Genomic DNA, 57671 nt, shown 5'->3' with positions numbered 1-57671 from the left:
CAGCGCGCTGGTGACGATGGTGGAGACGGAGCCGAAGGTGGTGCCGGCGCCGGGGTGGGTGAGCTCGCCGTCGCCGACCGCGATCTTGCTGTCCAGGACCACGTCGCAGTGGTCCTTGAGGTAGGTGCCGGTGGGGTGGTTGGAGGTCACCTCGGCCGGATAGGCCAGCGAGGTCACGCCGATCACCGAGAGGCCGCGGGCCCGGGCGTGCTGGGCCAGCTCCACCGGCATCACCTGGCGGCCGGAGAGCGAGATCACGAAGAGCAGGTCCCCCGAGCGGGCCGGGGTGAGGTCCAGGGTGGCGGTGGCCAGGCCGGACACCCGCTCCAGGGCGCTGCCCAGGTTGGCCGGCATCACGTTCACCCCGGTCATGCCGGGCACGTTCAGCAGGTTGACCACCACCAGGCCGCCGGCCCGGTACACCACGTCCTGGGCGGCCAGCGAGGAGTGCCCGGCCCCGAAGGCGAAGATCCGGCGGCCGTCCTCGACCGCCTCGGCCAGCAGTGCGGCGGCCCGGTCGATGGCGTCCGCCTCCTCCGTCCGGATCCGGTGCAGGTGCTCCACCGCCGCGTCGAAGTACTGCCCGACCAGGTCGCTCATCAGATCTCCGTACCGTGGGGGCGGCCCGTGGTCCAGACCGCAGTTTGGGAGAAAGCTACGGCGAGCACGGTGCGGCCTGGGGGCGGCGGCTGTCAACAGTGACGAAATCGCCGCAGGTGTTACGGAAAGCCCCGGGAACATGGGGTCCGGCGGCCGTCGTTGTCGCCGGGGTACGTCAGAATTGTCGGTGAGGACACCGAAGAACGGGAGCCAGCGGCGATGTCTGGGCTGATCGACACCACAGAGATGTACCTCCGCACCATTCTGGAGCTGGAGGAAGAGGGCATCGTGCCGATGCGGGCCCGGATCGCGGAGCGGCTGGAGCAGAGCGGCCCGACGGTCAGTCAGACCGTCGGCCGGATGGAGCGCGACGGCCTGCTCCAGGTCGCGGGCGACCGCCACCTGGAGCTGACCGAGGAGGGCCGCCTGCTGGCGGTCCGGGTGATGCGCAAGCACCGCATCGCCGAGTGCCTGCTGGTCGACGTGATCGGCCTGGAGTGGGAGCAGGTGCACGAGGAGGCCTGTCGCTGGGAGCACGTGATGAGCGAGACGGTCGAGCGCAAGGTGCTCGCCATGCTCGGCCACCCCACCCAGTCCCCGTACGGGAACCCGATCCCCGGTCTGGACGAGCTCGGCGACACCCGGGCCGAGGGCGAGGGCCACGACGCCTCGCTGGTGGCCCTGGACGCCGTCCGCCCCGGTGAGGCCGGTGTGGACGTGGTGGTCCGCCGGATCGGCGAGCCGATCCAGAACGACGAGGGCCTGATGCTCACCCTGCGCCGGGCCGGCATCCGCCCGGGCAGCACGGTCAGGGTCTCGGCCGGCGTCGGCGGCCTGCTGGTCGGCACGGGGGAGGACGCGGCCGAGCTCCCCAAGGACATCACCGCCCACCTCTTCGTCGCCGAGGCCTGATCCCGGCGGCGGGCCGGCCGGCCCGGGAAGCTCGTGAGCCCGGTGCGTCCCCTTCGCACCGGGCCCTCTGCCCCCCGCTTCCCCTCCGGTCCCCCGGCCCCTCCCTCGAGAGCCCCCCCGATCCGCCACACTCGGCTTCCCCGTCCGAGCGCCCCTCCGGCGTTCCTCTCGGAGGAGTTCCTCCCCTCGGCAGATCCCGGCAATCCTTGAGCGTCGTCACTCGTACGAGCGGCTTCCCCGGGTGATCACCGGGTAGACCGGTGTCTTATCCGCTCTCTCGTCCGCCTCCCCACCTGCACCGACGCGTGACGGGCCCCGCCCCCGGTGGAGGACGGAGCCCGTCAGCGGTGCGCGGTGGTCCCGCGCGGTGCGCGCCCCCCACCAGATGGGTGCGGGACGGCAGTTCGAGCGGCGCCGGGCCGACGGACCGTCAGCGGCCCGCGGTGGCCGGGGCGCCCTGCGGCCGCAGGGGGGCCGCCTCCCGCCCGCAGGCGTACGCCAGCGGGCTGATCAGGTCCTGGGCGTCCGGCAGCCAGCGGTTCATCTCGGACGGCGGCCGGGCCCAGCGGGCCGAGCTGAACAGGCCGACCCGGGAGGACGGGCCGACGATCCAGTCGCCCTCGCCGCGCGCCACCATGTCCAGCCGCCCCGGGCCCCAGCCAAGCCGGCGGAGCATGTCGGGCAGCTTGGCGACCACGCCGGGCAGCACCAGGAAGAGCAGCCGCCGCCCGGTGGTGCCGGTGGTGGCCGGGGTGGAGACCACCGGACCGAGCTGGAGGCTGAGCCGCTCCATCCGGGCCAGCGCCAGGCAGCCCGCCATCTCCGGCACGTCCAGCACGTCGAAGAACCGGCCGGTGGGCAGCAGGATCGAGCCCTCCGGGTTCTCCGTCCACCACTTGCGGACGATCCCGGGGCCCGCGCTGGCCTTGCGCCGCCACTCCGGGCCGGTCGGGTGGGCGCCGGGCAGCTCGCAGCGCGGGTCGCCGCAGGAGCAGCGCGCCGGACCGTCGCCCTCGATCAGCCAGCAGCCCTGCGCCACCTCCCAGTGCCGGTCCTCGACGTAGCTGACGGCCTCGATGAGCAGCGGGGGCAGGCCCGACCTGGGCGTTTGAGGGGTCTCTTCCACGTGCTGCTCAACTACCGTCCGTGAGTGGGGTTACGGGCTGTGCCGGGCCCGGTTTCGCTCCGGCCCCGATGTCACCCCAACCGGTGACGCGCCGGGGCCGGCGCACGGCGGAGTCCGCGCCGGAACGCAACTGCCGCTTGGGTTCCGGGCGTTCGGGGCGGGGTAGAGGTGGAACAGGCTCCTGACGGCGCAACAGGGGGCGCACAGGGGCATTTGGCAGGGCGCGTGGGGGTCGGGCCAGTCACCGTGGGTATCCCGCTGGCGTTGCTGATCGCTAACCTGCACTCAGATGCCTTAACCGGTCGGCACGTCGGCAACCGAGCAGCATAATCGTCGCCCGCCGGTCAGGGCCGGGGGCGTGGGGAGGCGAAGCCCATGGCCGCAAGAGCACTCGTCGCACGGCAGCCCAACGAGCGTCTGCAGCAGCTGATCCAGGAGGCGAGCTGCTCGAACGCGGGCCTCGCCCGCCGGGTGAACCTCTGTGGCGCCGAGCACGGGCTCGACCTGCGCTACGACAAGACCTCGGTCGCCCGCTGGCTACGCGGCCAGCAGCCGCGCGGCCAGGCCCCGGCGGTCATCGCCGAGGCGCTCGGCCGCAAGCTCGGCCGCAGCGTCACGGTCGAGGAGATCGGCATGGCCGACGGCAAGAACCTCAGCTCGGGCATCGGGCTGCAGTTCGCCGCCACCCTCAGCGGGGCACTGGACCAGGTCTGCGAGCTCTGGCGCAGCGACGTCGGCCGCCGGGAGTTCCTCTCCGGCGCCACCGTGGCCGCCTCCGCCCTGGTCGAGCCCAGCCGGGACTGGCTGATCACCCCGCCCGACCCCTCGGTGGCCCGGGCCGGCGGTCCCCGGGTCGGCCCGGCGGACGTGGCGGCGATCCGGGCCACCACCCAGATGCTGGTCGACCTCGACCACCGCTTCGGCAGCGGCCACGTCCGCCCCGTGGTCGTGCACTACCTCAACAGCGTGGTCTCCGGCCTGCTCGGCGGCGCCTACCGGGAGCAGACCGGCCGTCAACTCTTCGCCGCGGTCGCGCGCTTGACCGAGCTCGCCGGCTACATGGCGGTGGACACCGGCCAGCCCGGGCTGGCCCAGCGCTACTACATCCAGGCCCTGCGGCTGGCCCAGGCCGCCGACGACCGCGGCTACGGCGGATACGTGCTGGCCGCCTCCATGAGCCACCTGGCCGCCGCCCTCGGCAACCCGCGCGAGATCGCCCAACTCGCCCGCGCCGCCCAGGAGGGCGCCCGCTCGGTCGCCACCCCGACCGCGATGGCGATGTTCTACGCGGCCGAGGCCCGCGGCCACGCCCTGCTCGGCGACGTCCGCTCCTGCGAGGCGGTGGCCGCCAAGGCGCTGGCCGCCATGGAGCAGCGCAACCCCGAGGACGACCCGGACTGGATCGTGCACTTCGACGAGGCCTACCTGGCCGACGAGTTGGCCCACTGCCACCGGGACCTGGAGCAGGCCGTGCAGGCCGAGAAGTACGCCCGCACCGCCCTGGAGCTGCACCCGCCCACCCGGGTCCGGCGCCGCGCCGTCGACCTGGTGCTGCTGGCCACCGCCCAGCTCCAGCAGCGGGACGTGGAGCGGGCCTGCGAGACCGGCACCCAGGCCGTCCGGCTGCTCAGCGGGCTGCGCTCCAACCGGGGCGTGGAGTACCTGGACGAGTTCCGCCGCCGTCTGGAGCCGTACCGCAGCCACCGCGCGGTGCGGGAGTTCCAGGCCAGGATCGAGGTGGAGGCCGCGTGAGAGGTGCCGGGGCGCGTAGTCACGGCTGAGGGGTACGGGGTAGGTTGGGGCCGATAGTCGGCGTTCCGGCGCGGTCAGGGGCACAGCGAGCGCGCGGTAGACCGAGAGAGGCCCGCGGTGCGGACGCAGGCCGTGCACAGGTGAGGAAACCCGTTGAGCCAGCGCCGCTCGTACAACAACTCCGGCGACTTCAACCTGGACGATCTGTTCCGTCCGGAGCCCGACGCCGCCCAGCAGGAGGCTCAGCAGGCGGCTCAGCAGTCCGCGCCGCCGGTCCAGCAGGGCTTCCCGACGGGGCAGTTCCAGGGCGGCCCGGAGTACGCCGCGCCCACGTACGGGGTCCCGCCGCAGGCGGCGGCCCCGGCGGCCCCGGCCGACGCCTCCCAGGCCACCCAGTACCTGCCGCCGTACCCGACCGCCCAGCCGGCGGGCGGTCAGCCGATGCAGGGTCAGCCGATGCAGGGTCAGCAGACGTACGGCGGGCAGGGGTTCGGCGCGCCGCAGCAGTTCGGTGACGCCCAGCAGTTCGGCGAGCCCCAGCAGCAGCCGCAGCAGTACGGCGAGCCGCAGCCGTCCTACGGCGGTCAGGGCTTCGGTGGGCAGCAGGGCTTCCCCGCGGCCGCCGCGACCCAGCAGTACCCGGCGGCGCCGTCCTACGGGGCCCAGGCCCCCGAGCCCGGGCGCCGCGGGCTCGACAAGCGGGTGGTCATCGGCGGCGGCGTGGTGGCCGCGCTGGCCGTCGTGGGCATCGTGATCGCGCTGTCCGGCGGCGGTGACGAGGACAAGGGCGGGGCGGGCGACAAGAAGGCCGCGGCCTCCTCCTCCGCCAAGCCCAGCTCCGGTGCCTCGGCGGGCTCCGGCGCGGCCGTCAGCCCGGAGACCAAGGCCCAGGCCGAGGCGCTCTCCGCCCTGCTCGGCGACGCCAACGCCAGCCGCACGGCGGTGGTCAACGCCGTCGCGTCGGTGCGCAAGTGCGAGAAGCTCCCGGAGTCCCAGGCCGCACTGGACCAGGCGGCCCAGCAGCGCACCAAGCTGGTCAACGGGCTGGCCGCGCTCAAGGTCGACCAGCTGCCGAGCGGGGCGGCGCTGGCCGAGCAGCTGAAGAAGGCCTGGGAGGCCTCGGCCACCGCCGACAGCGAGTACGCCCTCTGGGCGGCCGACTCGATCGCCGCCTGCGACCCGGCCAAGAAGGACAACCAGCACCTGAAGAACGGCGACGCGGCGAGCGGCACCGCCACCACCGCCAAGAACCAGGCCAGCACCCTCTGGAACGCGATCGCCGCCCAGACCGGCCTCCCGACGAAGTCCGCCATCGAGCTCTAGGCACTCCGGCCCGGCAGGGCAGCGTGCCTCGGGGCCGAAGGCCCCGCAGGGGCGTGAGGAACTGCGCGCAGGGGAACGGCAGCACCTGCAACTGGCTGACGGAGCCTCAGTTGCAGGTGGGCCGCCTTCCGACTCGCGCAGTTCCTCGCGCCCCCGGGATCACCGCGTGTGTTCCCATCGCCCCGGGGACACCGCGTGTGTTCCCTGGCGCCCGGGGATCACCGCATGCGTTCCCGTCGCCCGGGGGTCACCACGTGCGTTCCTGGTGCCCCGGGATCACCGCGTGCGTTCCTCGCGCCCCCAGGGTCACCACGTGTGTTGTCGTCGCCCCGGGCGGATGCCCGTCAGCCCGCGAGGGTGGTGCGGACGTCGACGAAGCCCTCGCGCTGGAGGGTGAGGCGGCCGCCCTGGACGCGCTGGAAGGTGACGGAGGTGTTGACCAGGCGGGGCGAGTCGGCGCTGGGGAGCATGTTGGTCATGCCCCAGCTGAGGGCCGGGGTGGCGCCGCCGGTCTCGATCGGCTCGCCGCTGTCCAGCACGTTGCGCAGCGCCTTCGAGGTCAGCTGCTTCTCGTTGCCGGCCCGCTCGACCGCCGTCCGCAGGACCTCGTAGGCGACCCAGGTGGTCTGCACGCCGGGGTCGGAGACGTCGATCACGGCCCCGTTGGCCTGCTGCCGCACGGTGGTCCGCAGCACGTTCCAGACGTGCGAGGACTCCGGCGGGTACCAGCCGGTGGCGTAGGCGCCGCCCAGCGGGCCGTTGTCGCCGCCGGTGGAGTCGACCACGGACTGCTGGAAGCTGCCGATCACCGAGGCCAGCTGGGTGCGCTTGGGCTCCAGGCGGCGGAACGGGTCGAGCAGGTTGGCGGTCGGCTCGGCGCCGAGCGCGGCGACCACGCAGCTGCCGGCCTTGTCGTCGCCGACGGCCTTCTTGGCGATGCCGCTGTAGTCGTTCGACCGCTCCGGCGCCTTGATGTCGCTGATCTTGATGCCGGAGCCCTTGAGCGCCCCGGCCAGGTAACCGAGCAGGGTGTCGCCGGCCCGGGTGTCGGGGCGGATCAGCGCGATGTTCTTGCAGCCCGCCTCGGTCAGCTGCCTGCCGCTGCCGGCGATCAGCGCGGGGGTGCCGCCGGAGACGGGGTAGGAGAGCGGGCTGCTGAACTCCGGGGTGGAGAGCCCGTACCCGCCGATGTACGGGATGCCGGCCTTCTCCAGCACCGGGATGTAGCTGTCGCCGTACTGGCTGTACGAGCCGACCACGGCCAGCGCGTGCTCGGCCACCGCCTGCTCGGCGCAGGCGGCCGCGCCGTCGGGGGAGTTCTGCTCGTTGCAGGTGAGCACCCTGACCTTGCGGCCGAACAGGCCGCCGGTGGAGTTGAGCTCGCGGCCGATGGCCTCGGCCAGCAGGGTCATGCCGGGGCGGTCGGTGGTGCCGGTGCCGGAGGGGGCCCAGGTCATCACCGTCACCTCCTCGGTGCCGGCCGCGTCGGCGGGGCCGCCGCAGGCGGAGAGCAGGGCGGGCAGCAGCAGCGCGGCGGTGACCGCGGCGGCGGTCCGGCGGCCCCGGCCGCCCGGACCTGCGGTGCCGGTCGACGGCGTGTGGTCGGGCGATCCGCTGCGCCTCATGATGCTCTGCCCCTCCTCGGACGTGCAGGCCTGGTCGGCCCCGGTTCAGACTCGACCGGTCAGGGTGCGCAGGAGGGGATGAAAAGCGAACGCCCGGCCAACGGGGACGGAACTCCGGGAGCTTTCGTTGCGCGACGCGGGTAGAACGTGCAATGTCCGGGCACGTAGCATCGATCCCCATGTCCGCGAGTACAAGTTCTTCGCATCGTTCGGCCCGAACCCCTTCTCGGACCGGGCACGGCTCCAGCACCATGGGCGGCATGCCGATCAACGACCTGCCGTGGTGGCGCTGGCGCGCCCGGATCCGCTCGGCCCTCCACATGCTCGCCGACCACGACTTCCAGCAGCGCACCTGGCTGGTCGGCCAGGAGGGCTACGGCGACGTGACCGACGCCGTCTACCGCCTGGTCGAGGACAGCTGGCTGGACCGCTGGCCGGCCGAGAAGTACGTGGGCTGCGTCCTGCGGGACGCGGAGGAGGCCGCCCTGGTGGACGCCGCCGTGCTGGCGGTGCTCCGGGTGCTGCACGAGGTCGGTGCGGACGCCCCGGCCGGCGCCTACCTCGGCCACCCCGGCTGGCCGGCCGCGGTGAGCGCCGCGCGGGAGGCACACGTTCGGCTGACGCTGGCGGACGGCGAGGACCCGGCCGAGCCGCCGCGCTCGCTGGAGGTGCTGCGGATCCTGACCCGGGTCGGCTGAGCGGAACCCCGTCGGATCGGCGTCCGGAGTGCGGTCAGCGGGGCGGGGCGCGTCCGGAATGTGAAAGCCTGGACGACCCGCCCCGCGACCGAAGAACGGAACGTCCCGTGGACCAGCAGACCGCCAGCGCCCAGTACGTCCTCACGCTGTCCTGCCCGGACAAGCAGGGGATCGTGCACGCGGTCTCCAGCTACCTGTTCATGACGGGATGCAACATCATCGACAGCCAGCAGTTCGGCGACGCCGACAGCGGGCTGTTCTTCATGCGGGTGCACTTCGCCGCCGAACACCCCGTCAGCACCGAGAAGCTGCGGGCCAGTTTCGCCGCGATCGGTGCCTCGTTCCGGATGGACTGGCAGATCACCCCGAGCAGCGAGCGGATGCGGGTGGTCCTGATGGTCTCCAAGTTCGGCCACTGCCTGAACGACCTGCTGTTCCGCACCAGGATCGGCGCGCTGCCGGTGGAGATCGCCGCGGTGGTCTCCAACCACACCGACTTCCGCGCGCTCACCGAGTCCTACGGCATCCCCTTCCACCACCTGCCGGTGAACCGGGAGAACAAGGCCGAGGCCGAGCAGCAGCTGCTCGACCTGGTCGCCGCCGAGCAGGTCGACCTGGTGGTGCTGGCCCGCTACATGCAGGTGCTCTCGGACGACCTCTGCAAGGCGCTGGCCGGACGGGTCATCAACATCCACCACTCCTTCCTGCCGAGCTTCAAGGGCGCCAAGCCCTACCACCAGGCGCACACCCGGGGCGTGAAGCTGATCGGGGCCACCGCCCACTACGTCACCGCCGACCTGGATGAGGGCCCGATCATCGAGCAGGAGGTGGCCCGGGTCACCCACGACGTGACGCCGGACCAGCTGGTCGCGCTCGGCCGGGACGTGGAGTGCCAGGCACTGGCCCGGGCGGTCAAGTGGCACAGCGAGCGCCGGGTGCTGCTCAACGGCAGCCGCACGGTGGTCTTCGCCTGACGGCCCGTCGGGCCGGGGCCCGCGGCTTCACGGACGGGAGAGCAGCGGCGCGGCCCTGAGCAGTTCCGCGATCGCGCCGCGGTCCCCGTGCTGCCCGGCGGGGATCCGCTCCGGGCTCCGGTGGGCGGCCGCCAGGGAGCAGAACTCCAGCCCGTCCAGCACCAGTTCGGCCACCGGCGGCCCCTCGGGCGCCGTCCCGTCCAGCGGCACCAGCCACTCCCCGGCGGCCGGTCCGTCGATCACCAGGCGGACCACCCGCCCGGGCCGGCCGCCCTGCGGCGGGCCGTCCGGCGGGTTGGCGGCGGCCAGGGCCAGCGGCAGCATCCGGGCGGCCAGGTCCACCATCAGCCGCAGGTGCCGGGCCAGTGGCGGCGGGTAGGGGTAGTCCACCGCGCGGGCGACGTCCTCGCCGTGCACCCAGGTCTCGAAGGCGCGGTCCACGAAGGCGTCCCGCAGCGGCAGCCGGGCGAAGCCGAAGTCCACCGCGGCCGAACCCCGTGGCCGCAGCGCGGCCGCACGCACCAACGCGTGGCCCTGCTCCCGCCAGCGGGCCCGGACGGCGACCACCTCCCGCGCCGGCCGGGCGGCCAGCAGCCGCTCGGTGCGCTCCAGCACGGCCGCCGCGGGGGAGCGCTGGGCGGGGACCCTCGGCGGCTCCGCCCGGGGGACGGGATCGGGCAGGCCGAGCGCCGGGGCCAGGTAGCCGTCCACCGCCGTCAGGTGGGCCAGCACCTCGGCCGGGCGCCAGTGCTCCACCCCGCCGTGCCACGGGAGTTCGGCCACCTCCTGCCACTCCTGCGGGCCGAGGTCGCGCAGCAGGGCGTCCAGCTTGGCCGTCTCCGCCGCGTAGGGCGCCGCCCAGGCGGGGACCGGGAGTTCGGGCGCGCGGCGGGCCAGGCACCAGTCCAGCACCTGCTGACGGAGCGTCTCGGACGGCTCCAGCGGATCCTCCGCGGCCAGCCGCCCGGCGGCCTCCCGCAGCCGCGCCGCCTCCTCGGCGCACTCCGGACACCCCGCCAGGTGGCGGCCCACCTCCGCCGCCTCCCGCCGCGGACACGCCTCCAGGGCCCAGGCTCCGAGCAGGGACCGGTACTCCTCGTGCGGCCGGTCTCCGACAGTCACGTGGACGCCTCGGGGAAGGTGGCTACGCCTCCGGGGGCGCGAGGCTCTGCTGATCTGCGGCTCCGCCGCGGGGCGCGCGGGGGAACGGCAGCACCTGCAACTGGCTGACGGTGCGTGGGTTGCTGGTGGTCCGCCTCCCGATTCGCGCAGTTCCCCGCGCCCCCGGGATCACCACTCGCCGCAGGATCACCACTCGTCGCGGGGGTGCACGAGGCTGCGCCCCCGAAGGCATCATCACGTACGTCATCACCGCTCAGCTGCTGCAGGGCCAGACGGAGGCGGTCCCTGGTGGTCGCTTCGTCGATGCCCAGGCGGCGGGCCGTCTCGCGGTAGTCGTGGCCCTCCAGCCAGGCCAGGGCGACGGTCTCGCGCAGTTCGCCGGGGAGCAGCTCGACCAGGCCGGAGGCGAGGCCGCGCGGTGGCGGCCCCTCGGGCCCCTGCTCCAGCCGCAAACGGTCCAGTGCCCGCCGCCGGGTGAGCGCCCCCAGCCAGGCCCGCAGCGATCCCCGGCCCGGGTCGAAGGCCTCGGGGTGCTCCCAGAGGTGGGCGAAGACCTCGCGGGTGAGCCGCTCGGCGGCGTCCTGGTCGGCCAGGATGCGGCCGGCCAGGCCGTGCACCAGTGGGGCGGTCCGGTCGTAGAGCTCGGCCAGGGCGCTCTCCTCGCCGCGGGCGAGGCGCCACTGGATCCGCTCGTCCCAGCTCGGGGGCGGTGCGGCGCTGTCCACCGGGCCACGGTAGCCCGTGGGGGTGGACCGGTGGGGGGAATCGTACGAAGAAGTTTCGATTCGTCAGTTGGTGGCGGTCGTACCGCCATTCGATGTTCGAGTGGTGGTGGACACATGTAGGAAGGGTGGTTCGCTCGTGGCGGCCGTCAGATCCGAGCCACCGCGCGGTACCTTTCGTCATGCCCGGGGCACCCTCGACGAGCAGGTGGGCACGGGTGGCCGGACGACCGTCGGTGCGACGGTCGCCAGGGTGAGCGGGACAGTATGCACTGCGCTGTCCCTCTGACGCTGGAATATGCCCGAAGCGCTTGCTGCGAATGTCCGGCCGGACCATTCTGAGGCGTATTCGTGACGGGGCCGAGGCCGGTCCGACCGGGCCTCGAACTGCGAGTGCGGGTGGTGAGCGGTGCAGGTACTTCAGGTCCAGCTGGCGGTGCGGGCCGACCCGGCCGAGGTCGGGCGCGCCCGCCGGTGGGTGCGGTCGCGGTTCCAGGGCCACGGGCTCGATCCGGACGCCCCGTTGGCCGAGACGCTGGTCCTGGTGGTCTCCGAGCTGGTCACCAACGCGGTGGTGCACACCGGTTCCCCGGCGGTGCTCCGGCTCTCCGTGCCGCTGGCCGAAGGTGACGGTGCGTCGGCGCCGAGCCGGGTCCGGGTCGAGGTGGCCGACGGCAGCACCAGTGCCCCGGTGCCGCGCCACGCCTCCGGGGACGCCACCAACGGGCGCGGGCTGGAGCTGGTCGAGCTGCTCTGCGAGAGCTGGGGCTGGTACCCCGACGGCTCCGGCAAGCGGGTCTGGTGCGAGATCGCGGGCTGCTCGGCGGGCCTTCCGGCGCTGGAGGGCGCGGGCGGCCCCGGGGGCGCACTGATCGCTTAGCGACCGGGAGTGCGCCCCCCGCGCCCGGTAAATGCTCCGCAACCATTCCGAATTTCCGACAACCCATTGACGTGACGTATCCGACTGATCACTCTTGGGTGCAGTTCTCCGTCGTGAGGGGACGCCGAGGGATCACCGGGTGCGGTCAGCATGGGGGATCAGCAGCTGCCGAGCGCCCGGTCGGCCCTTCCTCGGCGAGCACGGAGCGCTCGGAGCGCGGGATTCAGGGCCCGCGCCCACGGTCGGGCGGCGGCGGAACAGCGGCCGCCGCCCGGCCTCCGAAGCTGCGGGATCGTGACCCTAAATCGCTGGCGTGTCGAAGTGGTCTGGACCAAAACTGCTGGGGTGACGCTCCCCGAAACACAGGCCCCCGCCGTCGCCGCCCCGCCCGCCGATGACCAACCCGCCATCTGGTCCCGGAACTTCCGCTACTACTTCACCGCCCGCAGCTCCGGCCTGCTCGGTGACGCGATGCTCCCCGTCGCGGTCTCCGCCGGACTGATCGGCGCCGGCCACGGCCTCGGTACCGTCGGCTTCGCGCTGGCCTTCCTGTTCGCCCCGTTCGCCGGCTTCGTGCTCTTCGGCGGCGTGCTGGCCGACCGCTTCACCGCCCGGCGGATGATGATCGCCGCCGACCTCACCAACCTCACCACCCGCGCGCTGCTCGCGGTCCTCTTCTTCCGCGGCATCGACCAGCTCTGGCACCTCTACGTGCTGCTCGCGCTGGCCGGCACCGCGGCCGCGATGTTCCAGCCGGGCGCCGCCTCCACCGTCCCGCTGGTGGCCCGCGACGTCCAGGGCGCCAACGGCGTGCTCCGCACCGCCGAGGCCCTCACCACCCTGATCGGCCCGGCCCTGGCCGGCGTCCTGGTCGGTGCCGCCGCCACCGGCTGGGTGATGGTGATCGCCGCCGTCACCTTCGGCATCAGCGCGATCTGCCTCTTCCTCCTCCGGCTCGGCCCCGTCCCGGCCCCGCCGCCCGGGGACAGCCTCTGGCGCAACCTGGTGGTCGGCTGGCACGAGTTCCGCTCCCGCAGCTGGCTCTGGGGCGTGATCCTGATCTGGATGGCCTTCACGGTCTTCTCCTGGGGGCCGCTGCAGCCGATCTCGGCCGGGCTGGTGGTGCCCGCGCACGGCTCCACCGTGTTCGGCGTGCTCAACTGCGCCCTCGGGGCGGGCACCGTGGCCGGCGGTCTGCTGGCCATCCGCTACAAGCCCGAACGGCCGCTCGCGGCAGGGGCGGTGGCGATGGCCGTGTTCCCGCTCTACCCCATCGGCCTGGTGGCCGGCTGGCCGGTCTGGCTGCTCGGCGTGGCCCAGTTCGTGGTGGGCGTCGGCCTCACCTTCTGGAGCGTCATGTGGGCCACCAGCGTCCAGACCCAGGTCCCCGGCGAGGTCCTCAACCGCATCCACGCCTACGAGGTGGCGGGCTCCGTCTGCATGTTCCCCGTCGGCAGCGCCCTCGCCGGCCCCGCCACCACCGCCTTCGGCACCACCCGCACCCTCGAACTCGGCATCCTGGTCGCCCTCCTGACCGTCGCGGCGCTGCTGCTGGCACGTCCGGTGCGAAAGCTACGGCGAGTGGCCTAGGGGCTGCGCGAATCGGAAGGCGGCCCACCTGCGACTCATGCACCGTCAGCCAGGTGCAGGTGCTGCCGTTCCCCTGGGCGCAGTTGCTCGCGCCCCCGGGGAAACCGGTCGTGGACTGCACGTTGAACGGATATCCCGTGTACGTCGCGGACCGCGCTCCCTACGCTGTCGGCCGTGACCAGAACCGGTGAACGCACCCGCGCCCCACGTCTCCACTACGCCTGGGTGGTGGCGGCGGTCGCCCTCCTGGTGCTGGTCGGCTCGGCCGGATTCCGGTCCACGCCCGGTCTGATGATGGACGCGCTGCACGCGGAGTTCGGCTGGTCCCACGCCACCGTGGCCAGCGCCGTCTCGGTGAACCTCACCCTGTTCGGCCTGACCGCCCCGTTCGCCGCCGCCCTGATGGACCGTTTCGGCGTCCGCCTGGTGGTGGTCTGCGCCCTGCTGACGATCTCGGTCGGGGCAGGCCTCACGATCATGATGACCGAGAGCTGGCAGCTGATCCTCTGCTGGGGTGTCATGGTCGGCCTGGGCTCCGGCTCGATGGCGGGGGCCTTCGCCACCACCGTCACCGGCCGCTGGTTCGCCGCCCGGCAGGGCCTGGTCACCGGTGTGCTGACGGCCGCCGGGGCCGCGGGCAACCTGGTCTTCATGCCGCTGCTCGCCTGGATGGTGCAGACCCAGGGGTGGCGCACCGCCGTCGTGGTGGTCTCGATCAGCGCGACCGTCGTCGCCGTCCCGGTGCTGCTGCTGATGCGCGAGCGCCCGTCCGACCTCGGCCTGCTGCCGTACGGCGCGACCGAGGCGCCCGAGGTGCAGAAGGTGGAGGGCAGCGCGATCCTGCGCAGCCTGCGGGTGCTGCGCAACGCCCTCACCGACCGGGCGTTCTGGCTGCTGGGGAGCTCGTTCGCGATCTGCGGGGCGACCACTGCCGGGCTGGTCGGCACCCACTTCATCCCGGCCGCGCACGACCACGGCATGCCGGTCACCACGGCGGCGAGCCTGCTCGCCCTGGTCGGGGTCTTCGACGTGGTCGGGACGGTGGCCAGCGGCTGGTTCACGGACCGCTTCGACTCCCGGGTGCTGCTGGTCAGTTACTACGGTCTGCGCGGCGTCTCGCTGCTCCTGCTGCCGCAGCTGTTCGCCGGTTCGCTCCAGCCGCCGATCCTGGCCTTCATCATCTTCTACGGCCTGGACTGGGTGGCCACCGTGCCGCCGACCATCGCGCTCTGCCGCCGCGAGTTCGGCGCGGACGCCCCGGTGGTGTTCGGCTGGGTGCTGGCCTGCCACCAGATCGGCGCCGCGGTGGTGGCCGGTCTCGCCGGCCTGGCCCGCGACAGCTTCGGGAACTACGACCTGACCTGGTACGCCGCGGGCGGTCTCTGCGCGGTGGCCGTGGTGCTCTGCCTGGCCCTCGGCCCCGGCATCTCCAAGCCCACCGCCGCCCCGGCCGACGCGCACCACGAGGCCCACCACGACATGCACGACGCACACGCCGAGGCCACCCCCAAGGCGGCCGTCGCCGCCGACTAGGCTCGGGGATCATGACGCTCTCCTTCACCCTGGCCCCCGAGCTGACGCCCGAGCTGCGCGCCGAGGTCATCACGCTCTGGACGGACGTCACCAACGCGGGCGGCGCGGTCGGCTTCGTGCCGCCGGTGACGGAGGACCAGGTCTGGGTGACCGCCGAGAAGCAGTTCGGCGGCACCGGCCCGGGTCAGCCGGACGTGCTGCTGATCGGCCGCGAGCCGGAGGGCGGACGGCTGGCGGCCCTGCTCTTCTTCGAGTCGATGCGCTTCGACCTGATGGAGCACTGGCGGATGCTCAAGCGCGTCATGGTGCACCCCGACTTCCAGGGGCGCGGGTACGGGGCGGAGCTGCTCGGCGAGGCGGCCCGGGTGGCCGCCGGCTGGGGGCTGACGGGCCTTCGGCTGACCCTGCGCGGCGGGCACGGGCTGGAGGCGTTCTACGGCAGCTGCGGATACACCGAGGTCGGCCGGGTGCCCGGGGCGATCCGGGTCGGGCCCGGCGACGACCGCGACGACGTGACGATGTGGCTGCCGCTCGCCTGAACGGTGGCCGCCACGGGACCCTGGCGGTTCCGGGCTGTCAGGTCGTGTTTCACTGGACTGCCGTGCCAGCCGTACCCCCGCCGTGAAGGACACCACCGTGAGCAGCCAGAAGCACGCCACGCTCCGCTACACCTCGATGCGGGTCAGCATCTTCCTCTCCTGCCTGCTGATCTCCCTGGTGCTCGGCCACTACGGGATCATCCCGGTGACCGGGAACACCGGTGTGGTCTTCCTGGTGCTGATCGCCGGCGTGGTCTCGGCGCCGCTCAGCTACATCCTGCTCAGCAAGCAGCGGGACGCGATGTCGGCGCAGCTGGCCGACAAGGTGGCGGCCCGCCGGGCCCGCTCGGCCGCCGTCGCGGCGCAGGAGGACGCGGCCGACGACGCGGCCCGCGCCGCCGAGGCGGCCCGCAGCACCGCCGCCAACTGACCGCTCCCGTCCGCCCGATGACCACCGCCGTGCCCCCGTCCGGGCCGATCCCCGAGCCGGCCCCCGAACCCCGCGCCGCGCCGCGCCGTCCGACCGGGCGGGACGTGGCCCGGCTGGCCGGGGTGTCGCAGGCCACGGTCTCGTTGGTGTTCTCGGGTTCGGAGGCGGGGCAGCGGGTCTCCCCGGCGACCCGGGAGCGGGTCCGCGAGGCGGCCCGGGAGCTGGGCTACCGCCCGCAGGCGGCGGGCCGTCAGCTGCGGCTGGGCCGCAGCGGGATGATCCTGCTGGCGGTGCCGAACATGCTCGGCCCGTTCTTCGGCCGGGTGCTGGTCGGGGTGCACGAGGAGGCCGGCCGGCACGGGCTGGCCGTGGTGGTCAGCTCGGGCTGGGGGAGCGCGACGCTGGCCGAGGCCGCCACCACCAGCCGCTTCGACGGCCTGCTGGTCTGCTCGCCGGACGACAGCCAGCTGGGCGCGCTGCCCTCCGGCACCCCCGTGGTCTTCCTGGACGCGGACCCGGCACTGGCCGATCCGGAGACCGGCCGCACCCGGCCGACCGTGGAGCTGGACGTGGCGAGCGGCATGCGGGCGGCCGTGGAGCACCTGGCCGGGCTCGGCCACCGGCGGATCGGCCACCTGCGCTCGACCCACTCCGCGTACACCTTCCGGGTCCGCCAGGCCGCCTTCGAGCAGGCCGCCCGCGGGCTGGAGGTGATCGAGCTGGGCGTCACCCTGAACGACGGTCAGCGGGCCGCCCGGGCGGTCGCGCGCGAGCTGCTCTCCCGGCCGGACCGGCCGCACGCGGTGGTCTGCGACGACGACGTGGTGGCCTCCGGGCTGTACCAGGCGGCGGCCGAGCTGGGCCTGCGGATCCCCGACGACGTCTCGGTGGTCGGCATGGACAACATCCCGGTGGCCGACCTGCTGGCCCCGCCGCTGACCACCGTGGACCTGCCCGGCGAGGAGCTGGGCCGGGCCGGGGCCGCCGCGCTGGCCGCGCTGCTGCGGGGCGAGCCGGCCGAGCCCGTACCGCCGTTGGCCACCCGGCTGGTCGAACGGAGCTCCACCCGGCCGGTTATCCGACGATCCGTTGGTCCCGCCGGGTGAAACCCGCTCGTGGCACCGGAGCTGACGGTCGTTCAGGCGGTGCACTGGCCCCATGCTCACGATTCCCCGGGGCCATCCCCTCAGGTTGCTCACCGCGCTCGGCCTGGTGGCCGGCACCCTGCTGAACGGCATGGTGGCGGCGCCCTCCGCGCAGGCGGCGGTCACCTTCACCAAGGACGTCAGCCCGGCCAGCCCCGCCCCGGGGCAGAACGTCACCTACACCCTGCGCTACACCTGCTCGGTCACCGACTGCACCAACCCGGTGATCACCGACCAGCTGCCGCCCGAGGTGGAGTTCGTCGGCTGGACCCCGGACGCCTCCACGGTGGACGTGGACGGCTCCACCGTCCCGGCCGCCGGGTCCAAGGGCCAGACCATGACGATCAAGCTGAAGGACCTCACGCCCGGCACCACGGCCACCGCCACCGTGGTGGTGAAGTACCCCAACTTCACCACCGCCAACGGGACCCAGGCGGTGAACAGCGCGACCCTGACCGCCGACGGCGAGACCCCGATCACCGACACCGCGACCACCACCGCCGTGGTGCAGCCGCAGTACAAGGTGACCAAGGGCGTCCAGACGGCCAGTCAGGACGGACGGTCCGTCACCTACCAGTTCAGCGCCTGCTCCACCGACAAGGTGCCCAACGTCGACCTGGACACCTCCAAGCTGGTGGACGTGCTGCCGGCCGGCGCGGTGGTGGACACCTCGCGCTCCCCGGGCTGGACCAAGGTGGCGGGGACGGACAACACCTGGGAGTTCGACATCGGCGCGTTCCGGGCCGGCAACGGCCAGGCCGGCTGCCGCAACCCCGGTGCGCTGGTGGTGGAGTTCCCGCAGCCGGACTTCCCGACCGGTACCACCGCCGACAACACGGTGACGCTCAAGGGCGATCCGCTCGGCCCCGACCCCGAGGTGGACCTCTCCAGCGCGACCGCGACCTCGCCGACCTTCCAGGACCCGAGCGGCGGCGTCCAGGTGAGCACGTCCAAGACCTGGGTGGACAAGGCCGTCTCCGGTGATCTGAGCAGCTTCAGCCTGTTCGCCACCAACCTGGCGGCGCCGGTCACCAGCCTGGTGATGACGGACCCCGGCACCGGGACCACCGACGGGCTCTACAACTGGATCTACCCGCAGAGCCTCCAGCTCTCGCCGTGGAACCCGACCTCGATCGGGATGACCCTGGAGTACCGGCTGAACGGGGATCCGAGCTGGCTCTCCTTCACCCCCGGCACCGCCTTCGACGGGTCGTCAGCCCGCCGGATCATGGTCCAGGACGGCGCCGGCGACCCGGCCAACGACGTGCTCGGCATCCCGGCCGGGCGCTGGCTGGACGGCCTGCGGTTCAGCTGGAGCGGGCCGATCCCGGGTGGTTGGAGCCCGGGCAACTCGGTCCAGGTCACCGGCCAGGTGCTCTACCGGGGCCACGACGGCCGGGTGGCACCGCAGCCGCTGACCAACTGCGTGGACACGGTCGCCACCAACGGGACCGACACCTCCGCCGCCAACGCCTGCGCCTCCCTCACCGTCACCGACGCCACCAACCTCGGCGCCGCCAAGTCCACCGTCTCCGGCGCCGTGGTCGCCCCCGGCGCCACCACCACCTTCCAGGTGATCCCCTACAACCGGAGCGGGCGCGACCTGGACCGGCCGCTGGTGCTCTTCGACCTGCTGCCGCCGGGCGTGGTGTACGTGGACGGCTCGGTCCGGCCCGACCCCTCCTGGTCCTCGGCCAAGGCCCCGTCCGAGGTGAAGGTGCTGCCCGGCAAGGACGGCCGCCAGCTGCTCCGGATGACCTGGCCGGCCGGTGCGCCCGACATGACCTACCTGCACGACGACAAGGCGTACCGGGTGCTGTTCGACGCGGTGATCGCCGGCAGCGCCCAGCCCGGGACCCTGACCAACGACATCTACGTCACCGCCGACCAGCCGACCGTCCCGGTCGCCTGCTACTACAACGGGACCTCCACCGGAGTGCCGGACGCCGACGACCTCAACCAGAACGGCGACACCACCGAGACCCTCTGCCCCGCCTCCTCTCAGGTGGAGATCCAGGTGCCCGCCGTGCTGCGCGCCTTCAAGGAGGTGAAGGGGGATCAGGACTCCGACTACGGCTCCTCCGGCACCACCTCCCCGGGCGGCGCCATCTCCTACCGGATGACGGTCCGCAACGACTCCGCCGACCCGGTCACCGAGTTCACCGCCTACGACCGCCTGCCCACCCCGGGCGACGGCTACGTGCTGCGCCCGGAGACCCCGCGCGGCAGCGCCTGGACGCCCTCGCTCACCGAGCCGATCACCAGCAGCGACCCGACCGTGGTGATCGAGTACACCACCGACCCGGAGCCCTGCCGCCCGGCCTCGCTCCCCGCCACCCCGGCCAAGGACTGCAACGCCGGCGCGGCCTGGAGCAGCACCTTCCCCGGCCCGGGGGTCGCCACCTGGTTCCGCGTCACGCGGCCCGGGACGCTGGCCCCGGGCGGGCTGTTCACCCTGACCTGGCCGATGGTCGCCTCGTACGACGCGGCCGAGAACGCCTTCGCCTGGAACAGCTTCGCCTACACCGCCACCGACAACACCGGCCAGCCGCTGCTGCCGGCCGAGCCGGCCAAGGTCGGCGTGGGCGTGCACTGGCCGGCCGTGCCGGACAACTCGCTCGGTGACTTCGTCTGGAGCGACGCCAACAAGAACGGCCTCCAGGACCCGGGCGAGGAGGGCGTGGGCGGAGTGGTCGCGTACCTGCTGGACGGCAGCGGCCGCGAGGTCCGCAACGCCCTGGGCAAGCCGGTCACCTCGACCAGTGACGCCGCCGGGAAGTACCTCTTCGACAAGCTGCCGGACGGGCTCTACGCGGTCCGCTTCGACCTGGCCACCGTGCCGGACGGCAGCACCGTCACCATCCGGGACGCGGTGCGGCGCACCGCCGCCTCGCCGGAGGACTCGGACGCGGATCCGACCACCGGGATCACCGAGACGGTCCGACTGGCGGGCGGTGAGGCCCAGTTGAACATCGACCTGGGTCTGATCGTGCCGCCCGCACCCACCCCGCCGCCGAGCCCCAGCCCGGACCCGACCCCGACCCCGACCCCGGAGCCGACGGTCACCCCGACCGTGTCGCCGACCACCTCACCGAGCCCCAAGCCCCTCCCGGAGACCGGTAGTTCCTGGACCGGCCCGCTGGTCGCGGCGGCCACCGTCCTGGTGATGCTCGGCCTGATGCTCACCACCCGCCGCCGGGGCCGCCACGGCTGACGGCCCCGTTAGGCCCCGCAGGGGCCGTCAGGGGCGCGAGGAACTGCGCGCAGGGGAACGAGGCGACCCGTGTGCCGGGAACGGACACTCACTTGCAAGTGAATCTCCGTTCCCGGCACACGGGTCGCCTTCTTCCGAGTCGCGCAGTTCCCCGCGCCCCCGGAGGTGTGGCCACTACGCCGCTGTCACCAAGGGAGCGGGAGCCGGCATCGGGTGGAACAGCCGACGGGCGCCCAGCAGGAGGAGGCCGCCGAGGGCGATGCCGCCGGCCGCGCAGAGCGCGACGCCGGCCAGGGCGGATTCGGCCAGGGCGCCGGAGACGGCGTAGCCCGCCGCGTTGCCGGTGGCGAACAGCGTGATCAGCCAGGCGAAGGCCTCGGTCACGGTGCCGGTCGGCGCCAGCTCGGCGATCAGTACGAAGGCGGCCGCCAGCAGTGGGGCGAGCCCGATCCCGGAGAGCAGCGCCAGCGCCGCCATCACGCCGGGGGAGGGGAGCAGCAGCAGCGGCAGGTAGGAGGCGGCCATGGCCAGGGCGAGGACCCAGGTGCGGGTCGCGGTGGAGCTGCGCCACTTCACGGCGCCGTAGCCGAGGGCGCCGAGCAGCCCGCCGAGGGCGGCCAGCGCCAGCAGGGTCCCGGCGCCGCCGGGGAGTGCGCCGGGGTGCTGCTCGGCGTAGGCGATGAAGAGCACGTTCTGCGCGCCGACCGCCCAGCCGGCGCCGGCCAGGCCGAGCAGGAGCAGGACCAGGCCGGGGGAGCGCAGCGGGCCGAGCAGGCCGGAGGAGGCGTGCCGGGCCGGGGCGCGCCAGGCGCGGGAGGGGGCGGAGGTGGCGACGACCAGGGCGCCGAGCAGGCCGAGCCCGGCGGCGGTCCACAGGGCGACGGTGGGGGAGGCCCCGGCGGCGATCCCGGCGACGGCCAACGGGCCCGCCACGTAGAGCAGTTGCTGGGTGGCGGAGTCGAAGGCGTAGGCGGTGTCGAGCTGGTCCTCCGTCACCACCTCGGGCCAGAGCGAGCGCAGGCAGGGCTCCAGCGGTGGCATCGCCAGCCCGGCCACCGCTGCTCCGAGCGGGGCGGCCCAGGCCGAGCCGGGGGCCAGGGCGAGCAGCGCGTAGCCGCCGCCGGCCACCACGGCGGAGGCCAGCAGCACCCGGGGCTGCCCGGTCCGGTCGACGATCCGGCCGAGCACCGGCCCGCCGATCGCGGCGGCGATCGCGTACGCGGCGGTGGCCAGCCCGATCCGGCTGTACGGGGTGCCGGCCTCGCGCAGGGCGAGGGCGATCACCAGGGCGGTCATCCCGGCGGGGAGGCGGCCGAGCAGGGTGCCGCCCAGGAGACGGGTGACGTGGGGGGCGCGGAGCAGGGCGAGGTAGCCCATCGGATTCGGTCTCCCGGGGCAGGCGTGGGCACGGGGGTGGCAAGGGGTGGTGAGCCCTCAAGTTATACGTATAACCACACTGCGGTCAATCGAGCCCCGGTCCCCGGCCGGGAACCGGGCCCGGTCGTTCGTCGTCTGACAACCCGACAGCTGATGACGCACCAGGCCGCCAGGGACACCGGCCGCGACCAGCCGCCGCGCGGAAGGGAAGCCGCGGCCGGGCGGCGGGACGGAACGGATGAAGAAGAGCGCGAGCCGGGATTCGATGGCCACCCCGCTGCGGCGGGCCTCGCTGTTCTGCCTGCTGCTGGTGCTGGCCCTGATGGCCCGCGCCACCTGGCTCGCGGTGGCCAAGGCCGACGAGTACGCCGCCAGTCCGGCCAATGCGCGGACGACGATCGACCGCTACTCCCAGCTGCTCGGCAACATCCTGGTCGGCGGGCAGCCCGTCACCGGCTCGACCGCCACCGACGGCACGCTGGCCCACAAGCGCAGCTACACGGACGGCCCGCTCTACGCCCCCGTCACCGGCTACACCTCCCAGGCCTACGGCAGCAACCAGCTGGAGAACCTCTACGCCGACCTGCTCGACGGCTCCGACCCCCGGCTGGCCGGCCCCGTCGACCGGCTCGCCGACCAGCTGACCCGGACCCGCCCGGCCGGCGGCGACGTGGTGACCACCATCGACCCGGCGGTGCAGAAGGCCGCCTGGGACGCGCTCGGCGGCAAGCAGGGCGCGGCGGTGGCGATCGACCCGGCGACCGGCCGCATCCTGGCGCTGGTCTCCACCCCGTCCTACGACCCGTCAGGGATCACCGGGCGGGACGGGGCGGCCGGGCGGGAGTGGCAGCGGCTCAGTGCGGACCAGGGGAAGGCGATGGTCAACGGCGCGCTGCGCACCACGCTGGCCCCCGGCTCCACCTTCAAGCTGGTGGTGGCCGCGGCCGCGCTGGAGAACGGCCTCTACCGGGACGTGGACACCCCGACCGACAGTCCCAACCCGTACACCCTGCCGAACACCCGCACGGTGCTGACCAACGAGAACGCCTCCGCGCCCTGTCTGAACGCCACCCTGCGGACCGCGCTGCAGTACTCCTGCAACAACGTCTTCGCCAAGGCGGCGGCCGACCTCGGCGAGGGGAAACTCACCGACCAGGCGCAGAAGTTGGGCTTCAACCTGACCAAGCAGGACGTCCCGGTGCGGGCTGCCACCAGCGTCTACCCCTCGGGCATGGAGCCCTCGCAGGTGGCGCTCACCGGCATCGGGCAGTTCTCGGTGACGGCCACCCCGCTGCAGATGGCCATGGTCTCGGCGGCGATCGCCAACGACGGGGTGCTGATGAAGCCCTTCGAGGTGGACCGCCTCACCGACCACTCCGGCCGCACCGTCCAGCAGTTCGACCCCGAGCGGCAGTCGCAGGCGATGAGCGCGCGGACGGCGGAGCAGCTGCGCTCGGCGATGGCCACCGTGGTCGAGCAGGGCACCGGCAAGGCGGCCCGGGTCCCCGGCCTCACCGTCGGCGGCAAGACCGGCACCGCACAGAACGGCGTGGACAACTCCGGCATCCCGTACGCCTGGTTCACCTCCTACGCGGAGGACGGCAAGGGCAAGAAGATCGCCACGGCGGCCGTGGTGCTCAACGGCTCCAAGGACCGGGACGAGATCACCGGCGGCGGGCTGGCGGGGCCGGTGACCAAGGCCATGACCCAGGCCTACCTGAGGTAGTGGACGAGCGGACCTGACCGTCCCTGGGTGGTTCGTGGTCACATTTGAAAGTAGTACTTTGAACATCTCAAAGGTTTGTTGCTACTGTACTGACCATGACCACCCCAGGCGCCTTCCGGATGCGTGACGCGAGCACCCCGCTCGCGCCCTCCGCGTGCCTGCTCACCGCTGTGGACAACGGCTGTCGCTGCGTCAGCTGTATCCCGGCGGCACGTCGCGCCTGAGCTCCTCCCCGCTCTCCGTACAGCCGTGTCGCCCGTCCCCCCAGGTCACTCTCCCCACCCCACTCCCCCCGGAGCCGCATCGCCATGTCCACAGCAGCCCCCGCGCCCTCCTTCCTGCAGAAGGTCCGCAAGACCCCGTTCTGGGTGCAGATCGTCGGCGGCCTGGTCCTCGGCCTCCTCCTGGGCTACGTCGCCCGGGTCCAGGACGTGTCCTGGCTGACCACCACCCTGGACACCATCGGCAAGACCTTCGTCCAGCTGCTCAAGCTGGCCGTCCCGCCGCTGGTCTTCACCGCGATCGTGGTCTCGGTCGCCAACCTGCGCAACGTCACCAACGCCGCCCGGCTGGCCGGCCGCACCCTGCTCTGGTTCCTGATCACCTCGCTGATCGCGGTCGGCGTCGGCCTCGGCCTCGGCCTGCTCACCGACCCGGGCAAGGGCGCCTCGCTCTCCACCGAGGGCCTCAAGGCCCCCAAGGACGCGGGCACCTGGGTCGACTTCCTGACCGGCATCGTCCCGACCAACATCGCCGACGCCTTCCTGGAGGTGAACGTCCTCCAGATCGTCTTCCTCGGCGTGGTGGTCGGCGCCGCCATCCTGAAGATCGGCGAGAAGGCCGAGCCGGTCCGCAAGCTCAGCGAGTCCGTCCTCGACCTCACCCAGACCGCCCTGTGGTGGGTCATCCGGCTCGCCCCGCTCGGCACCCTCGGCCTGATCGGCAAGTCCGTCGCCAAGTACGGCTGGGACCTGCTCGGCCCGTTCGCCACGCTGACCATCGACATCTACGTCGGCTGCGCGATCGTCCTGTTCGGCGTCTACTCGCTGCTGCTGCGCTTCGCCGCCGGCCTCAACCCGGTCAACTTCTTCCGCGGCGCCTGGCCCGCGATCCAGCTGGCCTTCGTCTCCCGCTCCTCCGTCGGCACCCTGCCGGTCACCCGCCGGGTCACCGAGCGGCTCGGCGTCCCGAGCGAGTACGCCTCCTTCGCCGTCCCCTTCGGCGCCACCACCAAGATGGACGGCTGCGCCTCGATCTACCCGTCGCTGGCCGCGATCTTCGTCGCCCAGGTCTACGGCATCGACCTCGGCATCGGCGACTACCTGCTGATCGCCTTCGTCTCGGTCATCGGCTCCGCGGCCACCGCCGGCCTCACCGGCGCGATCGTGATGCTGACCCTCACCCTCTCCACCCTGGGCCTCCCGCTGGAGGGCGTCGGCCTGCTGCTGGCCATCGACCCGATCCTCGACATGATCCGCACCGCCACCAACGTGGCCGGTCAGTCGGTCGTCCCGATCCTGGTCTCCGCCCGCGAGAAGACCCTCGACCTCACCGCCTACAACAACCCGACGGGCGACCTCCTCACCGAGGACGCCCCGCGCGAGAAGGTCGCCGTCGCGGCCTGACGCTCCCTCGCCTGACGGCCCGTCTCCCCACCGGGGAGGCGGGCCGTCGCCCGTTGGAGTGCAGTCCGACCACCCGGCGCGGCCCCGGCGGTAGCGTGGTGACGACGAAGGAGGAGCGCGTGAGCACTGCCCCGCGGGAGCACCCGTACCAGTCGGTCGATCCCGAGTACGCCCTCAAGTTCGCGATCCAACGCATCAAGGGCGACCGTGCGGAGATCATCGAAGGGGTCATCGAGTACGTGGTACCGACCTGGGGGCACGAGCGCGCGATCACCAGCATCCGGCGACAGCTCGACCCGCGCCTGATCGAACTGGACTGTGAGCCCGGGGCGGGCAACCTCGACCTCCCCGGTTCCCCGAACTGGTACATCCCCGATCTGGCCGTGGTGCCGAGCCGGCTGGTTGACGAGGACCGCATCCTGGTTCCCGACCAGACGCTGCTGGTGGTCGAGGTGACCTCCGACTCCAACGGGGACACCGACCGGGTGGTGAAGCGCCGCCGGTACGCCGAGTACGGGGCGCCGCTGTACCTGCTGGTGGATCGTCAGGAGCGCACCTGCACCCTGTACGCCGCCCCCGGTCCGCTCGGGTACACCTCCGCCGAGGGGCCGCATCCGTTCGGGACGGCGGTCCGGTTGCCCGAGCCGTTCGGGATCGAGCTGGCCACCGACCGGTTCTGACGGTCGGTCGGAGCGCAGGTGGGGCCGCGCTGGGCAAAAGGCAGGGGGCCCGGCCGGGTCCGAAGACGCGGTGGGCCCCCTTGGTACTGCTCGTCATGCTCTTGCTTGACGGCCCGTCGGGCCGTTGCCGGACCCAAACAGGGGTCCAGAGCGATCAGATCATCGGGAGGATGAATCAGATAGCGGTGACGTTCTCCGCCTGCGGGCCCTTCGGGCCCTGGGTGACGTCGAACGAGACCGCCTGGTTCTCCTCCAGCGAGCGGAAACCGTTCGCGTTGATGGCGGAGTAGTGGACGAAGACGTCGGGGCCGCCGCCATCCTGGGCGATGAAGCCGAAGCCCTTCTCAGCGTTGAACCACTTGACGGTTCCCTGAGCCATGCCGTTCTCCTTGCGAGGGACGTTTCGGAGACCACACCGTGTGGCATCCGGTCCGCTGCGCTGATCGCCCCGCCTCCGGAGTGGGTCCGGAGTTTTTCGATAAAGCTGAAAAACTACAAAAAGCCCGCGGTTACATGCTCCGCAGGCTTCAAGTACTGCAAGGGGAATCAAACTGCAACTGAGTGGAACCGTAGCACGCAGAGGCGGCCCCGACCAGGGGTGACCAAAGCCACGTCAGGTGTGTGTCGCGTGTGTGTCGTGGGTGCCCGGTGACCGGTGCGGAGCCGGGCAGGCATACCCTGCGAACAGTGCTTCAAACGGGCAGCTCGGAAGGATCAACGTGACCGTCGCGGTAAGGCCCCGAGTGGGACATATCCAGTTCCTCAACTGTCTTCCCCTGTACTGGGGCCTGGCGAGAACCGGCAACCTGCTCGACCTCGACCTCAGCAAGGACACCCCCGAGAAGCTGAGCGACCAGTTGGTGAACGGAGCGCTCGACATCGGCCCGATCACCTGCGTGGAGTACCTGCGGAACGCCGACCAGCTGGTCGTCCTCCCCGACATCGCGGTCGGCAGCGACGGCCCGGTGATGTCCTGCGTGATCGTCAGCAGGCTTCCGCTGCACGAGCTGGACGGCAAGCGCGTCGCCCTCGGCTCCACCTCGCGGACCTCGGTGCGGCTGGCCCGGCTGCTGCTGGAGGAGCGCGAGGGCGTCCGGCCCGAGTACTTCTCCTGCCCGCCGGACCTGGAGCTGATGCTCGCCGACGCGGACGCCGCCGTGCTGATCGGCGACCCGGCGCTGCGGGCCTCGCTGGAGCAGGCGCCGCAGCAGGGCCTCGCGGTGCACGACCTCGGCGAGATGTGGAAGGAGTGGACCGGGCTGCCGTTCGTCTTCGCGGTCTGGGCCGCGCGGCGGGAGTACGCGGAGAGCCACCCCGAGGTGGTGGCCGCCGTGCACCGGGCCTTCCTGGAGTCGCGGGACCTCTCGCTGACGGAGGCTCCGCTGGTCGCCGAACAGGCGGCGCGGTGGGAGGAGTTCGACGCCCCGCTGCTGGAGCGCTACTTCACCGAGGCCCTCGACTTCTCCCTGGGCGAGCGCCAACTGGCCGGCATCGCCGAGTTCGCCCGCCGGGTCGGCCACGACTCCGGCTTCGCCCCGGACGTCCAGCTGACGCTCCTCCAGACCGTCTGACGGCCGGCGCTCGGCAGGGCAGCGACCCAGGGGCGCGAGGAACTGCGCGAGTCGGAAGGCGGCCGACCTGAGACTGAGGGCACGTCAGCCGGTTGCAGGTGCTGCCGTTCCCCCGCGCGCAGTTCCCCGCGCCCCCGGCACCACGTCCTCCCGGGCCCGGCCGTCCGCAGGTGCTGGCGTAGGCTGGGCCGGTCCGACGTCGGAGATTAAGAAGGGCCAGCGAAGGTGTCCGAGACCAACCTTTCCGCCACTGACCTGCAGGCCGTCCTCGACCGTGCGGCCGCCGGTGGCCGGATCACCCCGGAAGAGGCGCTGGACCTCTACCGGTCGGCCCCGCTGCACGCGCTCGGCTCCGCCGCCGACACCGTCCGCCGCCGCCGCTACGCGGGTACCGAGCACATCGCGACGTACATCATCGAGCGGAACATCAACTACACCAACGTCTGCGTGACGGCCTGCAAGTTCTGCGCCTTCTACGTGGCGCCGAAGAGCGACAAGGGCTGGTCCCGCGACCTCGACGAGATCCTGCGCCGCTGCGCCGAGACCGTCGAACTGGGCGGCACCCAGGTGATGTTCCAGGGCGGCCACCACCCGGACTACGGGGTGGAGTACTACGAGACCGCGTTCGCCGCGATCAAGAAGGACTTCCCGCAGCTGGTGATCCACTCCCTCGGCGCCTCCGAGGTCGAGCACATGGCGCGGATCTCGAAGGTCTCGATCGAGGAGGCCATCACCCGGATCCACAAGGCGGGTCTGGACTCCTTCGCGGGGGCCGGCGCCGAGCTCCTGCCGGAGCGTCCGCGCAAGGCGATCGCCCCGCTGAAGGAGTCGGGCGAGCGCTGGCTGGAGATCATGGAGGCCGCCCACAACCTGGGCGTGGAGTCCACCTCCACCATGCTGATGGGCACCGGCGAGACCAACGCGGAGCGGATCGAGCACCTGCGGATGATCCGCGAGGTGCAGGACCGCACCGGCGGGTTCCGGGCGTTCATCCCGTACACCTACCAGCCGCAGAACAACCACCTCAAGGGCCGGACCCAGGCCACCGTGTTCGAGTACCTGCGGATGATCTCGATCGCCCGCCTGTTCCTCGACAACGTGGCGCACATCCAGGGCTCCTGGCTCACCACCGGCAAGGAGGCCGGCCAGCTGTCGCTGCACTACGGGGCGGACGACCTCGGTTCGGTGATGCTGGAGGAGAACGTGGTCTCGGCCGCCGGGGCGAAGCACCGGTCCAACCTGACCGAGCTGATCCACCTGATCCGCACCGCCGACCGCACCCCGGCCCAGCGCTCCACCACCTACCAGCACCTGCGGGTGCTGGACGACCCGGCCAACGACCCGGTCGACCCGCGGGTGGCCTCGCACATCGCCTCCACGGCGATCGAGGGCGGCACCGCGCACCCCGAGCTGAAGATCCTCTCCACCACCTGAGCCGGGGTCACCACCTGATGCGCACGCTGCACCGGGCCGCGCTCCTGCTGGCCGACCCGGCCGACCCCACCGCCCCGCCGGTCCCCGACGGGGCGGTGCTGGTCGACGGCGGCACGGTGGTGGCGCTCGGCCCGTACGACTCCCTCGCCCGCGAGGGCGCCCGGGAGCGGCTGTGGGGCGGGCTGCTGACGCCCGGTCTGATCAACCCGTACGGCGGGTGGCTGCTGGGGACCGCGTACCACCCGGACCCGCGCGAGGGGCTGGGGAGCGAGCCGCTGGAGCTGCCGGAGGTGGCGCCGGAGCGGCGCGGGCCGAGCGCCCGGCTGGGGCTGCAGCGGCTGCTGGGGCACGGGGTGACGGCGGTGGCCGGGCCGTTCGCGCTGCCCGCCGTGCAGGCGGCGGTGGCCCGCTCCGGGCTGCACGCGGTGCCGGGGGACGGGGCCAGGGGCGGTCTCGACCCCCTGACGGACCGTCCGCTCGCCCGGGCCGTGCACCGGCCGCTGGTGGTCGGCGGGCCGGCCGACTTCGCGGTCTTCGACGTGCCGTCCGTCGCCGAGCTGGAGCGTGGCGGGGCGGCCTGCCTGGCCACCGTCCTGGGCGGGCGGCTGCTCTACCGCCGCCGCTGAGCGGCGTCCAGCGGTCTGCCACGGGGCGGGCGGAACTCCGTCAGGTGGGGCGTCGTTCGACGGGCCGTCAACTGGACATAACCGCACCAACCCTCGCTTCGTCCACGTGAACTGATGGTCCCTCGTCGTGACCGGAGGGACCGTCAGCGGTTACCATCCTGAGCACCGGGTCGTCCCCAACCCGGCCCGGCAAGCCCCGACAGGAACCATGCGACCCCCGACCGCAACCCACCCGCGCAGCTCGCGCCTCGGTCGAGGCTGGTACCTCGCCGCCGTGCTCAGCGCGGTGCTCGCGACCGGCATGTGCCTGCTCGGCTGGCGCCAGGCCGACCAGGCGGACCGGATCAACGCGGACCCGGTGAAGGTGCAGGGCACCGTCACCCAGCTCGCCGCCGGCACCGGCACCTACAGCTCCGTCAACTACCAGGCCGCGGGCCGCACCCTGACCGCCACCGACCTCGGGCTCCCCGAGGACGCCCGGGTCGGCGACCGGATCTGCCTGGAGTACGCGGGCGAGGACCCGGGCGCGGTCCGCGCCTGCGGCAAGCGCTACCCGCAGCCCGCCGGGGTCGGACTGGCCCGGATCAGCGTCCCGGTCGCGCTGCTGCTGCTCGCCTTCAGCTGCCACCGGATCTGGCTGCACCGCCGGGGAGCCGCCCGGTCGCGGCGCAGCCGGCCGCGCACCACGGTCGCCTTCGCCTCCGAGTCCTTCGGTACCGGGATGCCCGCGATCAGCCACGGCAAGCGGTCCCGGCGGCGCCGCAAGTCCGGCCGCCGCGCGCTGCGCTGACCCGCTGTCGGACGCTTCGCGGTCGTCCGCCGGCCGTCCGGCAGCGCCCCTCGGGGCAGCCTTCACCGCCCCGCCGCCGGACCTCCTCCCAGGTCCGCGCGCCGGTGGTGAACAATGGGGTCGTGACCCGAGCCTCCCTGGACAAGCAGCCGCACGAAGTCGCCGCGATGTTCGACGACGTCGCCGCGAAGTACGACCGTACGAACGACGTGCTCTCCCTCGGCCAGGCGCGGGCCTGGCGCCGCGCGGTGGCCGAGGCGGTGGGGGCCGGGCCCGGGCAGCGGGTGCTCGACCTGGGGGCCGGCACGGGGACCTCCTCGCTGCCGTTCGCCGAGGCCGGGGCCGAGGTCGTGCCCTGCGACTTCTCGATCGGGATGCTGGGCGAGGGCAAGAAGCGCCACCCCGAGCTGGCGCTGACCGCCGGCGACGCCACCAAGCTGCCGTTCGCCGACGACAGCTTCGACGCCACCACCATCTCCTTCGCCCTGCGCAACGTGCAGGACACCGACGCCGCGCTGCGCGAGCTGCACCGGGTCACCAAGCCCGGCGGCAAGGTGGTGATCTGCGAGTTCTCCACCCCCACCTGGACGCCGTTCCGGACCGTCTACACCGAGTACCTGATGCGCGCCCTGCCTCCGGTGGCGACCGCCGTCAGCTCCAACCCGGACGCCTACGTCTACCTCGCCGAGTCCATCCGCTCCTGGCCGGACCAGCCCGCCCTGGCCACCCGCCTGCAGCAGGCCGGCTGGCAGCGCGTCGCCTGGCGCAACCTCACCGGCGGCATCGTCGCGCTGCACCGGGGCTTCAAGGCGTAAGGCCTGGCTAGACTCGACCGAGCCCGCAGTCTTGACGTAGTGGAGTGTGCCCAGCCGTGTCCGACACCGCAGTTGACCTGAGCAGCGAGTCCAGCGAGACGGTGGAGAGCACCGCCGACGTGATCGTGGTCGGGGCCGGCCCGGCCGGGGCCACCACCGCGTACTACCTGGCCCAGGCGGGGCTGGACGTCCTGCTGCTGGAGAAGACCGAGTTCCCGCGCGAGAAGGTCTGCGGCGACGGTCTGACCCCGCGCGCCACCAAGCAGTTGGTGGACATGGGCATCGACGTCTCCACCTCCAACGGCTGGCTGCACAACAAGGGCCTGCGGATCATCGGCGGCGGCGTCCGGCTGGAGCTGGACTGGCCGGAGCTCTCCGCGTACCCGGACTACGGCCTGGTCCGCAAGCGCGCCGACTTCGACGAGCTGCTGGCCCGTCAGGCCCAGAAGGCCGGCGCCCGGCTGTACGAGAAGTGCAACGTGACCGGCCCGGTGCTGGACGACCGCAGCGGCCGGATCGTGGGCGTCACCGCCAAGTTGGGCGACGAGAAGCGCCCGGTGGTCTTCCGCGCCCCGCTGGTGGTCGCGGCCGACGGCAACTCCACCCGGCTCTCGCTGGCGATGGGCCTGCACCGCCGCGAGGACCGCCCGATGGGCGTCGCCTACCGCACCTACTTCACCTCGCCCCGGCACGACGACGACTACCTCGAGTCCTGGCTGGAGCTCTGGGACACCCGGGGCGGCGAGAAGAAGCTGCTGCCCGGCTACGGCTGGGTCTTCGGCATGGGCGACGGCACCTCCAACGTCGGCCTCGGCATCCTCAACTCCTCGCCCGCGTTCGGGGAGTTGGACTGGCGCGAGGTGCTCAAGGCCTGGTGCGCCTCGATGCCCGCCGAGTGGGGCTACACCCCCGAGAACATGACCGACCCGATCCGCGGCGCCGCCCTCCCGATGGCCTTCAACCGCCAGCCGCACTACACCCGGGGCCTGCTGCTGGTCGGCGACGCCGGCGGCATGGTCAACCCCTTCAACGGCGAGGGCATCGCCTACGCCATGGAGTCCGGCCAGATCGCGGCCGGCGTCATCGTCCAGGCCCACGCCCGGATCACCCCCGAGGGCCGCGAGCGCGCCCTCCAGGCCTACCCGCGCATCCTCAAGGACGTCTACGGCGGCTACTACACCCTCGGCCGCGGCTTCGTGAAGCTCATCGGCAACCCCAAGGTGATGCAGCTCGCCACCCAGCGCGGCCTCACCCACCCGGTCCTGATGAAGTTCGTCCTCAAGATGCTCGCCAACCTCACCGACCCCCAGGGCGGCGACGCCATGGACCGCATCATCAACGGCCTCGCCAAGGTCGCCCCCAACGCCTGACGCTCGCCGGGCCCGTACCGATCAGGGATGCAGGGCGGTGCGGGCCGTGGTGGCGAAGGCCGACACCGCGTCCCAGAACTCGATGACGGCGCGGTGCAGTTCGTTCCGGCAGAGGGCGATGCCCATGTCGCCCCCTCCCGTCCGGCGGGCGGGGGCCGTGCCGGACGGGAGCGGGCGGGGGTCAGCGCTTGGTGATCTTGACGTTCTTGAAGGTGGGGACGAGGTTGGGGTAGCCGTCGCCGGGGTTGTTCTGGGAGTCGGATCCGGCGGCGGCGATCTTCTGGAGGACGTCGAGGCCGGCGGTGACCCGGCCGAAGGGGGTGTAGGCGGGGGAGAGCTTGGTGTCCTTCCAGGTGAAGAAGAACTGGCTGCCGTTGGTGTTCGGGCCGGCGTTGGCCATCGCGACGGTGCCGGCGGGGTAGGTGGCGCCGGTGAGGTTCTCGTCGGGGAAGGAGTAGCCGGGGCCGCCGCTGCCGGTGCCGGTCGGGTCGCCGCACTGGAGGACGAAGATCCGCTCGGTGGTGAGCCGGTGGCAGTGGCTCTTGTCGAAGTAGTCCCGTTCGGCGAGGAAGCGGAACGAGAAGGTGGTGCACGGCGCCTTGTCGGTCAAGGCCTGGAAGGTGATGGTGCCCTGAGTGGTCCTCAGGGTGGCGCTGTAGGGCTGGGCCGCCTTCTTGGCGTCGAAGACCGGGATGCCCTTGAAGTTGTCGGCGGGCACGGCCGGTGTGTAGGTGCAGCTGGCGGTGGCCGCGGGGGCGGCGTCCGCGACGCCGACCGAGGTGGTGAGGGCGAGCGGCAGGGTGGTGGCGGCGGTGAGCAGGGCCCAGTGTTTGCGCAGCACTTGAGGAGCCTCCGGGGAGCGGCGGGGAGTTGGCATGGCGCAATCATCAATGCCCGGACGCCCGTTCGGTATGCACGTCGTCAGGTTGCTTCGTGAAGCTGCCGGTTGACCGGTGGGTGGAATGGTGTTGATCGACTGTGCGGGCGTGCGGGACGATGCCCGCGACCAGACCGTTCGGCGTCGCACGGCTCCCGCTCCCGTTCCTCGGAGGAGACCGCATGCGTGCTCCGTCCCTCGCCCCGTTCGCCCGCGACCTGCCCGTGCTCGGCGTCGCGGTGGCCTGGGGGTCCAGCTTCCTGGCGGTCAAGAACGTGGCCACCGACCAGAGCGTGGTGGCCATGCTGGTGCTGCGCTTCGGGGTGGCGCTGCCGCTGCTGGCGCTGTTCACCTGGCGCGGGCTGCGCCGCTTCGGGCCGAGGCAGTGGCTGGGCGGGGCCTCGCTGGGGCTGGTGCTCGGTGCGGTATTCCTGCTGGAGACCTACGGGGCGGTGCACACCTCGGCGACCAACGCCGGACTGGTCATCAGCCTCACCATGGTCTTCACCCCGCTCGCGGAGAGCGCGCTGGCCCGGACCGGGCTGCCCCGGCCGTTCGTCGCGGCGGCCGGACTCTCGGTGCTCGGGGTGGCGCTGCTGACCGGGGGCGGCGGCCTTCGGATGCCGGGGCTCGGTGACCTGCTGGTGCTCGGGGCGGCGCTGGTGCGGACGGCGCACGTGCTCACCATGGCCCGGCTGAAGTCCATCCGGGAGGCCGATTCGGGTGCTCTGACCTGGGTCCAACTGGCCACCGCCACGGTGGTGTTCGCGGCGATCGCGCCGTTCACCGGCACCTCCCCGCTGACCCTGGCGGCCTCCTACGGCGCCGCCGACTGGGCCGTGCTGCTGCACCTCTCGCTGGTCTGCACGATCTTCGCCTTCGTGGTCCAGATGTGGGCCGTCCGGACCACCTCGCCCTCCCGGGTCTCCCTGCTGCTCGGCACCGAACCGCTCTGGGCCGCCGTCTTCGGCATCACCCTCGCCGGTGACCACCTCGGCACGCTCGGCCTGCTCGGCGCCCTCTGCGTCCTGGCCGGCACCGAGTGGGGGCGCCGCACCGCCGCCCCGGCGGCGGTGTCGGAAGGCAAGGCGCCGCCGGTCGTGCAGCCCGAGCCCGTCTGACCGTCAGGCCCGGATGTTCATCAGGTGGCCGACTGTCCGGCTGCCTCACTGCGGGTCCGCCGTCCGGCCGCGTCGCCGAACATCACCGCCGGGAGCGGCGCCAGAAGTCGGCGGTGACGACGGCGAGGAGCGGGCCCCAGAGGAGGAGCGGGGTGTAGGCGGCGGTCATCAGGAAGCCGGCCAGGCCGTGCGGGGCTTCGGGGTTGCCCATGGCGGCGGGGTCGTACCAGGTGGTGGCGCCGTGGAGGGTGATCAGGGTGACGGCGAGGGCGCCGAGGGCGGCCGGGACGGCGGCGGTGGCCGGGGCGATGCGGCGGCCACCGATGAACGGGAGCCAGTGGGGGGCGCGTTGGCCCCAGGGGCGGACCAGGCCGAGGGTGAGGAAGGCGAGTGCCTCGGCGAGGGCGGAGAGGGCGAGCACGTAGACGGTGCCCCAGCCCGGCATGTGGGCGGTCATCTGGGCCTCCAGGGTGCCGGAGAAGCCGACCGGGATGCCGATGCCGAGGGCGATCCGCCAGAGGCCGGAGGGGAGGGCGGTCAGGGCGGCGAGCTGGGCGGTGCGGACGGCCCACGGGGCGGGCGGACGGACGACGGCGAGGGTGGGGGCGGGGGTGCCGGCGAGCAGGGTGGTGGGCATCGGGCTGCCTTTCGTGGTGGGTTGCTCGGGAACGGCTCAAGCCTCCCGGGGGCGGGGGAGCGGCGGCAGATGCCGAACGGGAGGTTCGGACGGGCCGTCATGTGCCGTTCGGCACGGGGTGGTCACCGGCAGCGGGCCCGTAGGGTGATCGGATGATCGTGAGGTGGGGGAGCGCGGGGGCGCCGGCGTCACTGGCGGTGACGGCCGTCGGGTGGTGGCTGGGCGGGCTCGGGGAGGCGGGCCGTGCCGTCGGGGTGCTGGTGGTGGTCGAACTGCTGGGCCTGCTCGGCCTGGTGGCGGCCGCGGTGCGAGGAAGGGCCTGGCCGACGGCGGTGGCGGCAGCCCTGGCGGCGGTGCTCTGGCCGCTCCGGTACACCGTGCCGGAGCGGCTGCCGGAGTTGGCCGGTCTGATCGGATTCGGGCTGCTGGCAGGCCTGTTGGCCGGGGCGGTCGGGCTGTACCTGGGGGCGCTGGACGAGCGGCGGCGGCGCGAGGTGGAGGCGGCCCGGCGCGCCCAGCGGGTCGAACTCGCGCACGATCTGCACGACTTCGTCGCCCATGACGTGAGCGGGATGGTGGCGCTGGCCCAGGCGGGCGGATTCGTGACGGAGGGTCAGCAGGAGCTGTTCCGGCGGATCGAAGAGGCCGGGCAGCAGGCGCTGGCCGCGCTGGACCGTACGGTGCATCTGCTCCGTACCGAGGAGGCAGCGCGGCGGGAGCCGCAGCCCGGCCTGGCCGAACTCACCGGCGTGGTCGAGCGGTTCGCCGCCTCCGGCCCGGCGGACGTCCGGCTGGAGCTGCCGGACCGAGCCGTCGGCCGGGAGGCCGGGGCGACCGTGCACCGGATCGTGGTGGAGGCGCTGACCAACGTCCGGCGGCACGCGCCGGACGCCACCCTGGTGGAGGTGGCGGTCCGGCCGGGGCCGGGGGGCGGCCTGGAGGTGCTGGTCACCGACGACGGCGGGGCCGCCCCGGCCCGGACCCGCCGCCGCGGCGGCCACGGGCTGCGCGGGCTGGCCGCCCGGGTGGAGGCGGTGGACGGGACGCTGGAGGCGGCCCGGACCGGAGCGGGATGGCGGGTCAGGGCGTACCTGCCGCCGGTCGAGGGGGAGTTGTGACGATCACCGTCCTGTTGGCGGACGACCACGCCGACATCCGCACGGCGTACCGGATCATCCTGGACGCGCAGCCCGACCTGACCGTGGTGGCCGAGGCGGCCGACGGGGAGCGGGCGCTGGAGCTGGCCCGGCGGCTGCGGCCGGACGTGGTGCTGGCGGACATCCGGATGCCCGGGCTGGACGGGCTGGAGCTGACCAGGCGGCTGGCCGGGCCGGGGGTGCCGGACCCGCTGCGGGTGGTCGTGGTGACCACCTTCGACCTGGACGAGTACGTGCACGCCGCGCTGCGGAGCGGCGCGGCCGGCTTCCTGCTCAAGCGCTCCGGCCCGGCGCTGTTGGTGGAGGCGGTCCGGGCGGCGGTGGCGGGGGACGCGCTGATCAGCCCGGAGGTGACGGTCCGTCTGCTGCGGATGATCGCTCCGCCGGCAGAGCCGGAGCCGGAGCCGGCGGCGCAGGCCACCCCGGGTGCCCGACCGGAGCAACTCACACCCAGGGAGGCCGAGATCGCCGCCCTGGTGGCGGACGGGGCGACCAACGCGGCGGTGGCCGCCCGGCTGTTCATCTCGCCGGGCACGGTGAAGAACCACCTCGCCAACATCCAGCGCAAGCTCGGCGTCCGGAACCGGGTCGGCGTCGCCGCCCACGTCTGGGGCGAACGCCGGTAGCGGAACCGGGCGTTCGTGCGCTTGTGAACGAAGGGTCAAGCGGCCGTTCCGAAGGGGCCACCCTCCCGGGTGGTCCCTTTATCACGTCAACCGCGCGGTCAGAAATTTGCATGATCACCAGCTGAGTTGATATGCGCATGGCCCACTGACCAGTCACTTCACAGGCGATTGCGACGTTTTGTGACCACTTGCCTGCACTGGGTTGATTGATCACGCCTTCCGCCCCTCCGTGATCCTTTGCGAGGTGGCGTAGATCACAAAGATCGTTCAGAACCGCGTGTCGCACGTCACAAGCCGACGGGCATAGGATGCGCTCGTTCCAAGCCTTGTGAACTGCCTCACATAGGTGGATCTCACGGGCTGGAAGCGGGTCGCGCGGAGCGTGATCCGGCAGTTCCGATCTGCAGTCACGGAAGACTGGACGGAGGGAGCGGGGGCTATGAATGCCTACGCGCCGATCCTCGTACTCGGTGCCATCGCGGCGGCGTTCGCGGTCGGCTCCGTCGTGATGGCCTCACTGACCGGCCCGAAGCGTTACAACCGGGCCAAGTTGGAGGCGTACGAGTGCGGCATCGAACCGACCCCGCAGCCGGTGGGCGGCGGTCGGTTCCCGATCAAGTACTACCTCACGGCGATGCTGTTCATCGTCTTCGACATCGAGATCGTCTTCCTCTATCCCTGGGCGGTCAGCTTCGACGCCCTGGGGATCTTCGGGTTGGTCGAGATGCTCCTGTTCATCGCCACCGTCTTCGTCGCCTACGCCTACGTCTGGCGTCGCGGCGGTCTCGAGTGGGACTGAACGCCCCGGTCGGGCGGCTCCCCGTGACGGTGCGGGCCGCTTGTGAACACGGGGGCAAGCCACCGGACTTGAGGGACTGAGAGGGAACTGATGGGTATCGAGGAGAAGCTGCCGAGCGGCTTTCTGCTCACCAGCGTGGAGGCCGCGGCGGGGTGGGTGCGCAAGGCGTCGCTCTTCCCGGCGACCTTCGGGCTGGCCTGCTGCGCGATCGAGATGATGACCACCGGCGCCGGCCGCTACGACCTGGCCCGGTTCGGCATGGAGGTCTTCCGCGGCTCGCCCCGGCAGGCCGACCTCATGATCGTGGCCGGTCGGGTGAGCCAGAAGATGGCGCCGGTGTTGCGCCAGGTGTACGACCAGATGGCCAATCCGAAGTGGGTCATCTCGATGGGCGTCTGCGCCTCCTCCGGCGGGATGTTCAACAACTACGCGATCGTCCAGGGCGTGGACCACATCGTCCCGGTGGACATCTACCTGCCGGGCTGTCCGCCCCGTCCGGAGATGCTGATGGACGCGATCATCAAGCTGCACGAGAAGATCCAGCACGAGCCGCTGGGCGTGAACCGGCTCCGGGCCGAGGAGTTGGCGGAGGAGCTGGCCCTGGAGGCCACCCCGACCAGCGAGATGCGGGGGCTGCTGCGATGAGCGAGCAGACGAGCGGCGAGAGCCCGGTCCCCGCCACCCGCAAGGAGATCCCCGTCGAGGTGATCGGCAAGCGGCAGGGCATGTTCGGTGCCAAGGGCACCGGCGACACCTCCGGCTTCGGCGGCCTGGCCGCCCCGATCGTGATGCCGCCGGCCAGCAGCCGCCCCTACGGGCACGGCTTCGACGAGGTCGCCGACGAGTTCGAGGGCGCGCTGGAGGAGCAGGGGCTCGACCCGGCCGAGGTGATCGAGAAGACCGTGGTGGACCGCGGCGAGCTCACCTTCCACATCGCCCGCGAGCACCTGCTGAAGGCCGTCCGCACCCTGCGCGACGACCCGGCGCTGCGCTACGAGCTCTGCCTCGGCGTTAACGGCGTGCACTACCCGGGCGACACCGGACGGGAGTTGCACGCGGTCTACCCGCTGCGCTCGATCACCCACGGCCGGCTGCTCCGGATCGAGGTCACCGCGCCGGACGCCGACCCGGTGATCCCCTCGGTGGTCAGCGTCTACCCGACCAACGACTGGCACGAGCGCGAGGCCTGGGACTTCTTCGGCCTGGTCTTCGACGGCCACCCGGCACTGACCCGGATCATGATGCCGGACGACTGGACCGGGCACCCGCAGCGCAAGGACTACCCGCTCGGCGGCATCCCCGTCGAGTACAAGGGCGCCCAGATCCCGGCGCCCGACCAGCGGAGGTCGTACAGCTGATGACCACTCACTACGAGGAAGCACGGGAGACCACCGAGGGGCGGGTCTTCACCGTCACCGGTGGCGACTGGGGCGAGGTGGTCGAGGCCGTCGGCCGGGCCGACGACGAGCGCATCATCGTCAACATGGGCCCCCAGCACCCGTCCACCCACGGGGTGTTGCGCCTGATCCTGGAGATCGACGGCGAGACGGTGACCGAGGCCCGGTGCGGGATCGGCTACCTGCACACCGGCATCGAGAAGAACATGGAGTTCCGGAACTGGGTCCAGGGCACCACCTTCGTGACCCGGATGGACTACCTGACCCCGATGTTCAACGAGACCGCGTACTGCCTCGCGGTCGAGAAGCTGCTCGGCATCACCGAGCAGATCCCGGACCGCGCCAGCGTGATCCGGGTGCTGATGATGGAGCTCAACCGGATCTCCTCGCACCTGGTCTGCCTGGCCACCGGCGGCATGGAGATCGGCTCCACCACACTGATGATCTACGGCTTCCGGGACCGCGAACTCATCCTGGACGTCTTCGAGTTGGTCACCGGCCTGCGGATGAACCACGCGTACGTGCGCCCCGGCGGCCTCGCCCAGGACCTGCCGCCCGGTGCGGTGGACCAGATCCGCGAGGCGGTGAAGACGCTCCGCTCGCGGATGCACGAGTACGACAAGCTGGCCACCGGGAACCCTGTCTTCAAGGCCCGTCTGGTCGACGTCGGCTTCCTGGACCTGCCCGGCTGCCTGGCGCTCGGCGCCACCGGCCCGATCCTGCGGGCCACCGGACTGCCGCACGACCTGCGCAAGACCGACCCGTACTGCGGGTACGAGGACTACGAGTTCGAGGTCGCCACCGCGGACACCGCGGACTCCTACGGCCGGTTCCTGATCCGGCTGGAGGAGATGCACCAGTCGCTGCGGATCGTCGAGCAGTGCCTGGACCGGCTGAAGCCCGGCCCGGTGATGGTGGCCGACAAGAAGATCGCCTGGCCCGCCCAACTGGCCGTCGGCCCCGACGGGATGGGCAACTCGCTGGACCACATCCGGAAGATCATGGGCACCTCGATGGAGGCCCTGATCCACCACTTCAAGCTGGTCACCGAGGGCTTCCGGGTGCCGGTCGGCCAGGCCTACGCGGCCGTCGAGTCCCCCAAGGGCGAGCTCGGCGTGCACGTGGTGAGCGACGGCGGGACCCGCCCGTACCGGGTGCACTTCCGGGACCCGTCCTTCACCAACCTGCAGACGATGGCGGCGATGTGCGAGGGCGGCCAGGTCGCCGACGTGATCGTCGCGGTGGCCGGGATCGACCCGGTGATGGGAGGAGTGGACCGGTGAGCAGCGACGTCCAACTGGGGATGCCGGCCCTCCCCGCCAAGCCGTACCCGGCCGAGGTCGAGGCCCGACTGGCCGAGGACGCCAAGGAGTTGATCGGCCGCTACCCGGTGGCCCGGTCCGCCCTGCTGCCGCTGCTGCACCTGGTGCAGGCGGAGGAGGGCTGCGTGACGCCGACCGGTATCCGGTTCTGCGCCGAGCAGTTGGACCTGACCACGGCCGAGGTGACCGCGGTGGCCACCTTCTACACCATGTACCGGCGCCGCCCGGCCGGCGAGTACCACGTCGGCGTCTGCACCAACACGCTCTGCGCGGTGCTCGGCGGCGACGAGATCTTCGACGAGCTCAAGCAGCACCTGGGCGTGGAGAACAACCAGACCACCCCGGACGGCAAGGTCTCGATCGAGCGGATCGAGTGCAACGCGGCCTGCGACTACGCCCCCGTGGTGATGGTCAACTGGGAGTTCTTCGACAACCAGACCCCGCAGAGCGCACGGGAGTTGGTCGACCAGCTGAAGGACGGCCAGGAGGTGCGGCCGACCCGCGGCGCCCGGCTCTGCTCCTTCAAGGAGACCTCCCGCATCCTGGCCGGCTTCCCGGACGAGCGCCCCGGCGCGGTGGACGCCTCCGGCGCGGGCGGCGCGCCCTCGCTGGCCGGCCTGCGGCTCGCCAAGGGCGAGGCGCTGCCCGGCACCCCCGGCACCAAGGTCGTGGCTCCGAGGCACGAAGGGACCGAAGCGTGATGACCTCCGCAGAGCCGGCCGAGAAGCTGCTCTCGCCCGTGCTGTCCGCCTCCTGGGGCGACCACCGCCCCTGGAGCCTCGACACCTACCGCCGCCACGAGGGCTACGTCGGCCTGCGCAACGCCCTGGCGATGGCGCCCGACGAGGTGATCGCCCAGGTCAAGGACTCCGGCCTGCGCGGCCGCGGCGGGGCCGGCTTCCCGACCGGCATGAAGTGGCAGTTCATCCCGCAGAACGACGGCAAGCCGCACTACCTGGTGGTGAACGCCGACGAGTCCGAGCCGGGCACCTGCAAGGACATCCCGCTGCTGTTCGCCAACCCGCACTCGCTGATCGAGGGCATGATCATCGCGTCCTACGCGATCCGCTGCGAGCACGCCTTCATCTACCTGCGCGGCGAGGTCGTCCCGGTGCTGCGCCGGCTGCACGCGGCGGTCGCCGAGGCGTACGAGGCCGGGTACCTCGGCAAGAACATCCTCGGCTCCGGGATCGACCTGGACATCACCGTGCACGCGGGCGCCGGGGCGTACATCTGCGGCGAGGAGACGGCGCTGCTGGACTCGCTGGAGGGCCGCCGCGGCCAGCCCCGGCTGCGCCCGCCGTTCCCGGCGATCGCCGGCCTGTACGCCTGCCCGACGGTGGTGAACAACGTCGAGTCGATCGCCTCGGTGCCGCCGATCCTGGCCAGGGGCAACGAGTGGTTCAAGTCGCTGGGCACCGAGAAGTCCCCCGGCTTCACCCTCTACTCGCTCTCCGGGCACGTCACCAACCCCGGCCAGTACGAGGCCCCGCTCGGCATCACGCTCCGTCAGCTGCTCGACATCAGCGGCGGCATCCGGGCCGGGCACCGCCTGAAGTTCTGGACCCCGGGCGGCAGTTCGACCCCGATGTTCACCGACGAGCACCTGGACGTGCCGCTGGACTACGAGGGCGTCGGCGCGGCCGGCTCGATGCTCGGCACCAAGGCGCTGCAGGTCTTCGACGAGACCACCTGCGTGGTGCGGGCGGTCACCCGGTGGACCGAGTTCTACGCCCACGAGTCCTGCGGCAAGTGCACCCCGTGCCGCGAGGGCACCTACTGGCTGGTGCAGCTGCTCAAGCGGATCGAGGCCGGCGAGGGCACAGACGGCGACCTGGAGAAGCTGCTGGACATCGCCGACAACATCAACGGCAAGTCCTTCTGCGCGCTCGGCGACGGCGCGGCCAGCCCGATCGTCTCCTCGCTCCAGTACTTCCGCGAGGAGTACGAGCGGCACCTGACCGAGCGGCGCTGCCCGTTCGACCACTCCGCCTCCACCGTCTGGGCCGACCGCACCGCCCACGACCACACCACCGAGAGGGAGGTGCACGCATGACCGTGACCGAGCCGCCGAAGACCAGCACCGACCTCGTCACGCTCACCATCGACGGGGTCGAACTCCAGGTCCCCAAGGGGACCTTGGTGATCCGGGCCGCCGAGCAGATCGGCACCCAGATCCCGCGCTTCTGCGACCACCCGCTGCTCGCCCCGGCCGGGGCCTGCCGCCAGTGCATCGTGGAGGTCGAGGGCCAGCGCAAGCCGGTCGCCTCCTGCACCATTCCGGTGGCCGAGGGCATGGTGGTCCGCACCCAGGTCAGCTCCCCGGTGGCGGAGAAGGCCCAGCGCGGTGTGATGGAGCTGCTGCTGATCAACCACCCGCTGGACTGCCCGGTCTGCGACAAGGGCGGCGAGTGCCCCCTGCAGAACCAGGCGATGTCCACCGGCGACAGCGACACCCGCTTCGACGGGATGAAGCGCACCTACCCCAAGCCGCTGCCGGTCTCCACCCAGGTGCTGCTGGACCGCGAGCGCTGCGTGCTCTGCGCCCGCTGCACCCGCTTCTCCGAGCAGGTGGCCGGTGACCCGTTCATCGACCTGCTGGAGCGCGGCGCCAACCAGCAGGTCGGCACCGGGGCCGGGGACGACTTCGAGTCCTACTTCTCCGGCAACACCATCCAGATCTGCCCGGTCGGCGCGCTCACCTCGGCCGCCTACCGCTTCCGCTCCCGCCCGTTCGACCTGGTCTCCTCGCCCAGCGTCTGCGAGCACTGCTCCTCCGGCTGCGCCCAGCGCACCGACCACCGCCGCGGCAAGGTGCTCCGCCGGCTGGCCGGGGACGACCCGGCGGTGAACGAGGAGTGGAACTGCGACAAGGGCCGCTTCGCCTTCCGCTACGCCCAGCAGCGGGACCGGCTGACCAGCCCGATGATCCGCAAGGACGGCGAACTCGTCGCCGTCTCCTGGCCGGAGGCACTGGCCTTCGCCGCCGAGGGGCTGCGCGGCGCCAAGGCCGCCGTCCTGGCGGGCGGCCGCGTCACGGTCGAGGACGCCTACGGCTACGGCAAGTTCGCCCGGGTCGCGCTCGGCACCAACGACGTCGACTTCCGGGCCCGCCCGCTCTCCGCCGAGGAGGCCGACTTCCTGGCCTCCGAGGTGGCCGGCACCGGCGTGGACCTGGACGGCGAAGGCGTCTCGTACGAGGCGCTGGAGGCCGCACCGGCCGTGCTGCTCGCGGGCTTCGAGCCCGAGGAGGAGTCGCCGATCGTCTTCCTGCGGCTGCGCAAGGCCAACCGGGCCAAGGGGCTCCAGGTCTTCTCGGTCGCCTCGCACCGCAGCCGGGGACTGGCCAAGCTGCACGGCGCGCTGCTCCCGGCCGCGCCCGGCACCGAGGCCGAGTGGCTGACCGCCCTCGCGGAGGACACCGCACTCGGCGACGACGCCGGCCGCGCGGGTCAACTCCTGCGCCAGGCCGGTGCGGTGATCCTGGTCGGCGAGCGCCTCGCCACCGTGCCCGGCGGGCTGACCGCCGCGCTGCGGCTGGCCGCCGCCACCAGCGCCCGGCTGGCCTGGGTGCCGCGCCGGGCCGGTGAGCGCGGTGCGGTGGAGGCCGGTGCGCTGCCCGGCCTGCTGCCCGGCGGCCGTCCGGTCAGCTCCACCGACGCCCGGTCCGAGACCGCCGGCATCTGGGGCGCGGCCGAACTCCCGGCCCGCCTCGGCCGGGACACCGACCAGATCCTGGCGGCCGCCGCCCACGGCGACCTGGACGCGCTGGTGATCGGCGGGGTCGACCCGGACGACCTGGCCGACCCGGCGCTGGCCGACGAGGCGCTGGCCCGGGTCCGGTTCACCGTCTCGCTGGAGCTGCGCCCCTCCGCCGTCACGGCGCAGGCCGACGTGGTGCTGCCGGTGGCCGCGGTCACCGAGAAGGCGGGCACCTACCTCGACTGGGAGGGCCGGGTGCGGATGTTCGAGGCCGCGCTCAAGCCCGACCAGCTGATGGCCCGCCAACTGCACCCGGACGTCCGGGTGCTGAGCATGCTGGCCGACGCCCTGGGCCGCCCGATCGCCCTCGGCGACGTCCGGGCCGCCCGGCTGGAGCTGGACCGTTTCGCCCCGTGGGAGGGCGACCTGCCCACCGCTCCGAACGCCGCCCCCGCCCCGCTGCCCCGCCCGGCCACCGGCCAGGCCGTGCTGGCCGGCCACCGGATGCTGCTGGACAACGGCACCCTGCAGACCGGTGACGAGCACCTGGCCGGCACCCGGCACGCCGCGGTGGCCCGGATCTCGCCCGCCACCGCCGCCGAGATCGGCGCGGAGGAGGCACTGCGGATCACCGGCCCCGGCGGTTCGCTGGTCCTGCCGCTGGAGCTCAACCCCGAGCAGCCCGACCGCACCGTCTGGCTGCCCCTCAACTCCACGCCGGGCGGCGCCTTCCGCACCCTCGGCACCACCACCGGACACCTGGTGACCATCGCCCCGGCGGAGGAGTCATGACGCTGGCCGCATACGAGACCCTCGGCTTCTTCGGGCGCGACCCGTGGTGGCTGGTGCTGATCAAGGCGGTGTTCGTCTTCGCCTTCCTGGTCGGCACCGTGCTGATCGCGATCGTCTGGGAGCGCAAGGTCGTGGCCTGGATGCAGCTGCGCATCGGCCCCAACCGGCACGGCCCGTGGGGCATGCTGCAGTCGCTGGCCGACGGCGTGAAGCTGGCGCTGAAGGAAGACCTGGTGGTCACCGGCGCCGACAAGGTGGTCTACGTCCTGGCACCGATCGTCGCCGCGATCCCGGCCTTCATGGCCTTCGCGGTGATCCCGTTCGGCCCGGCCGGCAACGAGGTCTCCATCTTCGGCACCCGCACCCCGATGCAGCTGACCGACCTGCCGATCGCCCTGCTCTACATCCTGGCGGTGGCCTCGGTCGGCATCTACGGGATCGTGCTGGCGGGCTGGTCCTCCGGCTCGACCTACCCGCTGCTCGGCGGGCTGCGCTCCTCGGCGCAGATGATCTCCTACGAGATCGCGATGGGCCTGTCCTTCGCGGCGGTCTTCATCTACTCCGGCTCGATGTCCACCTCGGAGATCGTCGCCTCCCAGCAGCCGACCTGGTTCGCGGTGCTGCTGCCGGTGTCGTTCATCGTCTACGTCATCGCGATGGTCGGTGAGACCAACCGCGCCCCGTTCGACCTCCCCGAGGCCGAGGGCGAGCTGGTCGGCGGCTTCAACACCGAGTACTCCTCGCTGAAGTTCGCGATGTTCATGCTGGCCGAGTACGTCAACATGGTCACCGTCTCGGCGGTCGCCTCCACCCTCTTCCTGGGCGGCTGGCGGGCCCCGTACCCGATCTCCGCCTTCTGGGAGGGCGCCAACCACGGTTGGTGGCCGATGCTCTGGATCACCCTGAAGATCCAGCTGCTGCTGTTCTTCTTCATCTGGCTGCGCGGCACCCTGCCCCGGTTCCGCTACGACCAGTTCATGAAGCTGGGCTGGAAGGTGCTGATCCCGGTCTCGCTGGTCTGGCTGGTGATGGTGGCCACCGTCCGCGCGCTGCGCAACGAGGGCTACGACTTCGGCCAGGTGGTGCTGTACGTCGGCGCACCGGTGCTGGTGGTGCTGCTGCTGTTCCTGCTCCGCGACGTGGTCAAGGCCAAGGAGCCGGAGCAGCCGGCCGCCGCCGAGACCGAGTTCGACCCGATGGCGGGCGGCTACCCCGTCCCGCCGCTGCCCGGTCAGCAGCTCCCCCCGGTGCCCCGCCGTCGCAGCCGGGCCCCGCAACTCCAGGACGCCCTGAACGGCGCCAACTCCAACTCCGCGGAAGGGAGCTGAGACGATGTCGGACGAGAAGGCTGAGAAGCCGTCCATCCTCGGCCCGGCCGCTGGCTTCGGCGTGACCTTCAAGGCCATGTTCAAGAAGCGGCTCACCGAGCAGTACCCGGAGCAGAAGAAGCCCACCGCTCCCCGCTTCCACGGCCGGCACCAGCTGAACCGGCACCCGGACGGCCTGGAGAAGTGCGTCGGCTGCGAGCTCTGCGCCTGGGCCTGTCCGGCCGACGCGATCTACGTCGAGGGCGCGGACAACACCGACGAGGAGCGCTACTCGCCGGGTGAGCGCTACGGCGCGGTCTACCAGATCAACTACGCCCGCTGCATCCTGTGCGGGCTCTGCATCGAGGCCTGCCCGACCCGGGCGCTCACCATGACCAACGAGTACGAGCTGGCCGACTCCTCCCGGGCCGACCTGATCTTCACCAAGGAGCAGCTGCTGGTGGGGCTCACCGAGGGCATGGTCGAGGCGCCGCACGCCTACTACCCGGGGGCCGACGAGGGCGCGTACTACCGGGGCGAGATCACCGCGGCCGCTCCCGGCACCGTCCAGCAGGAGCGCACCGACCGGGAGAAGGAGGCGCAGTCATGACCTCCACCGGAGAGGCGGTCCAGTTCTGGATCCTCGCCGTGATCGCCGTCGGCGGTGCGCTCGGCATGCTGCTGCTCAAGAAGGCGGTGCACAGCGCGCTCTGCCTGGCCGCCACCATGATGGCCCTGGCGGTCTGCTACCTGGCCCAGGGCGCGGTCTTCCTGGGCGTGGTGCAGATCGTCGTCTACACCGGCGCGATCATGATGCTCTTCCTGTTCGTGCTGATGCTGGTCGGCGTGACGAGCGCCGACTCGCTGAAGGAGCAGCTCAAGGGCCAGCGGATCGCCGCGGTGCTCTGCGGCCTCGGCTTCGGCGTGCTGCTGATCGCCGGCATCTCCAACGCCAAGCTCTCCTCCTTCAGCGGACTGGCCGAGGCCAACGCCGAGGGGAACGTCCAGGGCCTGGCCCGGCTGCTGTTCACCGACTACGTCTGGGCCTTCGAGCTCACCGGTGCGCTGCTGATCACCGCGGCCATCGGCGCGATGGTGCTGACCCACCGCGAGCACGTCGAAGCCCCGCTCACCCAGCGGCAGTTGGCCGACCAGCGGGTCCGCGACAACATCCAGGTGCCGCCGCTGCCCGCCCCCGGCGTGTACGCCCGGCACAACGCGGTGGACATCCCGGCCCTGCTGCCGGACGGCACCATCAGCGAGGACTCGGTGATGGGCACGCTGCGCGAGCGCGGCCAGATCCGCGACGTCAGCCACGACATGCTGGAGCGGATGGCCGAGCTGGAGGGCCGCACCGCCGAGTACCTGGGCCGCGCCCCGTCGGCCCGGCCCGCGGTGGCCGGCCCGCGCAAGGCCGTCACGCCCGTCCTGAGCAAGGAGGAGGCGGAGTGAACCCCGTCAACTACCTCTACCTCTCCGCCCTGTTGTTCACCATCGGCGCCTCCGGCGTGCTGATCCGGCGCAACGCGATCGTGCTCTTCATGTGCGTCGAGCTGATGCTCAACGCCTCGAACCTGGCCCTGGTCACCTTCTCCCGGCTGCACGGCAACCTGGACGGCCAGATCATCGCGTTCTTCACCATGGTGGTCGCGGCGGCCGAGGTCGTGGTCGGCCTCGCCATCATCGTGTCCATCTTCCGGTCCAGGCACTCGGCTTCGGTCGATGACAGCAACCTGATGAAGCTGTAGGCGGAGGGCCCACGGTGAACTCACTCATTCCGCTGCTGGTGGCAGCGCCGCTGGCCGGAGCCGCCCTGCTGCTGCTCGGCGGCCGGCTCCTCGACCGCTTCGGTCACTGGCTGGCCACCGCGCTGGCCGCCGCCTCCTTCGGCCTCGGCCTGACGCTCTTCCTCGACCTGCTCGGCAAGGACGCCGAGCACCGGACGCTGACCTCCAAGCTCTTCACCTGGATCGAGGTGGGCGGCTTCAAGGCCGACCTGGCCTTCCAGCTGGACCAACTCTCGGTCACCTTCGTCCTGTTGATCTCCGGTGTCGGCACGCTCATCCACATCTACTCGATGGGCTACATGGCGCACGACGAGCGCCGCCGCCGCTTCTTCGCCTACCTCAACCTCTTCCTGGCCGCCATGCTGCTCCTGGTGCTGGCGGACAACTACCTGCTGCTGTACGCGGGTTGGGAGGGAGTCGGCCTGGCCTCGTACCTGCTGATCGGCTTCTGGCAGCACAAGCCCAGCGCGGCCGTGGCGGCCAAGAAGGCCTTCCTGGTCAACCGGGTCGGCGACCTCGGGCTGTCGATCGGCATCATGCTGATGTTCGTCGAGTTCGGCGACCTCTCCTTCACCGGGGTGTTCGGCACCGCCGACCAGGCGAGCGAGGGCAAGCTCACCGCGATCGCCCTGATGCTGCTGCTGGCCGCCTGCGGCAAGTCCGCCCAGGTACCGCTGCAGTCCTGGCTCGGCGACGCGATGGAGGGCCCGACCCCGGTCTCCGCCCTCATCCACGCGGCCACCATGGTGACCGCCGGGGTCTACCTGATCACCCGCTCCTCGGCCATCTTCGACCTGGCTCCGGACGCCCAGACCGTGGTCGTGGTGGTCGGTGCCGTCACCCTGCTCTTCGGTGCGATCGTCGGTTGCGCCAAGGACGACATCAAGAAGGCGCTCGCCGGCTCGACCATGTCGCAGATCGGCTACATGGTGCTGGCCGCGGGCCTCGGCCCGATCGGCTACGCCTTCGCCATCATGCACCTGGTGACCCACGGCTTCTTCAAGGCCGGGCTCTTCCTCGGCGCCGGATCGGTCATGCACGGCATGAACGACGAGGTGAACATGCGTCACTACGGCGGTCTGCGCAAGAAGATGCCGGTCACCTTCGTGACCTTCGGCCTCGGCTACCTGGCGATCATCGGCTTCCCCGGCCTGTCCGGCTTCTTCTCCAAGGACCTGATCATCGAGGCGGCCTTCGCCAAGGGCGGCACCGAGGGCTGGATCCTCGGCGTCTGCACCCTGGTCGGCGCCGCCGTCACCGCGTTCTACATGACCCGGGTGATGATCCTGACCTTCTTCGGCGAGAAGCGCTGGCAGCCCGACGCCGAGGGCCACGAGCCGCACCCGCACGAGTCCCCGGCCAGCATGACCCTGCCGATGGTCGTGCTGGCCTTCGGCTCGGTCTTCGCCGGTGGGATCTTCGCGCTGAACGAGTCCTTCGTCGGCTGGCTGGAGCCCGTCACCGGCCTGGCCCACGGCCACTCGCCGCTGAACGCCACCACCGTCACCGTGCTCACCTCGGTCTGCGTGGCCGGCGGCGTGCTGGTCTCCTGGCTGATGTACGGCCGCGGATCGGTGCCGGTCACCCCGCCGGTCGGCTCGCTGCTCACCCGGGCGGCCCGCCGCGACCTGCTCCAGGACGACTTCAACCACGCCGTCCTGGTCCGCCCCGGCTCCGCGCTCACCGCCTCGCTGGTCTACGCGGACAGCAAGGTGGTGGACGGCACGGTGAACGGCGTGGCCGCCGCGATCGGCGGCATCTCCGCCCGGCTGCGCCGCACCCAGACCGGCTTCGTGCGCAGCTACGCGCTCTCCATGTTCGGCGGCACGTTGGTGCTGGTCGCCACCACTCTCCTGATGAGGTCCGTGTGATGGATCGTGAATTCGCTTGGGAGGTAAGGCGATGAGCTATCTGCTGACCGCCACCTGTGCCGTCCCGGCCGTCGGGGCAGTGCTCACCGCGGCACTGCCCGGCGGCTCCACCGAGGCCCGCCGGCGGACCGCCAAGGTCGCCGCGCTGGCCCTCTCACTGGCCACCCTGGTACTGGCCGCGCTGGTCGTCACCGAGTTCGAACCGGGCGGCGCCCGTTACCAGTTGACCGAGTCGTACAGCTGGATCAAGTCCTTCGGGATCACCTTCTCGCTCGGCGTGGACGGCATCGGCGCGGTGCTGGTGCTGCTCACCGCGGTGCTGGTGCCGATCGTGATGCTGGCCTCCTGGCACGACGCGGAGCCGATCCAGAACCCGGACGGCACCTTCGAGAACCTGCGCCGCACCCAGGGCTTCTTCGCCCTGGTGCTGGCGGTCGAGGCGATGGTCCTGGTCTCCTTCCTGGCCACCGACGTCTTCGTGTTCTACGTCTTCTTCGAAGCCATGCTGATCCCGATGTACTTCCTGATCGGCGGCTTCGGCGACCGCGCGGGCGGCCCGGACGCGAGCGCCCAACGCTCGTACGCCGCCGTCAAGTTCCTGCTCTACAACCTGCTCGGCGGGCTGGTCATGCTGGCCGCCGTGATCGGGCTCTACGTGGTCGCCGCCGACCAGGGCCTGCCCACCTTCGACCTGCCGACGCTGAGCTCGGCCATCGCCGACGGCAAGCTGAACATCGACCCGGCCGCCGAGAAGGCGCTCTTCCTCGGCTTCTTCTTCGCCTTCGCGGTGAAGGCCCCGCTCTGGCCGCTGCACACCTGGCTGCCGAACGCGATGGGCGAGGCCACCGCCGGAACGGCCGTGCTGATCACGGCGGTGGTCGACAAGGTCGGCACCTTCGCGATGCTCCGGTTCTGCCTGGGCCTGTTCCCGGAGGCCTCCAAGGACTTCGGGCCGGCGATCCTGGTGCTCTCGCTGATCGGGATCGTCTACGGCGCGCTGCTCGCGGTGGGGCAGAAGGACATCAAGCGGCTGGTGGCGTACGCCTCCATCTCGCACTTCGGCTTCATCATCATGGGCGTCTTCGCCTTCACCAGCCAGGCGCAGAGCGGTGCCACGCTCTACATGGTCAACCACGGCATCTCCACCGCCGCCTGGATGCTGGTGGCCGGCTTCCTGATCTCCCGCCGGGGCTCGCGCCTGATCGCCGACTTCGGCGGCGTGCAGAAGGTGGCCCCGGTGCTGGCCGGCACCTTCCTGATCGGCGGCCTGGCCACCCTCTCGCTGCCCGGGCTCGCCCCGTTCGTCAGCGAGTTCCTGGTGCTGGTCGGCACCTTCGCCAAGTACCCGGCGGTGGGCATCGTGGCCACCCTCGGCATCGTGCTGGCCGCGCTGTACGCGCTGCTGCTCTACCAGCGCACCATGACCGGCCCGGTCACCCCCCAGGTCGAGGGCATGCCGGACCTGAAGGTCCGCGAACTCGCCGTGGTGGCACCGCTGGTGGCCCTGACCATCCTCCTGGGCGTCTACCCCAAGCCGCTCACCGACCTGGTCAACCCGGCGGTGGACGCCACGCTCTCCCAGGTCCACCAGACCGACCCGGCACCGGCCCACCCGGTCGCCGCCACCACCGGAGGTGAGCACAAGTGACCGGTTGGCTCACAGCGGCCGGCGGCAACAGCCCCAGCATCCCGGCCCCGCACGTCGAGTACGGCCAGCTCTCCCCGATGCTGATCGTGCTCGGGGCGGCCCTGCTCGGCATCCTCGCCGAGGCCTTCCTGCCCCGACGGGCCCGCTACGGCGCCCAGGTCACCATCGCGCTGCTCGGCCTCGCGGCCTCCTTCGCGGCCGTGGTGGTGCTGGCCGCCCAGGGCCACGCCACCACCGAGTCCGGGCTGCTGGCCATGGGCGCGGTCGCCATCGACGGCCCCGCGCTCTTCCTCCAGGGCGTCATCCTGCTGACCGCCGTGATGGCCGTCCTCACCTACGCCGAGCGGCGGTTGGAGCCGCGCCTGAACGGCCACGGGGTGGACGCCTTCGCGGCCCAGGGCGCCGCGGTGCCCGGCAGCGAGCAGGAGCGGCAGGCCACCAAGGCCGGCTTCACCTCCACCGAGGTCTACCCGCTCACGCTCTTCGCGGTCGGCGGCATGCTGCTCTTCCCGGCGGCCAACGACCTGCTGACCATGTTCATCGCGCTGGAGGTCTTCTCCCTCCCGCTCTACCTGCTCTGCGCGCTGGCCCGGCGCCGGCGGCTGCTCTCCCAGGAGGCCGCCGTCAAGTACTTCCTGCTCGGCGCCTTCGCCTCGGCCTTCTTCCTGTTCGGCACCGCACTGCTCTACGGCTACGCCGGGACGGTCCGGCTGTCCGGCATCGCCGACGTGGTCTCCGGCGTCGCCCAGGTCACCCCCGCACTGGCGAACACCACCCAGAACGACGCGCTGCTGCTGATCGGCCTCGCGATCCTCTCGGTCGGCCTGCTCTTCAAGGTCGGCGCGGTGCCGTTCCACTCCTGGACCCCGGACGTCTACCAGGGAGCCCCGACCCCGGTCACCGGCTTCATGGCCGCCGCCACCAAGACCGCCGCCTTCGGCGCCTTCCTGCGGCTGTTCTACGTCGCCTTCCCCGGCCTGCGCTGGGACTGGCGGCCCGTCATGTGGGGCGTGGCGATCCTGACCATGGTGGTCGGCGCGGTGCTGGCCGTCACCCAGCAGGACGTCAAGCGGCTGCTGGCCTACTCCTCGATCGCCCACGCCGGCTTCATCCTGACCGGCGTGATCGCCTCCAACAAGCAGGGCGTCGGGGCGGTGCTCTTCTACCTCGCGGCGTACTCCTTCGTCACCCTCGGCGCCTTCGCCGTGGTGACCCTGGTCCGCGACTCCAAGGGCGAGGCCACCCACCTCTCCAGCTGGGCCGGCCTCGGCCGCCGCTCCCCGCTCCTGGCGGCCGTCTTCGCCCTCTTCCTGCTGGCCTTCGCCGGCATCCCGCTCACCTCCGGCTTCACCGGCAAGTTCGCCGTCTTCCAGGCGGCGGCGGCCGGCGGAGCCACCCCGCTGGTGATCGTCGGCGTGCTCTCCTCCGCGGTGGCCGCCTTCTTCTACATCAAGGTCATCGTCCTGATGTTCTTCTCCGACCCGCGCCCCGGCGGCCCCGCCGTGGCCGTCCCCTCGGTGATGACCAGCACCGCCATCGCCCTCGGCGTGGTGGTCACCCTGGTCCTGGGCCTGGCCCCGCAGTACTTCCTCGACCTGGCCTCCTCGGCCTCCGTCTTCACCCGTTGAGGAACCACCCTGGGGCCCGTAGCCGCTGGCTACGGGCCCCGTTCCGTGCACGGTCGACTGTTGGTCCGCACGCCCGTGCAGTGATCGACTCGCGACCGGATACCCTCCTAGTAGGCCAGCGGCGGCACTCAGGGACCGGGCCGCTAATCGACCAGGGACAGGAGTGGTCTGCGTGACCGTCGTGGGGCCCTTCGGGCTGACCGTGCAGGACCGCGATCTGACCAGCGACGTCCAGGCCGGGATGGACGCGGTCGAGACCTCGCTGCTGGAGGCCGCCAAGAGCGAGGTGCCGTTCATCACGGTCACCGCGAGCCACCTGATCGAGGCCGGCGGCAAGCGCTTCCGCCCGCTGCTGGTGATGCTGGCGGCGCAGTTCGGCGACCCGTACGCGCCGGGGGTGGTCCCGTCCGCGGTGGTGGTCGAGCTGACCCACCTGGCGACGCTGTACCACGACGACGTGATGGACGAGGCGCCCGTGCGGCGCGGCGCCCCGAGCGCCAACTCCCGCTGGGACAACTCGGTGGCCATCCTGACCGGCGACTTCCTGTTCTCCCGCGCCTCCCAGGTGCTGGCCGACCTCGGGCCGGAGGCGGTCCGCATCCAGGCCGACGCCTTCGAGCGCCTGGTGACCGGTCAGATCCTGGAGACCGCCGGGCCGCGGCCCGGGGACGACCCGCTGCGGCACTACCTCGACGTGATCGCGGGCAAGACCGGCTCCCTGGTCGCCGTCGCCTGTCACCTCGGCGCGCTGATGGCCGGGGCCACGCCGGAGACGGTCGAGATCCTCCGGCAGTACGGCGAGCGGATGGGCACCGCCTTCCAACTCGCCGACGACGTGCTGGACATCGCCAGCGACGGCCACGAGTCCGGCAAGACCCCCGGGACCGACCTGCGCGAGGGCGTGCCGACGCTGCCGATCCTGCTGCTGCGTCAGATGCCGGTGGAGGAGGGCGACCCGGAGGACGTCCGCCTGCGGGAGCTGCTGGAGCTCGACCTCGCCGAGGACGACGAGCTGCACGCGGAGGCGCTGCGGCTGCTCCGCCGCCACCCCGCGCTGGAGCGGGCCCGCCGGGAGACCCTCGGCTACGCGGAGGAGGCCCGCGCCCTGCTGGCCCCGCTGCCGGACTGCCCGGCCAAGGCCGCCCTCCAGGGGCTCTGCGACGCGGTGGCCATCCGCACCATGTAGTCGCGCCGGGGAACGGCAGCACGTGCAACTGGCCGGCGTGCCCCGGTCTCACGCCGGGCCGACTTCCGATTCGCGCAGTTCCTCGCGCCCCCGGGGCCTTCGGCCCCTAGGCCCGGCCGGTCAGGGCGCGTGCAGGGCCTGGACGATGCGCATGCGCCGGACGCGGCGGGCCGGGAGCACCGAGGCCGCCACCCCGAGGAGGGCCGCGGCAGCCAGGACCAGGGTGACGGTGCCGTAGGGGAGGAAGGCCAGGGAGAGTCCCTCGCCGGTCACCGAGCGGGCCGCCAGGACCCCGTAGAGGCCGCCCAGGGCGGTGCCCGCGACGGCGCCGCCGAGGGCCAGCAGGGCGGCCTCCAGGGTGAGCAGGGAGCGCAGCTGCTCCCCGGTCAGGCCGATCGCCCGCAGCATGCCGAGCTCCCGGGTGCGCTCGTCCACCGAGAGGGTCAGGGTGGCGGCCACCCCGATCGCGGCGATCACCATCGAGAAGCCGAGCAGTGCGGTGGAGACCGTCAGCATGGTGTCCAGCACGTCCCGGACGTACGCCGCCTCGGAGGCGGAGTCGGTGACCCGGACGGAGGGGAAGCCGGCCAGGGCCTCGTCCACCGCGCGGCGGGCTGCGGCGCGGTCGGCGGAGCCGGCGGCGGCGATCCAGGCGGTGGCCACGGCGGCATCGGGCGCGGCCTTCGCCAGGGTGGCCGGGGTGACGTACACGGTGGCCTCGGGGAGCAGGGCGTACGGGAGGGCCGAGGGGCCGGGGCGGGTCTGCCAGGAGGTGCCGTCCGGGAGCCGGAGCGCTGCGGCGGGGCCGGTGGCGAGGGCCTCGCCGTCGCGCAGGGCACGGGCCTCGCCGACGCCCTCGGAGGAGCCGTTCAGCCGGGCCGGGTCGGCGGCGGCCACCACGGTGTCCTTGCCGCCGAGGCGGAGGGTGGCGCTGCGCACGGGGGTGACGGACAGTTCGGGGCGGCGCTCCAGGGCCGCCAGCGCGCCGGCCGGGATCCGGCCGTCCTCGGTGGCCAGGGCGAAGGCGCCGGGCTGACGGGCGCTCAGCATCTCCTCCAGCGAACCGCCCGCCGCCGAGATCGCGGTGGCCGCCGAGACCGCCACCGTGACCCCGACCAGCAGGGCCGAGGCGGCCGAGCCGGTGCGGCCGGGGTTGGCGCGCAGCTGCTGGGCGGCCAGCCGCCCCGTGGTGCCGAAGGCCCGGCGGGCCGGCAGGCCGAGCAGCGAGACCACCGGCGGCAGCAGGAAGCGGGCCAGCCGCAGGACGCCGAAGAAGCTGGAGACCGCGCCCACCGTGACGGCCAGCAGGGCGACGGCCGAACCGCCCTGACCGCCGATCACCAGCATCAGCACGCCGAAGCCGAGCAGCAGCGCCGAGACCGCCCCGCGCAGGTACCTGTTGCCGAGCTCGGGCAGGGCCGCGCCGGACTCGGAGAGCGCTGCCACCGGCGGTACCGCGGAGGCCAGCCGCGCCGGGCGCCGCACCGCCAGCGCGGTCAGCAGCAGTCCGAACAGACCCGCCGTCAGGAAGACCGGCCAGGACGGCAGCAGCGAGACCGAGACGGGCCCGAGGTCGAGCAGGGCCAGCACCCCGGTGCCCAGCAGACAGGCCAGCGCACCGGCCACCAGCCCGGCGGCCGAGGCCAGCACCCCGAGCATCAGCCCCTGCACCAGGATCATCCGCCGCACCTGCCGCCGCGAGGCGCCCACGCAGCGCAGCAGCGCCAACTGCCGGGCGCGCTGGGCCAGCACCACGGAGAAGGTGTTGGTGACCACCATCCGGGCCACCGCCAGGGCGATCAGCACGAAGGAGAGCGCGGCCGCCAGCACCACCGAGTACATCGCCCTGCTGCCGCTCCTCGCCTCCTCCACCGAGGCAGCCCGGGTACGGGCCGCCGCGCCGTCGCCGAGCGCCTGCCCGACTGCCTTCGCGGCGGCGGCCGGATCGGTGCCGGGGGACAGGGCCAGGTCGAGCTGAGCGGCCGTCAGGCGGGCCGCCCAGGCGGCGGCCGCGTCGTGCGGCAGGCCGAGCACCGGGTGGCCGGACAGGGTCGGCGAGCCTCCGGTGTCCAGCAGGCCGGTCAGGGCGGCCCGCCCGGTGGAGCCGTCGGCCCGGAGCACCGCGACCTGCCCGCCCGGGGAGACGCCGAGGCGGTCGGCGGTGGCCCGGTCCAGCAGCAGCTCACCGTCCCGGGACGGCCAGGAGCCCTCCGCCAGCCGCTGCCAGCGCAGCGCCGGGTCGGCGGCCACCGAGGTCACCACGGCGGCCTCGTCCAGCGGGCGGCCCGAGGCGGTGAGCACCGTGCCGCGGCCGGTCAGCCGCTCGGCCACCGCGGCCACCCCGGGCACCCGGGCGGCCCGGCGGGCCGCGTCCGCCGGCAGGCCCTCCCGGGCCCGGCCCTCGGCGGCGGTCACCTGCACCGCGCCCGGGCCGACCTCGGTGGCGGCGGTCTGCGAGAACGAGTCCACCAGGGCGCCGCTCGCCCCAACCGACAGCACCAGGAACGCCACCCCGACCGCCACCGCCACCCCGGTCAGCACCAGTTGGCGGGCCTGGCCCAGGAACTCCTTGACGGTGTAACGCCCCAGCGAAGCCATGGTGGCCGCCCCCTCTCGTGGTCCTGCTTCCACGCTAGGAGCGGGGCGGCGGGCCGGAGACGGCACGAGGCACGATCCCGGGTCATCCCGCGGTATGCCGTTGGGCGGCAGGGCCTCCGCCCGTGGGCTGACAGGCTGTCAGGGTGGGAGAGACTGGTTTCGAAACCTGCCGCCGTCGTTCGAAGGGCCGTCATGCTGCGCGTCGTCATCGCCGAGGACTCCGTACTGCTCCGCGAGGGCCTCACCCGGCTCCTCACCGACCGGGGCCTGGAGGTGGTGGCCGGGGTCGGTGACGGCGAGGCGCTGCTGCGCACCGTCCAGGGGCTGGCGGCGGAGGACGCCCTGCCGGACGTGGTGGTCGCCGACGTGCGGATGCCGCCGACGCACACCGACGAGGGGGTGCGGGCGTGCGTGGCGCTGCGCGGGCTGTACCCCGAGCTGGGGGTGCTGGTGCTCTCCCAGTACGTCGAGGAGAAGTACGCGGGGGAGCTGCTGGCCGGGTCCACCCGGGGGGTCGGGTACCTGTTGAAGGACCGGGTGGCGGAGGTGCGGGAGTTCGTCGACGCGGTGGTGCGGGTGGCCGGGGGCGGGACGGCGCTGGACCCGGAGGTGGTGCAGCAGCTGCTGATGCGCAGCCGCAAGGGCGACGCGCTGGCGGGGCTGACGCCGAGGGAGCGGGAGGTGCTCGGGCTGATGGCCGAGGGGCGCACCAACGCGGCGGTCGCCCGGCAGCTGGTGGTCTCCGACGGGGCGGTGGAGAAGCACGTCAGCAACATCTTCCTGAAGCTGGGCCTGGGGCAGAGCTCGGAGGACCACCGGCGGGTGCTCGCGGTGTTGACGTACCTGCGTTCGTAGCGCGCCCGCCCGGAGGCCCGCCAGGGCCGACAGGGGCGCGGGGAACTGCGCGCAGGGGAACGCGACGACCCGTGTGCCGGGTACGGACACTCACGTGCAAGTGGCTCTCCGTACCCGGCACACGGGTCTGCTTCTTCCGTCTCGCGCAGTTCCTCGCGCCCC

General features: G+C 72.4%; 50 protein-coding genes (1 of these 50 running past the window's edge). 40 read left to right on the top strand and 10 right to left on the bottom strand.

Translation table 11 applies throughout. From position 1 onward, the window contains the following. Positions 1 to 600: the 5' portion of a sugar isomerase domain-containing protein gene (locus ACWEPF_RS20360; protein WP_452173651.1), read on the bottom strand. Its footprint begins 150 nt before the window's first position; only the first 600 of its 750 coding nucleotides appear in the window; the start codon lies at positions 598 to 600; the stop codon falls past the left edge of the window. Between the two features lie 219 nt (positions 601 to 819). Between ACWEPF_RS20360 and ACWEPF_RS20355 the strand changes: the two genes are divergently transcribed. Continuing rightward, the gene (locus ACWEPF_RS20355) at positions 820 to 1512 is read left to right on the top strand and encodes a metal-dependent transcriptional regulator (protein WP_345283850.1); all 693 of its coding nucleotides are present in this window, start codon (positions 820 to 822) and stop codon (positions 1510 to 1512) included. A gap of 430 nt (positions 1513 to 1942) precedes the next feature. On the opposite strand, the gene ACWEPF_RS20350 is transcribed toward ACWEPF_RS20355, so the two are convergent. Further along, the gene (locus ACWEPF_RS20350; RefSeq protein ID WP_345283852.1) at positions 1943 to 2638 is read right to left on the bottom strand and encodes a bifunctional DNA primase/polymerase; all 696 of its coding nucleotides are present in this window, start codon (positions 2636 to 2638) and stop codon (positions 1943 to 1945) included. Between the two features lie 375 nt (positions 2639 to 3013). On the opposite strand from ACWEPF_RS20350, the gene ACWEPF_RS20345 reads away from it, so the two are divergent. Both ACWEPF_RS20345 and ACWEPF_RS20340 read left to right on the top strand, forming a co-directional pair. Next, complete coding sequence (locus ACWEPF_RS20345; RefSeq protein WP_345283854.1) at positions 3014 to 4390, top strand: transcriptional regulator; 1377 nt, start codon at positions 3014 to 3016, stop codon at positions 4388 to 4390. Between the two features lie 153 nt (positions 4391 to 4543). After that, on the top strand, positions 4544 to 5713 hold the full coding sequence (locus tag ACWEPF_RS20340; RefSeq protein ID WP_452173650.1) for a hypothetical protein: 1170 nt from the start codon (positions 4544 to 4546) through the stop codon (positions 5711 to 5713). A 344-nt stretch (positions 5714 to 6057) separates the two neighbouring features. Here ACWEPF_RS20340 and ACWEPF_RS20335 read toward each other — a convergent pair whose 3' ends face one another. Beyond that, a complete protein-coding gene (locus ACWEPF_RS20335) occupies positions 6058 to 7338 on the bottom strand; it encodes an ABC transporter substrate-binding protein (RefSeq protein ID WP_452173649.1) in 1281 nt (426 codons plus the stop codon). A 260-nt stretch (positions 7339 to 7598) separates the two neighbouring features. On the opposite strand from ACWEPF_RS20335, the gene ACWEPF_RS20330 reads away from it, so the two are divergent. Together ACWEPF_RS20330 and purU are read left to right on the top strand one after the other, a co-directional pair. Beyond that, positions 7599 to 8036, top strand: coding sequence for an SCO4402 family protein (locus ACWEPF_RS20330; protein WP_452173648.1), 438 nt, complete (start codon positions 7599 to 7601; stop codon positions 8034 to 8036). 107 nt (positions 8037 to 8143) lie between these two features. Further along, complete coding sequence (gene purU / locus ACWEPF_RS20325) at positions 8144 to 9010, top strand: formyltetrahydrofolate deformylase (RefSeq protein ID WP_452173647.1); 867 nt, start codon at positions 8144 to 8146, stop codon at positions 9008 to 9010. Between the two features lie 27 nt (positions 9011 to 9037). Here the strand turns inward: purU and ACWEPF_RS20320 are convergent, their stop codons facing one another. After that, a complete protein-coding gene (locus ACWEPF_RS20320; RefSeq protein WP_452173646.1) occupies positions 9038 to 10132 on the bottom strand; it encodes a zf-HC2 domain-containing protein in 1095 nt (364 codons plus the stop codon). Further along, the gene (locus ACWEPF_RS20315) at positions 10129 to 10857 is read right to left on the bottom strand and encodes an RNA polymerase sigma factor (RefSeq protein ID WP_452173645.1); all 729 of its coding nucleotides are present in this window, start codon (positions 10855 to 10857) and stop codon (positions 10129 to 10131) included. Before ACWEPF_RS20315 ends, ACWEPF_RS20320 begins: the two co-directional genes overlap by 4 nt. Before the next feature lie 406 nt (positions 10858 to 11263). On the opposite strand from ACWEPF_RS20315, the gene ACWEPF_RS20310 reads away from it, so the two are divergent. The 7 genes from ACWEPF_RS20310 to ACWEPF_RS20280 all read left to right on the top strand — a co-directional run bounded on the left by ACWEPF_RS20310 (position 11264) and on the right by ACWEPF_RS20280 (position 20185). Then, on the top strand, positions 11264 to 11734 hold the full coding sequence (locus ACWEPF_RS20310; protein ID WP_345283865.1) for an ATP-binding protein: 471 nt from the start codon (positions 11264 to 11266) through the stop codon (positions 11732 to 11734). 345 nt (positions 11735 to 12079) lie between these two features. Beyond that, the gene (locus ACWEPF_RS20305) at positions 12080 to 13324 is read left to right on the top strand and encodes an MFS transporter (protein ID WP_345283867.1); all 1245 of its coding nucleotides are present in this window, start codon (positions 12080 to 12082) and stop codon (positions 13322 to 13324) included. Positions 13325 to 13498: 174 nt separating this feature from the next. Continuing rightward, positions 13499 to 14857, top strand: coding sequence for an MFS transporter (locus ACWEPF_RS20300; RefSeq protein WP_452173644.1), 1359 nt, complete (start codon positions 13499 to 13501; stop codon positions 14855 to 14857). An 11-nt stretch (positions 14858 to 14868) separates the two neighbouring features. Then, complete coding sequence (locus ACWEPF_RS20295; protein ID WP_452173643.1) at positions 14869 to 15396, top strand: GNAT family N-acetyltransferase; 528 nt, start codon at positions 14869 to 14871, stop codon at positions 15394 to 15396. A gap of 97 nt (positions 15397 to 15493) precedes the next feature. Beyond that, positions 15494 to 15826 carry a DUF4229 domain-containing protein gene (locus ACWEPF_RS20290; RefSeq protein WP_345283871.1) on the top strand — a complete coding sequence of 111 codons (333 nt, stop codon included), beginning with the start codon at positions 15494 to 15496 and terminating at the stop codon, positions 15824 to 15826. Positions 15827 to 15843: 17 nt separating this feature from the next. Continuing rightward, positions 15844 to 16932: a LacI family DNA-binding transcriptional regulator gene (locus ACWEPF_RS20285; protein WP_452173642.1), complete on the top strand. Its 1089-nt coding sequence runs from the start codon at positions 15844 to 15846 to the stop codon at positions 16930 to 16932. 52 nt (positions 16933 to 16984) lie between these two features. Further along, entirely contained in the window at positions 16985 to 20185 is a 3201-nt protein-coding gene (locus ACWEPF_RS20280; protein WP_452173641.1) for an SdrD B-like domain-containing protein, read from the top strand. Between the two features lie 174 nt (positions 20186 to 20359). Here ACWEPF_RS20280 and ACWEPF_RS20275 read toward each other — a convergent pair whose 3' ends face one another. Further along, positions 20360 to 21562, bottom strand: a complete 1203-nt coding sequence (locus tag ACWEPF_RS20275; protein WP_452173640.1) for an MFS transporter — start codon at positions 21560 to 21562, stop codon at positions 20360 to 20362. A gap of 265 nt (positions 21563 to 21827) precedes the next feature. Here ACWEPF_RS20275 and ACWEPF_RS20270 point away from each other — a divergent pair, with 265 nt between their 5' ends. From ACWEPF_RS20270 to ACWEPF_RS20260, 3 genes are all read left to right on the top strand, one after another. Then, positions 21828 to 23288 (top strand): peptidoglycan D,D-transpeptidase FtsI family protein, encoded by a 1461-nt coding sequence (locus ACWEPF_RS20270; protein WP_452173673.1) that lies wholly within the window; start codon positions 21828 to 21830, stop codon positions 23286 to 23288. A 308-nt stretch (positions 23289 to 23596) separates the two neighbouring features. Continuing rightward, complete coding sequence (locus tag ACWEPF_RS20265; RefSeq protein ID WP_452173639.1) at positions 23597 to 24913, top strand: dicarboxylate/amino acid:cation symporter; 1317 nt, start codon at positions 23597 to 23599, stop codon at positions 24911 to 24913. Positions 24914 to 25032: 119 nt separating this feature from the next. Continuing rightward, entirely contained in the window at positions 25033 to 25593 is a 561-nt protein-coding gene (locus ACWEPF_RS20260; RefSeq protein ID WP_452173638.1) for a Uma2 family endonuclease, read from the top strand. 175 nt (positions 25594 to 25768) lie between these two features. Here the strand turns inward: ACWEPF_RS20260 and ACWEPF_RS20255 are convergent, their stop codons facing one another. Then, positions 25769 to 25972 (bottom strand): cold-shock protein, encoded by a 204-nt coding sequence (locus ACWEPF_RS20255; RefSeq protein ID WP_345283882.1) that lies wholly within the window; start codon positions 25970 to 25972, stop codon positions 25769 to 25771. A 334-nt stretch (positions 25973 to 26306) separates the two neighbouring features. Between ACWEPF_RS20255 and ACWEPF_RS20250 the strand changes: the two genes are divergently transcribed. The 6 genes from ACWEPF_RS20250 to ACWEPF_RS20225 all read left to right on the top strand — a co-directional run bounded on the left by ACWEPF_RS20250 (position 26307) and on the right by ACWEPF_RS20225 (position 32199). Further along, complete coding sequence (locus tag ACWEPF_RS20250; RefSeq protein ID WP_452173672.1) at positions 26307 to 27164, top strand: menaquinone biosynthetic enzyme MqnA/MqnD family protein; 858 nt, start codon at positions 26307 to 26309, stop codon at positions 27162 to 27164. Positions 27165 to 27389: 225 nt separating this feature from the next. Continuing rightward, positions 27390 to 28598 carry a cyclic dehypoxanthinyl futalosine synthase gene (gene mqnC, locus ACWEPF_RS20245; protein WP_345283884.1) on the top strand — a complete coding sequence of 403 codons (1209 nt, stop codon included), beginning with the start codon at positions 27390 to 27392 and terminating at the stop codon, positions 28596 to 28598. Between the two features lie 17 nt (positions 28599 to 28615). Next, positions 28616 to 29224, top strand: coding sequence for an amidohydrolase family protein (locus ACWEPF_RS20240; RefSeq protein ID WP_452173637.1), 609 nt, complete (start codon positions 28616 to 28618; stop codon positions 29222 to 29224). 208 nt (positions 29225 to 29432) lie between these two features. Continuing rightward, positions 29433 to 30014, top strand: a complete 582-nt coding sequence (locus ACWEPF_RS20235; protein WP_345283888.1) for a hypothetical protein — start codon at positions 29433 to 29435, stop codon at positions 30012 to 30014. Positions 30015 to 30136: 122 nt separating this feature from the next. Next, complete coding sequence (locus ACWEPF_RS20230) at positions 30137 to 30829, top strand: demethylmenaquinone methyltransferase (RefSeq protein WP_345283890.1); 693 nt, start codon at positions 30137 to 30139, stop codon at positions 30827 to 30829. Between the two features lie 101 nt (positions 30830 to 30930). Further along, complete coding sequence (locus tag ACWEPF_RS20225) at positions 30931 to 32199, top strand: geranylgeranyl reductase family protein (protein WP_380149460.1); 1269 nt, start codon at positions 30931 to 30933, stop codon at positions 32197 to 32199. Positions 32200 to 32380: 181 nt separating this feature from the next. Here the strand turns inward: ACWEPF_RS20225 and ACWEPF_RS20220 are convergent, their stop codons facing one another. Beyond that, positions 32381 to 33040: a peptidylprolyl isomerase gene (locus ACWEPF_RS20220; RefSeq protein ID WP_452173636.1), complete on the bottom strand. Its 660-nt coding sequence runs from the start codon at positions 33038 to 33040 to the stop codon at positions 32381 to 32383. 218 nt (positions 33041 to 33258) lie between these two features. Here ACWEPF_RS20220 and ACWEPF_RS20215 point away from each other — a divergent pair, with 218 nt between their 5' ends. Then, a complete protein-coding gene (locus ACWEPF_RS20215) occupies positions 33259 to 34197 on the top strand; it encodes a DMT family transporter (RefSeq protein ID WP_452173635.1) in 939 nt (312 codons plus the stop codon). An 82-nt stretch (positions 34198 to 34279) separates the two neighbouring features. On the opposite strand, the gene ACWEPF_RS20210 is transcribed toward ACWEPF_RS20215, so the two are convergent. Then, positions 34280 to 34834, bottom strand: a complete 555-nt coding sequence (locus tag ACWEPF_RS20210; RefSeq protein ID WP_452173634.1) for a hypothetical protein — start codon at positions 34832 to 34834, stop codon at positions 34280 to 34282. Positions 34835 to 34986: 152 nt separating this feature from the next. Here ACWEPF_RS20210 and ACWEPF_RS20205 point away from each other — a divergent pair, with 152 nt between their 5' ends. The 17 genes from ACWEPF_RS20205 to ACWEPF_RS20125 all read left to right on the top strand — a co-directional run bounded on the left by ACWEPF_RS20205 (position 34987) and on the right by ACWEPF_RS20125 (position 54056). Continuing rightward, positions 34987 to 35952, top strand: a complete 966-nt coding sequence (locus tag ACWEPF_RS20205; RefSeq protein ID WP_452173633.1) for a sensor histidine kinase — start codon at positions 34987 to 34989, stop codon at positions 35950 to 35952. Further along, positions 35907 to 36617 carry a response regulator gene (locus ACWEPF_RS20200; protein ID WP_452173632.1) on the top strand — a complete coding sequence of 237 codons (711 nt, stop codon included), beginning with the start codon at positions 35907 to 35909 and terminating at the stop codon, positions 36615 to 36617. The genes ACWEPF_RS20205 and ACWEPF_RS20200 overlap by 46 nt, the downstream gene beginning before the upstream one ends. 439 nt (positions 36618 to 37056) lie before the next feature. Further along, entirely contained in the window at positions 37057 to 37416 is a 360-nt protein-coding gene (locus ACWEPF_RS20195; protein ID WP_014137597.1) for an NADH-quinone oxidoreductase subunit A, read from the top strand. A gap of 90 nt (positions 37417 to 37506) precedes the next feature. Further along, a complete protein-coding gene (locus tag ACWEPF_RS20190; RefSeq protein ID WP_345283909.1) occupies positions 37507 to 38061 on the top strand; it encodes a NuoB/complex I 20 kDa subunit family protein in 555 nt (184 codons plus the stop codon). Then, positions 38058 to 38774, top strand: a complete 717-nt coding sequence (locus ACWEPF_RS20185) for an NADH-quinone oxidoreductase subunit C (RefSeq protein ID WP_449796887.1) — start codon at positions 38058 to 38060, stop codon at positions 38772 to 38774. Before ACWEPF_RS20190 ends, ACWEPF_RS20185 begins: the two co-directional genes overlap by 4 nt. Then, the gene (locus ACWEPF_RS20180; protein WP_452173631.1) at positions 38774 to 40096 is read left to right on the top strand and encodes an NADH-quinone oxidoreductase subunit D; all 1323 of its coding nucleotides are present in this window, start codon (positions 38774 to 38776) and stop codon (positions 40094 to 40096) included. The genes ACWEPF_RS20185 and ACWEPF_RS20180 overlap by 1 nt, the downstream gene beginning before the upstream one ends. A 20-nt stretch (positions 40097 to 40116) precedes the next feature. Further along, positions 40117 to 40836 (top strand): NADH-quinone oxidoreductase subunit NuoE, encoded by a 720-nt coding sequence (nuoE, locus tag ACWEPF_RS20175; RefSeq protein WP_345283980.1) that lies wholly within the window; start codon positions 40117 to 40119, stop codon positions 40834 to 40836. Further along, positions 40836 to 42191 carry an NADH-quinone oxidoreductase subunit NuoF gene (gene nuoF / locus ACWEPF_RS20170; protein WP_345283915.1) on the top strand — a complete coding sequence of 452 codons (1356 nt, stop codon included), beginning with the start codon at positions 40836 to 40838 and terminating at the stop codon, positions 42189 to 42191. The genes nuoE and nuoF overlap by 1 nt, the downstream gene beginning before the upstream one ends. Continuing rightward, positions 42188 to 44629 carry an NADH-quinone oxidoreductase subunit G gene (locus ACWEPF_RS20165; protein ID WP_452173630.1) on the top strand — a complete coding sequence of 814 codons (2442 nt, stop codon included), beginning with the start codon at positions 42188 to 42190 and terminating at the stop codon, positions 44627 to 44629. Before nuoF ends, ACWEPF_RS20165 begins: the two co-directional genes overlap by 4 nt. Further along, positions 44626 to 45957: an NADH-quinone oxidoreductase subunit NuoH gene (gene nuoH, locus ACWEPF_RS20160; RefSeq protein WP_452173629.1), complete on the top strand. Its 1332-nt coding sequence runs from the start codon at positions 44626 to 44628 to the stop codon at positions 45955 to 45957. The genes ACWEPF_RS20165 and nuoH overlap by 4 nt, the downstream gene beginning before the upstream one ends. Before the next feature lie 4 nt (positions 45958 to 45961). Further along, positions 45962 to 46546 (top strand): NADH-quinone oxidoreductase subunit NuoI, encoded by a 585-nt coding sequence (gene nuoI / locus ACWEPF_RS20155; protein WP_449796884.1) that lies wholly within the window; start codon positions 45962 to 45964, stop codon positions 46544 to 46546. Further along, positions 46543 to 47388 (top strand): NADH-quinone oxidoreductase subunit J, encoded by an 846-nt coding sequence (locus ACWEPF_RS20150; RefSeq protein ID WP_345283923.1) that lies wholly within the window; start codon positions 46543 to 46545, stop codon positions 47386 to 47388. Before nuoI ends, ACWEPF_RS20150 begins: the two co-directional genes overlap by 4 nt. Beyond that, positions 47385 to 47684 (top strand): NADH-quinone oxidoreductase subunit NuoK, encoded by a 300-nt coding sequence (gene nuoK, locus ACWEPF_RS20145; protein WP_057227572.1) that lies wholly within the window; start codon positions 47385 to 47387, stop codon positions 47682 to 47684. Before ACWEPF_RS20150 ends, nuoK begins: the two co-directional genes overlap by 4 nt. Positions 47685 to 47698: 14 nt before the next feature. Further along, positions 47699 to 49594: an NADH-quinone oxidoreductase subunit L gene (gene nuoL / locus ACWEPF_RS20140; protein ID WP_345283926.1), complete on the top strand. Its 1896-nt coding sequence runs from the start codon at positions 47699 to 47701 to the stop codon at positions 49592 to 49594. A 31-nt stretch (positions 49595 to 49625) separates the two neighbouring features. Beyond that, positions 49626 to 51242: an NADH-quinone oxidoreductase subunit M gene (locus ACWEPF_RS20135; protein WP_452173628.1), complete on the top strand. Its 1617-nt coding sequence runs from the start codon at positions 49626 to 49628 to the stop codon at positions 51240 to 51242. Further along, positions 51239 to 52870: an NADH-quinone oxidoreductase subunit NuoN gene (gene nuoN, locus ACWEPF_RS20130; RefSeq protein WP_452173627.1), complete on the top strand. Its 1632-nt coding sequence runs from the start codon at positions 51239 to 51241 to the stop codon at positions 52868 to 52870. The genes ACWEPF_RS20135 and nuoN overlap by 4 nt, the downstream gene beginning before the upstream one ends. Before the next feature lie 172 nt (positions 52871 to 53042). Then, positions 53043 to 54056, top strand: a complete 1014-nt coding sequence (locus ACWEPF_RS20125) for a polyprenyl synthetase family protein (RefSeq protein ID WP_345283932.1) — start codon at positions 53043 to 53045, stop codon at positions 54054 to 54056. Positions 54057 to 54176: 120 nt separating this feature from the next. On the opposite strand, the gene ACWEPF_RS20120 is transcribed toward ACWEPF_RS20125, so the two are convergent. Beyond that, complete coding sequence (locus ACWEPF_RS20120) at positions 54177 to 56654, bottom strand: FtsX-like permease family protein (protein ID WP_452173626.1); 2478 nt, start codon at positions 56652 to 56654, stop codon at positions 54177 to 54179. 195 nt (positions 56655 to 56849) lie between these two features. Between ACWEPF_RS20120 and ACWEPF_RS20115 the strand changes: the two genes are divergently transcribed. Continuing rightward, the gene (locus ACWEPF_RS20115; RefSeq protein ID WP_452173671.1) at positions 56850 to 57509 is read left to right on the top strand and encodes a LuxR C-terminal-related transcriptional regulator; all 660 of its coding nucleotides are present in this window, start codon (positions 56850 to 56852) and stop codon (positions 57507 to 57509) included. The last annotated feature ends 162 nt before the right edge of the window (positions 57510 to 57671 follow it).

The organism is Kitasatospora sp. NPDC004289 (assembly GCF_053602875.1).
The sequence above is the reverse complement of the archived record's forward strand: the minus strand, read 5'-3'. Positions and strand labels throughout refer to the sequence as shown.

Coding starts and splice junctions, on each gene's coding strand:
- nuoF (WP_345283915.1), top strand. CDS start 40,836: ATGACCTCCGCAGAGCCGGCCGAGAAGCTGCTCTCGCCCGTGCTGTCC.
- ACWEPF_RS20255 (WP_345283882.1), bottom strand. CDS start 25,972: ATGGCTCAGGGAACCGTCAAGTGGTTCAACGCTGAGAAGGGCTTCGGC.
- ACWEPF_RS20285 (WP_452173642.1), top strand. CDS start 15,844: ATGACCACCGCCGTGCCCCCGTCCGGGCCGATCCCCGAGCCGGCCCCC.
- ACWEPF_RS20120 (WP_452173626.1), bottom strand. CDS start 56,654: ATGGCTTCGCTGGGGCGTTACACCGTCAAGGAGTTCCTGGGCCAGGCC.
- ACWEPF_RS20180 (WP_452173631.1), top strand. CDS start 38,774: ATGACCACTCACTACGAGGAAGCACGGGAGACCACCGAGGGGCGGGTC.
- ACWEPF_RS20185 (WP_449796887.1), top strand. CDS start 38,058: ATGAGCGAGCAGACGAGCGGCGAGAGCCCGGTCCCCGCCACCCGCAAG.
- ACWEPF_RS20215 (WP_452173635.1), top strand. CDS start 33,259: ATGCGTGCTCCGTCCCTCGCCCCGTTCGCCCGCGACCTGCCCGTGCTC.
- ACWEPF_RS20265 (WP_452173639.1), top strand. CDS start 23,597: ATGTCCACAGCAGCCCCCGCGCCCTCCTTCCTGCAGAAGGTCCGCAAG.
- ACWEPF_RS20330 (WP_452173648.1), top strand. CDS start 7,599: ATGCCGATCAACGACCTGCCGTGGTGGCGCTGGCGCGCCCGGATCCGC.
- ACWEPF_RS20355 (WP_345283850.1), top strand. CDS start 820: ATGTCTGGGCTGATCGACACCACAGAGATGTACCTCCGCACCATTCTG.
- nuoI (WP_449796884.1), top strand. CDS start 45,962: ATGTCGGACGAGAAGGCTGAGAAGCCGTCCATCCTCGGCCCGGCCGCT.
- ACWEPF_RS20235 (WP_345283888.1), top strand. CDS start 29,433: ATGCGACCCCCGACCGCAACCCACCCGCGCAGCTCGCGCCTCGGTCGA.
- ACWEPF_RS20195 (WP_014137597.1), top strand. CDS start 37,057: ATGAATGCCTACGCGCCGATCCTCGTACTCGGTGCCATCGCGGCGGCG.
- ACWEPF_RS20275 (WP_452173640.1), bottom strand. CDS start 21,562: ATGGGCTACCTCGCCCTGCTCCGCGCCCCCCACGTCACCCGTCTCCTG.
- ACWEPF_RS20240 (WP_452173637.1), top strand. CDS start 28,616: ATGCGCACGCTGCACCGGGCCGCGCTCCTGCTGGCCGACCCGGCCGAC.
- ACWEPF_RS20190 (WP_345283909.1), top strand. CDS start 37,507: ATGGGTATCGAGGAGAAGCTGCCGAGCGGCTTTCTGCTCACCAGCGTG.
- ACWEPF_RS20205 (WP_452173633.1), top strand. CDS start 34,987: ATGATCGTGAGGTGGGGGAGCGCGGGGGCGCCGGCGTCACTGGCGGTG.
- ACWEPF_RS20295 (WP_452173643.1), top strand. CDS start 14,869: ATGACGCTCTCCTTCACCCTGGCCCCCGAGCTGACGCCCGAGCTGCGC.
- ACWEPF_RS20210 (WP_452173634.1), bottom strand. CDS start 34,834: ATGCCCACCACCCTGCTCGCCGGCACCCCCGCCCCCACCCTCGCCGTC.
- ACWEPF_RS20345 (WP_345283854.1), top strand. CDS start 3,014: ATGGCCGCAAGAGCACTCGTCGCACGGCAGCCCAACGAGCGTCTGCAG.
- ACWEPF_RS20165 (WP_452173630.1), top strand. CDS start 42,188: ATGACCGTGACCGAGCCGCCGAAGACCAGCACCGACCTCGTCACGCTC.
- ACWEPF_RS20135 (WP_452173628.1), top strand. CDS start 49,626: ATGAGCTATCTGCTGACCGCCACCTGTGCCGTCCCGGCCGTCGGGGCA.
- ACWEPF_RS20270 (WP_452173673.1), top strand. CDS start 21,828: ATGGCCACCCCGCTGCGGCGGGCCTCGCTGTTCTGCCTGCTGCTGGTG.
- ACWEPF_RS20280 (WP_452173641.1), top strand. CDS start 16,985: ATGCTCACGATTCCCCGGGGCCATCCCCTCAGGTTGCTCACCGCGCTC.
- ACWEPF_RS20200 (WP_452173632.1), top strand. CDS start 35,907: ATGGCGGGTCAGGGCGTACCTGCCGCCGGTCGAGGGGGAGTTGTGACG.
- nuoH (WP_452173629.1), top strand. CDS start 44,626: ATGACGCTGGCCGCATACGAGACCCTCGGCTTCTTCGGGCGCGACCCG.
- ACWEPF_RS20150 (WP_345283923.1), top strand. CDS start 46,543: ATGACCTCCACCGGAGAGGCGGTCCAGTTCTGGATCCTCGCCGTGATC.
- ACWEPF_RS20335 (WP_452173649.1), bottom strand. CDS start 7,338: ATGAGGCGCAGCGGATCGCCCGACCACACGCCGTCGACCGGCACCGCA.
- nuoE (WP_345283980.1), top strand. CDS start 40,117: ATGCCGGCCCTCCCCGCCAAGCCGTACCCGGCCGAGGTCGAGGCCCGA.